General features: G+C 38.7%; 50 protein-coding genes and 1 pseudogene (2 of these 51 cut by a window edge). 29 read left to right on the forward strand and 22 right to left on the reverse strand.

The annotated features are described in order from the left end of the window. Positions 1-885, reverse strand: partial view of an HD-GYP domain-containing protein gene (locus tag H4J54_RS01440; RefSeq protein WP_259367108.1) — the 5' portion only. 255 nt of this gene lie to the left of the window's left edge; only the first 885 of its 1,140 coding nucleotides appear in the window; its start codon is at positions 883-885; its stop codon lies beyond the left edge, outside the window. A 640-nt stretch (positions 886-1,525) separates the two neighbouring features. Here H4J54_RS01440 and H4J54_RS01445 point away from each other — a divergent pair. Continuing rightward, complete coding sequence (locus H4J54_RS01445) at positions 1,526-1,891, forward strand: cupin domain-containing protein (RefSeq protein ID WP_182189046.1); 366 nt, start codon at positions 1,526-1,528, stop codon at positions 1,889-1,891. A 248-nt stretch (positions 1,892-2,139) separates the two neighbouring features. Here the strand turns inward: H4J54_RS01445 and H4J54_RS01450 are convergent, their stop codons facing one another. The 6 genes from H4J54_RS01450 to H4J54_RS01475 all read right to left on the reverse strand — a co-directional run bounded on the left by H4J54_RS01450 (position 2,140) and on the right by H4J54_RS01475 (position 7,564). Beyond that, positions 2,140-2,607, reverse strand: a complete 468-nt coding sequence (locus H4J54_RS01450; protein ID WP_182189047.1) for a glycine zipper 2TM domain-containing protein — start codon at positions 2,605-2,607, stop codon at positions 2,140-2,142. A gap of 167 nt (positions 2,608-2,774) precedes the next feature. Then, positions 2,775-3,377, reverse strand: a complete 603-nt coding sequence (gene lpoB, locus H4J54_RS01455; RefSeq protein WP_182189048.1) for a penicillin-binding protein activator LpoB — start codon at positions 3,375-3,377, stop codon at positions 2,775-2,777. An 18-nt stretch (positions 3,378-3,395) separates the two neighbouring features. After that, positions 3,396-3,872, reverse strand: a complete 477-nt coding sequence (locus H4J54_RS01460; RefSeq protein WP_259367107.1) for a YcfL family protein — start codon at positions 3,870-3,872, stop codon at positions 3,396-3,398. Between the two features lie 24 nt (positions 3,873-3,896). Then, on the reverse strand, positions 3,897-5,330 hold the full coding sequence (locus tag H4J54_RS01465) for a COG3014 family protein (protein ID WP_182189049.1): 1,434 nt from the start codon (positions 5,328-5,330) through the stop codon (positions 3,897-3,899). 592 nt (positions 5,331-5,922) lie between these two features. Continuing rightward, complete coding sequence (locus H4J54_RS01470; protein WP_182189050.1) at positions 5,923-6,525, reverse strand: DoxX family protein; 603 nt, start codon at positions 6,523-6,525, stop codon at positions 5,923-5,925. A 682-nt stretch (positions 6,526-7,207) separates the two neighbouring features. Beyond that, positions 7,208-7,564 (reverse strand): DUF2750 domain-containing protein, encoded by a 357-nt coding sequence (locus tag H4J54_RS01475; protein WP_259367106.1) that lies wholly within the window; start codon positions 7,562-7,564, stop codon positions 7,208-7,210. A 189-nt stretch (positions 7,565-7,753) separates the two neighbouring features. On the opposite strand from H4J54_RS01475, the gene H4J54_RS01480 reads away from it, so the two are divergent. Further along, positions 7,754-8,881 (forward strand): GNAT family N-acetyltransferase, encoded by a 1,128-nt coding sequence (locus tag H4J54_RS01480; protein ID WP_182189052.1) that lies wholly within the window; start codon positions 7,754-7,756, stop codon positions 8,879-8,881. 66 nt (positions 8,882-8,947) lie between these two features. After that, complete coding sequence (locus tag H4J54_RS01485; RefSeq protein ID WP_182189053.1) at positions 8,948-9,541, forward strand: DUF938 domain-containing protein; 594 nt, start codon at positions 8,948-8,950, stop codon at positions 9,539-9,541. Between the two features lie 630 nt (positions 9,542-10,171). On the opposite strand, the gene H4J54_RS01490 is transcribed toward H4J54_RS01485, so the two are convergent. Continuing rightward, complete coding sequence (locus tag H4J54_RS01490; protein ID WP_182135332.1) at positions 10,172-10,342, reverse strand: hypothetical protein; 171 nt, start codon at positions 10,340-10,342, stop codon at positions 10,172-10,174. Positions 10,343-10,368: 26 nt separating this feature from the next. Continuing rightward, on the reverse strand, positions 10,369-11,046 hold the full coding sequence (locus H4J54_RS01495; protein WP_182189054.1) for an alpha/beta hydrolase: 678 nt from the start codon (positions 11,044-11,046) through the stop codon (positions 10,369-10,371). A gap of 234 nt (positions 11,047-11,280) precedes the next feature. Here H4J54_RS01495 and H4J54_RS01500 point away from each other — a divergent pair, with 234 nt between their 5' ends. The 12 genes from H4J54_RS01500 to H4J54_RS01555 all read left to right on the forward strand — a co-directional run bounded on the left by H4J54_RS01500 (position 11,281) and on the right by H4J54_RS01555 (position 27,687). After that, positions 11,281-14,013: a YdbH domain-containing protein gene (locus H4J54_RS01500; protein WP_182189055.1), complete on the forward strand. Its 2,733-nt coding sequence runs from the start codon at positions 11,281-11,283 to the stop codon at positions 14,011-14,013. 2 nt (positions 14,014-14,015) lie between these two features. Then, positions 14,016-14,198, forward strand: coding sequence for a YnbE family lipoprotein (locus H4J54_RS01505; RefSeq protein WP_182189056.1), 183 nt, complete (start codon positions 14,016-14,018; stop codon positions 14,196-14,198). Positions 14,199-14,240: 42 nt separating this feature from the next. Further along, a complete protein-coding gene (locus tag H4J54_RS01510) occupies positions 14,241-14,573 on the forward strand; it encodes a YdbL family protein (protein ID WP_182189188.1) in 333 nt (110 codons plus the stop codon). A gap of 458 nt (positions 14,574-15,031) precedes the next feature. After that, positions 15,032-16,078: an OmpA family protein gene (locus tag H4J54_RS01515; RefSeq protein ID WP_182189057.1), complete on the forward strand. Its 1,047-nt coding sequence runs from the start codon at positions 15,032-15,034 to the stop codon at positions 16,076-16,078. Positions 16,079-16,806: 728 nt separating this feature from the next. Continuing rightward, a complete protein-coding gene (locus tag H4J54_RS01520; RefSeq protein ID WP_182189058.1) occupies positions 16,807-19,152 on the forward strand; it encodes a TonB-dependent siderophore receptor in 2,346 nt (781 codons plus the stop codon). An 11-nt stretch (positions 19,153-19,163) separates the two neighbouring features. After that, the gene (locus H4J54_RS01525; RefSeq protein ID WP_182189059.1) at positions 19,164-21,341 is read left to right on the forward strand and encodes an FAD-dependent oxidoreductase; all 2,178 of its coding nucleotides are present in this window, start codon (positions 19,164-19,166) and stop codon (positions 21,339-21,341) included. 5 nt (positions 21,342-21,346) lie between these two features. Then, a complete protein-coding gene (locus H4J54_RS01530) occupies positions 21,347-22,186 on the forward strand; it encodes a DUF547 domain-containing protein (protein ID WP_182189060.1) in 840 nt (279 codons plus the stop codon). Between the two features lie 13 nt (positions 22,187-22,199). After that, on the forward strand, positions 22,200-23,723 hold the full coding sequence (locus H4J54_RS01535) for an ABC transporter substrate-binding protein (RefSeq protein WP_259367105.1): 1,524 nt from the start codon (positions 22,200-22,202) through the stop codon (positions 23,721-23,723). 3 nt (positions 23,724-23,726) lie between these two features. Further along, positions 23,727-25,538, forward strand: a complete 1,812-nt coding sequence (locus H4J54_RS01540; RefSeq protein ID WP_182189061.1) for an ABC transporter permease — start codon at positions 23,727-23,729, stop codon at positions 25,536-25,538. Continuing rightward, positions 25,535-26,197, forward strand: a complete 663-nt coding sequence (locus tag H4J54_RS01545) for an ATP-binding cassette domain-containing protein (RefSeq protein ID WP_182189062.1) — start codon at positions 25,535-25,537, stop codon at positions 26,195-26,197. Before H4J54_RS01540 ends, H4J54_RS01545 begins: the two co-directional genes overlap by 4 nt. 11 nt (positions 26,198-26,208) lie before the next feature. Next, complete coding sequence (locus H4J54_RS01550; RefSeq protein ID WP_182189063.1) at positions 26,209-26,886, forward strand: CDP-alcohol phosphatidyltransferase family protein; 678 nt, start codon at positions 26,209-26,211, stop codon at positions 26,884-26,886. Further along, a complete protein-coding gene (locus tag H4J54_RS01555; RefSeq protein ID WP_182189064.1) occupies positions 26,887-27,687 on the forward strand; it encodes a sterol desaturase family protein in 801 nt (266 codons plus the stop codon). 361 nt (positions 27,688-28,048) lie between these two features. Here the strand turns inward: H4J54_RS01555 and bktB are convergent, their stop codons facing one another. Beyond that, complete coding sequence (gene bktB, locus H4J54_RS01560; protein WP_182189065.1) at positions 28,049-29,233, reverse strand: beta-ketothiolase BktB; 1,185 nt, start codon at positions 29,231-29,233, stop codon at positions 28,049-28,051. A gap of 388 nt (positions 29,234-29,621) precedes the next feature. Beyond that, complete coding sequence (gene phbB / locus H4J54_RS01565) at positions 29,622-30,344, reverse strand: acetoacetyl-CoA reductase (protein ID WP_182135974.1); 723 nt, start codon at positions 30,342-30,344, stop codon at positions 29,622-29,624. 491 nt (positions 30,345-30,835) lie between these two features. Between phbB and H4J54_RS01570 the strand changes: the two genes are divergently transcribed. Further along, on the forward strand, positions 30,836-31,612 hold the full coding sequence (locus H4J54_RS01570) for a 3-hydroxybutyrate dehydrogenase (RefSeq protein ID WP_182189066.1): 777 nt from the start codon (positions 30,836-30,838) through the stop codon (positions 31,610-31,612). Positions 31,613-31,917: 305 nt separating this feature from the next. Here the strand turns inward: H4J54_RS01570 and H4J54_RS01575 are convergent, their stop codons facing one another. Next, positions 31,918-33,135 carry a polyhydroxyalkanoate depolymerase gene (locus H4J54_RS01575; protein WP_182189067.1) on the reverse strand — a complete coding sequence of 406 codons (1,218 nt, stop codon included), beginning with the start codon at positions 33,133-33,135 and terminating at the stop codon, positions 31,918-31,920. A gap of 232 nt (positions 33,136-33,367) precedes the next feature. On the opposite strand from H4J54_RS01575, the gene H4J54_RS01580 reads away from it, so the two are divergent. The 4 genes from H4J54_RS01580 (at position 33,368) to phaP (H4J54_RS01595) (ending at position 37,036) form a co-directional block, all read left to right on the forward strand. Further along, the gene (locus H4J54_RS01580; protein WP_182189068.1) at positions 33,368-35,131 is read left to right on the forward strand and encodes an alpha/beta hydrolase; all 1,764 of its coding nucleotides are present in this window, start codon (positions 33,368-33,370) and stop codon (positions 35,129-35,131) included. A 164-nt stretch (positions 35,132-35,295) separates the two neighbouring features. Continuing rightward, positions 35,296-35,757, forward strand: a complete 462-nt coding sequence (phaR, locus tag H4J54_RS01585; RefSeq protein ID WP_310650143.1) for a polyhydroxyalkanoate synthesis repressor PhaR — start codon at positions 35,296-35,298, stop codon at positions 35,755-35,757. A 103-nt stretch (positions 35,758-35,860) separates the two neighbouring features. Continuing rightward, on the forward strand, positions 35,861-36,418 hold the full coding sequence (gene phaP, locus H4J54_RS01590) for a TIGR01841 family phasin (RefSeq protein ID WP_182189070.1): 558 nt from the start codon (positions 35,861-35,863) through the stop codon (positions 36,416-36,418). Between the two features lie 213 nt (positions 36,419-36,631). After that, the gene (phaP, locus tag H4J54_RS01595; RefSeq protein ID WP_182189071.1) at positions 36,632-37,036 is read left to right on the forward strand and encodes a TIGR01841 family phasin; all 405 of its coding nucleotides are present in this window, start codon (positions 36,632-36,634) and stop codon (positions 37,034-37,036) included. Between the two features lie 757 nt (positions 37,037-37,793). Here phaP (H4J54_RS01595) and H4J54_RS01600 read toward each other — a convergent pair. Further along, on the reverse strand, positions 37,794-37,967 hold the full coding sequence (locus H4J54_RS01600) for a hypothetical protein (protein WP_182189072.1): 174 nt from the start codon (positions 37,965-37,967) through the stop codon (positions 37,794-37,796). Positions 37,968-38,136: 169 nt separating this feature from the next. Between H4J54_RS01600 and H4J54_RS19735 the strand changes: the two are divergent. From H4J54_RS19735 to H4J54_RS01610, 3 genes and pseudogenes are all read left to right on the forward strand, one after another. Continuing rightward, positions 38,137-38,260: pseudogene (locus H4J54_RS19735) on the forward strand (IS3 family transposase); the annotation flags it as partial. A gap of 241 nt (positions 38,261-38,501) precedes the next feature. After that, positions 38,502-41,048, forward strand: coding sequence for a TonB-dependent siderophore receptor (locus tag H4J54_RS01605; RefSeq protein ID WP_182189073.1), 2,547 nt, complete (start codon positions 38,502-38,504; stop codon positions 41,046-41,048). Positions 41,049-41,212: 164 nt separating this feature from the next. Continuing rightward, the gene (locus H4J54_RS01610; protein ID WP_182189074.1) at positions 41,213-42,106 is read left to right on the forward strand and encodes an alpha/beta hydrolase; all 894 of its coding nucleotides are present in this window, start codon (positions 41,213-41,215) and stop codon (positions 42,104-42,106) included. A 21-nt stretch (positions 42,107-42,127) separates the two neighbouring features. Here H4J54_RS01610 and H4J54_RS01615 read toward each other — a convergent pair whose 3' ends face one another. Further along, the gene (locus tag H4J54_RS01615; protein ID WP_182189075.1) at positions 42,128-43,045 is read right to left on the reverse strand and encodes a LysR family transcriptional regulator; all 918 of its coding nucleotides are present in this window, start codon (positions 43,043-43,045) and stop codon (positions 42,128-42,130) included. A 131-nt stretch (positions 43,046-43,176) separates the two neighbouring features. Here H4J54_RS01615 and H4J54_RS01620 point away from each other — a divergent pair, with 131 nt between their 5' ends. From H4J54_RS01620 to H4J54_RS01640, 5 genes are all read left to right on the forward strand, one after another. Next, positions 43,177-43,968 (forward strand): fumarylacetoacetate hydrolase family protein, encoded by a 792-nt coding sequence (locus tag H4J54_RS01620; protein ID WP_182189076.1) that lies wholly within the window; start codon positions 43,177-43,179, stop codon positions 43,966-43,968. Positions 43,969-43,973: 5 nt separating this feature from the next. Beyond that, entirely contained in the window at positions 43,974-44,876 is a 903-nt protein-coding gene (locus H4J54_RS01625; RefSeq protein ID WP_182189077.1) for an acetaldehyde dehydrogenase (acetylating), read from the forward strand. A gap of 2 nt (positions 44,877-44,878) precedes the next feature. After that, positions 44,879-45,901, forward strand: a complete 1,023-nt coding sequence (gene dmpG, locus H4J54_RS01630) for a 4-hydroxy-2-oxovalerate aldolase (RefSeq protein ID WP_182189078.1) — start codon at positions 44,879-44,881, stop codon at positions 45,899-45,901. Between the two features lie 523 nt (positions 45,902-46,424). Then, positions 46,425-47,405 carry a transposase gene (locus H4J54_RS01635; protein ID WP_182189079.1) on the forward strand — a complete coding sequence of 327 codons (981 nt, stop codon included), beginning with the start codon at positions 46,425-46,427 and terminating at the stop codon, positions 47,403-47,405. A 302-nt stretch (positions 47,406-47,707) separates the two neighbouring features. Next, a complete protein-coding gene (locus H4J54_RS01640; protein WP_182189080.1) occupies positions 47,708-48,100 on the forward strand; it encodes a hypothetical protein in 393 nt (130 codons plus the stop codon). Positions 48,101-48,415: 315 nt separating this feature from the next. Here H4J54_RS01640 and H4J54_RS01645 read toward each other — a convergent pair whose 3' ends face one another. Genes H4J54_RS01645 through H4J54_RS01680 form a run of 8 tightly spaced genes read right to left on the reverse strand, consistent with a single transcriptional unit; the run spans position 48,416 to position 56,193 of the window. Next, positions 48,416-49,264, reverse strand: a complete 849-nt coding sequence (locus H4J54_RS01645; protein WP_182189081.1) for a tryptophan 2,3-dioxygenase — start codon at positions 49,262-49,264, stop codon at positions 48,416-48,418. Further along, positions 49,261-50,640 (reverse strand): NAD(P)/FAD-dependent oxidoreductase, encoded by a 1,380-nt coding sequence (locus tag H4J54_RS01650; protein WP_182189082.1) that lies wholly within the window; start codon positions 50,638-50,640, stop codon positions 49,261-49,263. Before H4J54_RS01650 ends, H4J54_RS01645 begins: the two co-directional genes overlap by 4 nt. A 1-nt stretch (position 50,641) precedes the next feature. Next, entirely contained in the window at positions 50,642-51,925 is a 1,284-nt protein-coding gene (gene kynU / locus H4J54_RS01655) for a kynureninase (RefSeq protein ID WP_182189083.1), read from the reverse strand. A 3-nt stretch (positions 51,926-51,928) separates the two neighbouring features. Continuing rightward, positions 51,929-52,690: a 2-keto-4-pentenoate hydratase gene (locus H4J54_RS01660; protein ID WP_182189084.1), complete on the reverse strand. Its 762-nt coding sequence runs from the start codon at positions 52,688-52,690 to the stop codon at positions 51,929-51,931. Positions 52,691-52,707: 17 nt separating this feature from the next. Further along, entirely contained in the window at positions 52,708-53,709 is a 1,002-nt protein-coding gene (locus H4J54_RS01665; protein ID WP_182189085.1) for an amidohydrolase family protein, read from the reverse strand. Continuing rightward, positions 53,706-54,260: a 3-hydroxyanthranilate 3,4-dioxygenase gene (locus H4J54_RS01670; RefSeq protein ID WP_182189086.1), complete on the reverse strand. Its 555-nt coding sequence runs from the start codon at positions 54,258-54,260 to the stop codon at positions 53,706-53,708. Before H4J54_RS01670 ends, H4J54_RS01665 begins: the two co-directional genes overlap by 4 nt. Beyond that, positions 54,253-54,735: a RidA family protein gene (locus H4J54_RS01675; protein WP_259367104.1), complete on the reverse strand. Its 483-nt coding sequence runs from the start codon at positions 54,733-54,735 to the stop codon at positions 54,253-54,255. The genes H4J54_RS01670 and H4J54_RS01675 overlap by 8 nt, the downstream gene beginning before the upstream one ends. Beyond that, positions 54,736-56,193, reverse strand: coding sequence for a 2-hydroxymuconic semialdehyde dehydrogenase (locus H4J54_RS01680; RefSeq protein WP_182189087.1), 1,458 nt, complete (start codon positions 56,191-56,193; stop codon positions 54,736-54,738). It abuts the gene before it with no gap. 459 nt (positions 56,194-56,652) lie between these two features. On the opposite strand from H4J54_RS01680, the gene H4J54_RS01685 reads away from it, so the two are divergent. Next, positions 56,653-57,671, forward strand: partial view of a sodium-dependent transporter gene (locus H4J54_RS01685; RefSeq protein WP_182189088.1) — the 5' portion only. It continues 331 nt past the right edge of the window; the window shows 1,019 of its 1,350 coding nt (coding positions 1-1,019); the start codon lies at positions 56,653-56,655; its stop codon lies off the right edge, out of view.

Genomic DNA, 57,671 nt, shown 5'->3' on the forward strand with positions numbered 1-57,671 from the left:
AATGAACTTGAATGTTAATCGGGTATCAATTTTTGAATTTACATTACATACTAAAGTTCTGACCGCTTCGATCGGAAAAATACCTTTTTTATAAACACGGTCTCGCGTAATCGCTTCATACATACATATGATATTAAGCATGCGTGCATATAAGCTTATATCGCGCCCTTTGAGACCATCTGGATATCCGGAGCCATCTATATTTTCATGATGGTGTTTTATAGTTCTGAGAGTGAGCTTAGAAAAGACGTTTTCTTTAGAGAGTATCTCTACTCCTACATTAGTGTGATTTTGGATATATTTACGTTCATCTTTATTGATAAAAGCAGATCTTAGCAGTCCTTCGGGCACAGAGAGCATTCCTATGTCGTGTAATATAGCCGCAGTCCCAATTTCAAATAACTTATCTTTTTTTATGCCTATATGTTTAGCGAACGCTAGGTAAAAAATAAATACCTTGATTGATTTTTCAGACAAAGAGTTATCTTTTTCTTTAAGCTTGGCTAAATACAGGTATGTTTCTGTATTATTAAAAACGTCATTGGTTAGGGAACTTATTGAAGGTATTAATGATTTTGTATCTAGGTTTACCCCTTGCTGGAGTTGCACAAAGAATTTGATTAATAGATTTTTTGTTTTGCTGACTTCTATACTTGCGGATTCTATCGCTTCAGTTGTGGTAGTTTTCTCTATGGGAGAAAGTAAAGTATTTTTACTTTTATCGGGGTCGATAAAAACAAATTCACACTCTGCTTTGAGTCGCTTAAGTTGATTTTCATTCTTGATCAAAAATGAACGACGAAAAAAGGAAGTGGACATCCAAACACGATCTAATTTTGAAACGTGCATTCCTATTGCTAAATTGTATACGCTAGTCTTAATCATGTGAATTCCATTAATTCAGACTTGCCCAGCGGTTAAACTAGTATATTCCTAAGGGCAAGCCATATCTCCAACCACAATATGTTTAAGTATCGTAGTTATTCAAAAATAAGGCTACCGTCCCATTGGTATATATTATAATCCTTTGCATCTCTGTAATAAAGCTACTTTCCATAACAGATGATTCCCTAATATTACTAAATTAAACTGACGATGGCAACTTTAGCCCCAGAGAATAATTAAATTAATGTCAGCTGTATGATCGGAAAGCTGACCTTTATATTAGAGAAGGTTTTATGTATTATTCGCGCACAGAAAAGTCATAAAAACGAATTAATGAAACGTCAGCTCTCGTATCATAAGTGAACGTAAACCTGAATGAATCCTAGCGAATATTTAGATCGGGTTTGTAGCATAAGTGTGCATTAGCAGTGTTCAATTTATCCAAAGAGACAGCTCTAACAAGGTCGAAATAATGTGGTACAGGTACAAGTACAGGTAAAAATAAAAATTAAATATAACAACGAAAGAGGTAACATAAAATAAATTTCAAGTCAGTTGTTAACTACTCAAATAAATAAAAGTTAGTCAAACGTTTACAACATAATATATGGTTAGCTGCACGAGCAACCATGGAGTCAATATGAAATTTTCAGCTATTAATTTCAACGAAAAATTCACAAAATTCTCAGAGCATTGGTCACCTCGTATCATTGCTGAAATGAATGAATACCAATTTAAATTAGTTAAAGTAGCAGGTGAATTTGTTTGGCACGATCACCCGGAAACTGACGAAGTGTTTATTGTTATTGAAGGCTGCCTTACTATTGAATTTCGTGATGGTATAGTTTCGCTAGAGTCAGGTGAAATGTTTGTTATTCCAAAAGGTTTAGAGCATAAACCCTCTGCTAGCAGCGAGTGTAAAATTATGATTGTGGAACCCAAAGGTATTGTTAATACCGGCGATACGGGTGGTGACCTTACGGCTAAAAATGATCTCTGGGTTTGAAGCGCAGCTAAATGAGTTAAAAAATTAATGCTACTGGCAAATGCTCATTCCTCACTCATTTTAGCCCCTGATATTAAGTCAACTAGCCTTTCCTAGCTCACTTATTGATATATAAATGTATTTATCTCGATTACTTTACAGCAGTTGTAGTGCTGTAAGTATTTACCTCACATTCGTACTAATAAGCCGAAGCTTAGCATTACATCTAGGTTTTGATTTAAAGCTTTGTACCCGCTTAACCAGCCAGCTTACATTTGTTTATCAATACGTACTGTGCCATTGGCGAGATAAATCATGCGAATCGCGTCTTTTGACTGAAATAGCATACGATGGTCTAGGTCTTGTATCACCATGTATTCATCACCGTTATTAACTTTGATCATTAGCTCAACTAAAAGTAGGGTTTTTTCTTGATATTTAGGGTTTCTATCATGACTGATTGAACCACCAATAATAGCGCCTAATATTGTTGCTACGCCGCGGCCACTACCGCTACCAAATTGATTGCCTATTGCACCACCAATTAACGCACCACCAAAAGTTTTCCAGCCTTGGTTTTTATCTTGAATCAACTCCTGCTCGGTAATATTTCGTACCGATAATACCTGACCAAATAAAACTTTTTCAACCGGCACAGCTTTATTGCGCTCATAATCAGCATTAGCGAAAGGGATCAATGCCAACCAGAAAATTAACGCTAGCGTGATTGTTTTCATTTTGCTCTCCTTTATTTAATAAATAGAGGGTATTAAATATAGTGTAATAAATAGCATGTGATAAATAGCACTTGAAGTATAACGTCTATAATCGTGCTGCTTTTTACCACACTATCTATTTTTTAAGCAGCACGCTCAAGGTCTCTAAAACTATCTCACTTTAGCGCTTACCAACCCACTGATTCTTTAGCTTTCGTTTTACGAATTTCCGTTTCATCGGCCCATTCAACTAAGCCACTTTCAAGATCCATTAAACGTAAAGTGAATTTATAATAAACATCAGACTTATCTTGGTTGCTTTTAACGATACTCGATAAGTTACCGTATAACATATATTGCGCGCCAATTTGACGGCCAAACTGTGACGCGGTGTTTGGGTCAACCATGCCGCCGTCATGTTGAAAGTTTAATTGCTCACGTGCCGCTTCTACTCGACCCATATCTACAAAACGGAACTTGCCAGAGCGTAAAAGCTTAGTAGCAATAGAGTCGGTGATTGACTCGGTATCAATATGCTCACTGGTTTTATTTTTTAAGCGTTCAACAAACATTACTGGACGGCTATTTTGCGTTAATGTGCCCACCACTGGTGACAATAATAACGAGTCGGTCATTTGGGCAGCAACCTTTTGTAAGTCGGTTGAACCAAAGTTAATATCGGTAGTTTCTACCGCGGTGGCATCGCCATAGCGAACCACGGCTTTATTAGCACAACCCGCGGCGAATACTAGGGTTAAGCCGAGTGTTGTTACCAGTGCTAATTTATTCATAATGCTATTCCTTAACGATTAATATTTATATGCTTTTTCAGGGATTGCACGAACATAAACATTAAATGTACTAACATTAATATTCGGCGCTAATCCGGGTAAAGTGGTGGATTGTTTTCCGTGTAATTCCAATGGTATCCAGGGTGTTTTTCCGGCTTCAATAACAAAGCCTGCTTCGTCAAACCAATTGAAATGATATTGTAATTTTTGTGATTTTTCATAACGGCTAGTCAGTGTTAAGTTGACTTGTAATAAGCCATTCTTTTTGCGCGATTTAACGTCGCTAATCACGAGTTTTTTCGCTAAATCAGCGTTTTGCACTTCAAGGTGTTTACTAAAGTCATCACCTTGGGTCATGGCACTGGTGCCTGTGCCAGAGGTCACAGGGGGCTTGTTATTCGCACAGCCAGCGGTAATAAAAACGCTCACTAATATCACTGTTAAACAGCCGGTAATATTTTGGCCCATGCTGGTCATATTTTTGCTATTGAACATACTCCCTCCTAAGGCATACGTTATTTATAAATTTATCGCTTGATAACCAGTATAGCTAGCGATAGCAGAAAAATTAATTAAGGTGATTCTATTTGGCTGCACGTCAACTTCAATGTTTTTTTGTTGTCCATTTAGCTGCACTTGTAATACTTGCTTACCAGCGGGTAAATTCATCCGCACAATATCCACTTGATCGGGCAAGGTTGACCAACTTCGAGTATCGGCTCTTTCGGTGGCAATATTGTAAATACTGGCTAAAATATTACCGACATCGCCTGCCTCTCGACTCAACTTTTGTCGCATTTGTTCTTTCGCAACAACGCGAACGACTTGCCGGGTCAGCAGTGTGGGTAATTGATCTTGTAAGTCTTTCGCAGCTAACGATTGAATACGCACAATTTCATTCGACAAATAGCTTTGGTCTAGGCTTTTAAAGGTAATTTTACTGTGCTTTGGTAAAGTCTCTTGATACACAGGTAAAGAAAAACTGAAAAACTTTAAGCCGCTGTTACTTCGACCTACTGGCAGATTTAAGCCAAGATCTTGCTTACTATTGACAATATCTTGCTCAATAAACACAACGACTTGCCCTTGCTCTTTTGACGTTTGTGCTTGATATTTTCCAAAGCGTTGTTGCAAGCTCGCTAAGTCGTCTTGCATACCTAATTTAGCGGCTAAGCGTAAAACATCTTGTTGCAAATAATAGTTCTCTGGGTATATTTCTATGGCACGCTTATAATCTATGTAAGCGTCATTTAGCTCGCCACTGGCTTCATACAAGATGCCAGAAAGATAAAAGGTAAAGGCATTTTGAAAACCATTTTTCACTTTACCAATCGCACTTGCCATACTTGGATAACCACTATAAAGGCTATCTGAGGTCATGCCTGAGTTATTAAGCTCATTTTGCGCTTGATAAACTTCGTTTTTATAAGCTTTAAGTGCCTTCTCTTGCACTAAATTTGCCCGACGTACTTCAACTAACGCGCCAACTAAATCATGTTGAAATAAGTAATTTAGCGCCTGATAACTATGCAGCATACTTTGTTCATAATAAGGCACTTGATAAGAAGTCGCATTGTCGTTACTGACGACTGCGCTTAAATTTTCAAAACCTTTACTGATTTGAATTTTTGCCTTGTTACCCTGTTCTTCAATCTCAACATAGGCTTGAGCAAAACTTTTTTGGCTAGCTTGCCAATCGGCGGCTAAAAATTCTAAGCGCCCTCTTTCAAGTAAATTTAAGACGTAACTGTTATTACCTTGAGCACGTTCACCTAGTAGGTTTTGCGCTTTAACAAATTCACCTTGGCGTTGGGCCGCTTTCACGGGCTTCATTTGGCTGTTATAGCCCTGAAAAAGATCAGTGAGCTCAAATGATGCACAGCCAGATAAAGTTGTGATAATAATGCTGACAACAAAACTGACAACACTACGCTTAGGAAGGGAATTGATCATAAGAGTTAATTTATTTCCATAACATTTACTTACTAGGGGTATTTGTCTCACTATATATTTATCTCATTATATATGAACGAGTTTATGAAGGTTATTAACTCTTTTAGTTGCAAGTAAAAGTAGTCTTATTTGAGAAGGGTAGCAATACTTACTTTGTTGTTAAATTGTAAAAAGAGGTAGGAAACTTATCTCAACACTCTAAAAGCACTACATCCTAAGTATCACATTATCGGCTAGCGAGTATGCCTGCATCTAACCATGAGAGTAAATAATTCAAGGCTAATTGACTGCATCGTCCTAGGGTTTTGGGCGAGAAGCTTGTCACATAAGCTTGCAAAGTTATCACCTTTGCAAGCGGCTTGACCTTTACAGGCATTTTCAGACGTAATGCAGTCATTATGCCCATTACACTGATTTGACAGCGCAACAATGTGCCATTTCAACAGTATTATTTGCTACTGCTGTTTTATTTGATGTTTTAACTGATACCGCTGAACAGCCCATTAAAACTGCAACAGCTAGGGCAACTGCTGCACCTTAAAATTTAATTTTTGGTATCTTGATTCATTATATTGCTATCTTTGTAAGTTATTTATGCGTTTGGTAATACTTTTCGTTTAAACCAGTAATCAAGGCTGACATAGCGCCCGCCACCGATAAAAAATAGTGCCAATAGCATAATAAAATAAGTCGCTGCGAACTCAATGCCGTTATTTAAAATAGTAATATTACCGCTGCGGGTAAGCCACTCGTAGTTACCCTGTTCTTGCAAAATAGAAACAATCATTTCTTTTTTCTCAACGCTTGCCTCTACTCGCTCGTTAGCAAATGGTGCATTAGCATCTGCAATCGCTTGCCAGCCATATTGTCCGTGCACAGATGTCATCGCTATCAACATAGTAAACATCAAAGGCACAGCCATTAGGCGCACGCCTAAGCCAAGTAATAAGGCAATAGCACCAATAACTTCAGCACCTACGGCTAAAATGGCCATAATATAAGGAAAGGGTAAACCTAAGCCCCAATCGTCATTACCAAACCATTGCACAATATTATCAAAACCCTCTATTTTAGTGGTACCCGCCATCCAAAAAATAGGCACCAAATACAAACGCAATAATAATGGCGCAAGAAAATCCAACTTTTTTGTTGAATTTAATATGCCATAACTTTTTTCCAATATTGCTTTAATCATGCTTTATTCCTATTTTTTTAAGCGTAATGTTTAACTTTATTTTACATTGCCCATACTTTATATTACCCATACATTGCCAAAATAATTAATTGGTTCTACAGTTTTAATTCGACAGTTTTAATTCGACAGTTTTAGTTCGACATCACAGGAACTGCATAATGGGTAACTGCATAATTTGACTCGATAAGTTGTAAAACTATTTCATTATTTTTAGTGAAGGTACGGTTAAAATATAGCTAATAATTTTTTTGAAATATAAATGAGGTTTATCAGTTCAACATACCGCAAAGGCTTTAATAACTATTTTAAATAGCGATGTAAGCCCTTAATGATTTAATGTAACAGACTGAAGTTAATTGTAAAAAACAGCCTGTCATTTTATGTCTAGGTGATTTTAGCTGGCGCCTAAAAAGTAAACAAATAACACTTAAGTCTGTTAAATAATAAATTCATTAAATAAAAAATTTTTTATTATTTCGTCAAAAATAAAAGTTACCGTTTTAGGAGGTTTTAGGGCTTAAAAATAAATAACGGGCAATAATAGCCGCTGGATATTTGCCTGGAAGGAGCTATGAACACACATATTGCAAGAGTAAGCTTCTTTGGTTTAGCAATATCTGTGTTCAGTAACGCGATAGTAGGCGCTTATAAGGTTAACATGGTAACCGTTTGGCTTGGCTAGTTATAACGTTTCAACTTCTGCCAGTGCTTGAGTAAACTCAGGCAGTTCTAACTCCAAACATTCATCATTTTCTTGCCAATTGATACCGATAATAACGCCATCTTCGAGTAAGTCTTCAATCCAGAATTCCATCCAATCAGCTAACGTAATAGCCGCAGGTATATAATCAGCCCACTCTTCAATACAATGACTTTTGGCCAGTGCTTGTGTTGACCAAAGTGGCATAACTTCAGTGTTTTCAAAGTTAATTGAATCAAGTACCACCCAATCTTCGCTGTTTTTATCTTGTAACGCCCAAATTATTTGTGTTTCTTTAACTTGATTTAAAAATGACTTCAGTGTTTTTTCAATGCTCATTGGTTTCATTACCCTAATTACGTTTTTAACATTATACCAAGTGAATTAAATCTAAAGATATGAATTTGTTGTTACAGGTAAGTATTGCTCAGAAATTGCCACACATTCGTTACTTAAAAAGCTTTATACCTATTAAATTAACCATCTGTTAAGCTGCAGAGATGAGTAACTTAAGTAACAGAATAATCATTGAAAATTGAAATCGTAAATAATATTTCAGCTATAGCTGAACAAGACTGGCAACGGCTAAATCGACAGCCATCGGTGTTTTCAAATTATCAATTTCTCCAGTGTTTAGAAACGAGTGGCTCGGTTAGTGGTGCTCAAGGTTGGCAACCTCATCACTTACAATTGCGTGATAACGATAAAAATGAAATTAACGCTATTCTGCCGATGTACGTTAAATCTCATTCGTGGGGAGAATATGTTTTTGATTGGGCATGGGCCGAAGCCTATGAAAAGCATAATATGCCCTACTACCCTAAATTAGTCGCTACCACGCCTTTTACACCGGTAACTAGCCATAAATTGTTATCCAACCATGTTGGCCTTGCTGATGTTTTCGAGGTATTAACACACCATTGCCAACATAAAAACTTAAATAGCTGGCACTTATTATATTGCTTACCAACACAGCAAAAGTCTGATGATGTTTACCAACGTAACACGGTGCAATTTCATTGGCTAAACTATAACTACCGTGACTTTGACGATTTCCTCTCACGCTTCACCGCCAGAAAAAGAAAAAACACTCGCAAAGAGCGTCTTTCAATTGCGCAACAAAACATTGAGATTAGACGCGTTACCGGTAAAGATATTAGTGAAAAAGAACTTGAGTTTTTCTATTTAACTTATCAGCTAACTTATTTAAAACGTGGACATACACCACATTTATCGTTTAATTTTTTTAAGTCAATAGTAGAAAAGTTACCTGAGCATATCTTACTGATCATCGCTAACTGTAATGGCGAAGACATCGCTTGTGCTTGGTTCTTTTTTGACGACAAGCATTTATATGGTCGCTATTGGGGTTGCACTAAGAGCTATAACAATTTACATTTTGAATTGTGTTACTACCAAGGCATAGAGTTTTGTATTGAAAATAAATTGAGCTTATTTCACCCAGGTACCCAAGGTGAACATAAAATAGCCCGAGGCTTTGAACCTAAGCTAACCACGTCATATCATTGGATCAAACATGCGGGCTTTAAACCTGCTATCAAAGCCTTTTGTTTGCAAGAACAGCAACAAATGCGTACTTATCAAGCGCAGTGCCAAGCACTACTACCTTATAAGTTAAACGATGAAAACGGTTAGCCAGGCTAGTCATCATTTGAATAAAGAACTGAGTGAAAAATTGAGTCAAAAATTGAGTAAACAAGCATGAACAAACCCTTCTCCCAAGCCTGTGAAAACAATAAAGTTGCTATTTTAGCTGCGCTAGCTGATAGCTTTAGTGCCAGTAAAACTGTGTTAGAGATCGGTTCAGGCTCTGGCCAACATGCGGTATTTTTTGCCCCCAACATGCCGTGGTTAAGTTGGCAGACCAGCGATATATTGGTAAATCATCAAGGCATTAGCCAATGGTTAAGAGAATATCCTGCCGGTAACTTACTTCACCCTATTGAACTTGATCTAAACCATCCTTGGCCAATTGAAAAAATTGACGCCATATACACAGCAAATACCTTGCATATTATTAGCTGGCCATTAGTGCAAGCATTTTTTAGTGGTGTATCACAACATTTAAATCAACAGGGTAAATGTTGTGTTTATGGGCCATTTAATTATCAAGGTCAGTACACAAGCGAGAGTAATGCCGGTTTTGATATCTGGCTCAAAGAGCGTGATAGCCAAAGTGCTATTCGCGATATTGAGGCAATAATGACCTTAGCGGAGAGTGTGGGTTTATCGCTAGAAAATGATCATGCTATGCCAGCAAACAACCGCTTATTAGTCTTTCAAAAGCTGGCTTAATTCATTTATCTGCTGAGGGGATTAGTATTAAAACCGTTATTGTTAAAAATATTGTTGTTAAACCCGTTACGGTTAAAAATGCACTAGGTTGAGCTAGTTATGGACAAACTGACCATGGATAAGCTAAGCGCAATAAAAACTACAGCGCTTGAGCTGTAAAGCTTGCTGTATCATCGAAATAACAATTAATACCAAGCTCACTAATTTTCTTAACATTGTTACTGATTAAAAAACACACTACTGCGTTATTTATTTAATCATTATCGCTGCATGAATATTGCTTATTAGACAATAGAAAAAATATTATCCTGAACAACGAGTGATTAAAATAAATGCCTCGTATTTGGTTGTTTTTCCTGCGTGTTAGTTAGACCCGCGAATGAATGAAACTGCTCTAACTAACCGGGCTGATGTTCCGTTAAGTAGACCAGTTTCCTCGCTTGCTGTTGAGGCCTTGATTAATTTAGCCAACATGGATTGCCTACTAGCAGCAACCTCATTTTATACCATTGACTCGGGTTGGTGTTTAAGTATAAATAAATTCGCTAAATTTATTCTCCACACTAGAAGCTAGTTGTGAATATAATTAACTGAGCAATAGTCAGCTGAAAACAAATTAGTTCAAAACTACTAGTCTGGAACTTTCACCGAAATTTCAATTGATTTAGCATCACCCACAAGCCACTTTTGTAAATAGATACTCCCCATAGCTTCAGCCTTACCTGGCTCAGCTACTTCTTTAAAGCGGATACTATTTTTGTTTTCTTTCTCAAAAACAAGTTTAACCTTAACTTCTGGCATTTTATCTCCCCTTCGATGACTTAGTTTTACGCTAGATTTAAACGTGCTACTAACCAGGTGGCAATATCACGGATTTGTGTTGGATGAACACTATGCGCCATCGGATAAGTTTGCCATGTTACTGGGTAGTTTTTCGCATTAAGTAAGGTGTTAGCCATTTTACCCGCACTTAAAGGCACAACATCGTCATTGTCGCCGTGTTGTTGCAAAATTGATGTATCGCTATTTGCCGCACTTAGTTGCTCAGGTAATGCATCAGCGTTAGGTAAATAGCATGATAACGCCATAATGCCTGCAAGCTTTTCAGGGTAACGCAAGCCGGTAAACATGCTCATCACGCCGCCTTGGCTAAAACCCGCTAAAATAATATTGTTTGCAGCTATACCCGCGGTAACTTGCTCGGCAATTAATGCTCGAATTTTGACTTCAGATTTAAGCACACCGTCCATATCAGCACGGTTATGTAAATCCATACTTTTTATGTCATACCATGAACGCATGACATGGCCTTGGTTAATAGTCACGGCTTGCTCTGGCGCATGTGGAAACACGAAGCGTACCGCGTGGTTTTTAGGCAAACCTAGTTCTGGCACAATAGGTGAAAATCCTGCACCAGAGTCTCCTAAGCCATGTAACCAGATAACACAGGCTGTGGCGGGTGAAGTAGGTTCTATGGTAATACGTTCTAATGGAACAGCTGACATGCGTCTCTCTTTATAGTCTTTACGTGAAAAATGCCAATATCATAACGCTTCTATAGCGTAATTAAAATATGCTCATGAGTGAGAAAATTATAAATTTTTCGTGAGCTCTTTTGTAGCTAGGTATTTAAATCTATGATTTTGATTGATCCTATGACTCAACAGCCATAAAGTAGCGGTACGAAACGGATTAAAAAAAGCCAGAAAACCCATGGACGAAAGAATAAACACGCACAAATGATAGTCCCAAAAAAAAGCTTAATTACACTTGCCATTGTACTAAGCACCCTTATAACTACCCTCTTTTTGGTCTATTTTGCCCGCGTTGCTATTGTAAAAAACTTTAGTCACGATGAATTGGCGTTATATGACGTAAAAATCACCTGTCTAGACTTTCACTTGACCACAGATTTAGACCTGGCCATAAGTCACTTATGCCTGCAAACACCGCAAGCAGATATCAATATTGAAGATATGGCAATAACCTTGGCATTAGCTGCTGAGCAAAAAATTAAAGGCGTCGATATTGCATTAATAACGGTCAAAGGCACAGCAGACTTGCTTACTCTATTCAAAAGTAGCCCGCAAAAAAATAACCCAACAAGGTTAACAGCACAGCTAAAGACTTATTTAACGCAACTTGAACAGCTTAAGTTACCTTTTAATATTCAGGTGGCAGCGTTAAGTTATTCGCCTTTTTCGCCGGAAAATAGCGGCATAATAAATAGCAGTAATGGCGCAAAAAAAGCACCTTATATAGGCCAGTTTTCAGTGATAGAAAATACCCTAGGGTTTTCATTAGAAGATCTTCAGCATAGTGTTTTATTATCTGTTGATTTATCGACTAACCCGCATCAAAAAGCCCCCTTGGCCTTAAAAATATTTGGTCAGTTAAGCCCTTTAAAACAGTTCTTATTCGCACATAAACTGCCGCTAGCGCCGGCAATAGTAAAATCTTTAGGCTCGCTTAACACTAGCGGTGAGTTTTATAGCTTATTAAATTATCAAGCAGGACAATTAACCTTAGACTGGCAATTAAAAGATTTTTCACTTGCTGCTCAAGGTATTAAAGCAAGTGGACCCTTTGAACTCTCGGGCACGCTTAATCTGCACAGCAAAATTAACTTAAATAAGGTTAACTTAAGCAAAAAAGCCTCAAACAAGGAAGATAAAGCGCTTAACCGCCCTACTGAACTTGAAGTTGAATTTCAACATAACAACAGTTTGCAGCTAAAATATAGTCACCCCCACCTGATTGATTACTCAAATCACAACGCGCTATCGCCTTTACTCATCACCCTACTAAAAGACAACCCCGTTGAGCAATTAGCCTTTCAGCCAAAGGGTAAATTAGCTTTTAACCTAAACAACCAACAGCTGTCGTTATCTGGCATAGCCATAAAGGCAGAAAGTGCTCAGCAAGTGCATCAACTGAACTTAGATAACCTAACCTTTAACCTAAAGCATTACCTCAACGTTGACCTAAGTCGCGACAATAACCCAGTAACAGAAGACCCAGCAAAAGAAAGTCCATTATTGGCACAACTAAATTTTAAACTTAATAGCCCACTGTTACTCTCAAGTATTAATAATTTCACTTATGCACCGGTTGTAGTCAAACTGCAAGGGTCTATTAGCCAAAACCACGCGCAAACAATCATAAACCTTGATGAAAACTCATCGTTTACTAGCAACAAGATCGCCATGTCGACAAACCAAAAAACAGCGGATAAAAAGCTACTTTCGATCAAACAGTTAACCACAAAAGTACAAGGCTTTGTAGAAATAAACCACCCGATTCAACAACAAACCGCTATGCAAGTTCAAAACCCTGTACAAGGTAATCGTGCCATTAACTTAAATGTAAAAGTGCAAAGTCAGGCTGAAAAATTGCGTGTGGGTAAAATGATTGCAGTGAAGAAATTAGCGCTAAGCTCCACTATTGCCGGTAATTTAAATAACATTGAAATAAAGGCTAAGGCCACTGCCGATAATGTAGCACTAGGAAATTTAACAATATCGGGTCCAGTAGATAAACCTAATATCGCATTAACGGCTGAAGCGTTACCGTTAACTGACCTGATTGCTCTAGATATTGAATTACCAACAAAAATAGCCTTAGTTGAAGGCACATTGAGCTACAGCGTAAAAGGTCAGGTAACTGATTTAACAGATTTTGAAAAAACACCACTAGCCATATCAATAGCAATGAAATCAGTCAGCGGTGAAGTAGATGGCATTTGGCTACAAGAGCTTAATTGGCAGCAAAACTTTCAATTTTTAGCGGGTAAGTTAACCACGCGGCATAATGTATCTAAAGATCGAAAAGAAAACCTAACGATTGCATTGATAGATATCCCAACACCGGTATCAAAACTTTCCGTTAACACCGCTTTGAGTTATGAAAAAGACTTTACAATATCAGCGACAAAAATCAAAGGTGATATATTAGGCGGTAGCTTTGCCATTCCAAACATTCAATGGCCACTTGAGCATGGCCATTCAGTTGACGTTCAGTTAACTAGTATAGACTTAGAGCAAGTGTTGGCGCTAGACAAAAAGCAAGGTATTGTAGTAACCGGCAACATATCAGGCCAGTTGCCTATTAGATATGATGGCGAAAAATATACCATGGGAAAAGGCGAACTGCATAATGTGACTAATGGCCTTATTCAGGTAATGAATAATCCGGCGGTAGCTGAGCTAAAAGCGAATAACAGCCAGTTAACGTTAGCGTTTGATGCCCTGCAGAACTTGCACTATCATCAGTTGTCTTCTGATATTTCAATGGCCGATGACGGCTATATGTTATTAAAAACGGTGATTAAAGGCCGAAATCCAGACATAGATAACGATGTGAATCTGAACTTGAATTTAAGCTATGACTTATTAGGCTTGCTTGAATCAATGTCAATTACCGAACAATTTGAAGAACGTATTATCCAAGGTTTACAAAAAAATAAGGAGTAAGTATGAGTAAAATACTAACCACAGTGTTAGCTATTTTTATAATCAGTGGCTGTACACATAAAATAGAAGTTAGCGCCAAAGAACCGATCACGATTAATTTAAATTTAAAAATTGATCATGAAATCAGGGTAAAAGTCGATAAAGAACTTGATGACATTTTTAGTGCCGATAGCGACGTATTTTAAGGAGTAATTATGAATAACTTATCTAATAAATTAACTAGTAACATGACCAACAACCTAGTTAAAAAATTAACTTGTGCGCTGCTAGCTGTAACCATAACATTTTCCGCATGGGCTATTTCACTAGACGACGCTAAGCAACAAGGCTTGGTTGGCGAAATGCGAAACGGTTACTTAGGCCTAGTGGTAGAGAACGTTGAAGCGCAAAGCTTAGTGGCGAGTGTTAATGAAAAGCGTAAAAGCATTTACCTTAACCTAGCGCGTAAAAATAATATCACCATGGCGCAAGTCACCGCACTAGCCGCTGAAAAAGCCTTAAATAAAACTCAGACCGGCCATTTTATTCAAAATACTGCTGGGCAGTGGGTAAAAAAATAACCTTGTAACAAAATTGCTTACAAAGTTGCTTACAAAGTTGCTTACAAAGTCAAAGCAATAGCGATGTAAAGAGGGGGGAAATAAGCCCCTCTTCTTAACCTCAGTTCAACTCAATTCTCCGCTGCAACTTTAGCTTAATTTAGCTAGCAGTCGCCTGTAACATCGAAAACCACCCTCTTTTTATTTTTCAATTATCATTTACGAATTAGCTCTAGCTAGTTCATTGCAGTTCATTGCTAGTTCTCAGGAGAATTAATTACTTACAACTAAAATATATCAAGATTGTCAGTTGATTTAAATCAAAATAAACGAGGTAATATGTAGCCTTTTATAAAAATAATTGTCAAAATACGTATTAGAAACTTAGCTGAGAAATTAATTTATGACTTTCTTTAATCATCTTCGTTATGCAAAACAGAGTTTATTAATATTATTTAGACCTAAACTAGGAATTAACAATGAAAGTATTTAAAATTTCTCTACTCGCAGCCCTTATCAGCTCACCACTAGCTGCTGAAACTATTGATAAAACATGGGAGCTTGGCGTCTTTGGCGATTACATAAAATCGAGTACTAACAAAGAAGCAAGAATGGATTGGTACCAAGTTGAGGCTGGTAAATCTATCGGTATCGATTTACAAAAAATTATTAATGACTACTGGAATGTGCGCGTTGAAATTGCAGGAACTCGCTATGACATAGACAACGGTACTGATAAAGATTATGGCATTCGTGGAGGCGTTGACGCTATTTACAAACTAGAAGATAGCAATTTATATATGTTTGCTGGCGTAAAACGCTTTAGTAACGCGAAAACCTACAATGCAGTAAATATTGGTGCCGGTTACAACTTTGAGGTTAACGACCGTTTATCTTTTTACAGTGAAGCCGCTATTTATAAAGATGTTGATTATGGCTATATCGATCAAGGTGTAAAATTAGGCCTTAAATATACCTTTGGCGATGTTAAGCAAGCTCCGGTAAGCATCAAACCTACCGTCGCAGCAGTAGAAGCTGTTGTAGCAAAGGTTTTAGACAGTGACAACGATGGTGTTAGCGATAACATTGATCGCTGTGCTAACACACCTGTGACCGTAAAAGTCGATTCTATGGGCTGTACTTTATATTCAGAACAGGCAGTTGAAATTAAACTTAATATTGCTTTTGCTAATAACAGCTCTATTGTTGAGCCTGCATTAGTCGATGATATTCAAAGATTAGCTGATTTCATGAAAGAATATACTAATACTTCAGTTGAAATTGAAGGACACACTTCAATTACCGGTACTGCCGACTATAACTTAATGATGTCGAAAAAACGTGCAGAATCAGTAAAAAGCATCCTGGTAAACAAGTTCAATATTGACGCTAGTCGATTAACGACTAAAGGCTATGGTCAAACTCAATTATTATCAACAGATAATACCATTGCTGCCCATAAGTTAAATCGTCGTGTTGTTGCAAAAATCGCCACAAGCGTAAAAGAAGTCGTCACTAAAGACTAGTTATTCGCTTATGACTGAGAACAAAGTTATTTTAATCACTTTGTTCTCAAATTAGCCACAAGATGTAGGCCATAGCCAAGCCACTTCAATAAGTATAATTTTGCTAGTTGTGATGGTTTGGCTGTATATTTATTAAAATCAAAAAACATGTTGAATAAAATGCCTAAGTCTACCCTAAATTTTATTAACACAAACATTAAAAATAATGCTAAATCATCATCTTATCCCATACGTAGACTAAAAAAAGTAAAAATAATATCGGCTCCTGCCATAACACTACTCAAGCTCAACACTGCTGATGAAGACAAAAATTAATGTGTATTTTGAGTTTTTACTGGGCCAAGTCTGGTTTATAGTTAAATCCTCAAAAACTGTAAATTGGTTAACTATCAGCAAATTTTTAACATCAGCTACAGCTCTTCCAATTTAGCTAATTAATACTCTAAAAAAACCTAAGTAATATTGCCAATATTTTCATTATCGCTATTGCCTTCATTAGTACATTAACTTCGTTTTATAGCTGATGTTTTTTTAATCGATCTATAAGGAATTTTAAAACACTATTTTGACTAATGACTAAGATTAAAAACCAATATAAATTAAAAGCCTGAAATTTATTATTTTGAATCTCGGTCTAGACTGACATAACATTTAACATTTTTAATAAGTTCATAATCAAGCATGATTAATAACAAAAATATTAATAACAAAAATTTAGGTACTCTCAAATGAAATACAGTTTAATAGCCCTTAGTATGCACTTTATTTTTCACGCTCAAATAGCCAGTGCTGAAGAAGCTAAGGAAACTGATATTGAAGTTATTGACGTTGCAGGGCAACGCATTATTAATCATGGTTTTTCGCCCAAAAACACCAAAATTAATGGGCCATTTGGCGATGATTTAGGCTTAGCTGACATTGCGCGTTCTATGACGCCTATTACTAGCGCCATGATGGAACAATTAAACATAACCGACTTGCAAGATATTTTAGCCGTAACGCCTAACAGCTACTCAGCCAGTGGTTTTGGTGCGCCAAGCTTACCTACTTTACGTGGTCAATTAGGCGAACTTTTTCAAGACGGTATGCGTCGCCAAGCAGGAAATAACGGCTTTGGTGTACCACTTTCTTTTAATTCTGTCGAGCAGCTTGATGTAATAAAAGGTGCGCCACCGGTGTTATTTGGTAGTAGCCAACGTAACGGTGGTTTTGTTAATTTACAATCTAAACGCGCATCGACTGAAAAAAGTGCTGCAAAAGTAAAACTTAGCGCAGGTCGCTGGGATCAATATAGTGCACAACTGGATATAGGTGCGCCAATTGTTGAGGGTGAGAGTGGTTTTAGAATCAGCGCTGAGCACGTTGATAATGGCAGCTTTTATGATTACTCGAGCTTTAAAAGTGACAGCTTTTACGCCGCCTTTCGTTTATTGCCTGATAGCCAAAGCACGTGGGATATTAACCTTGAATTATACCAAGTTGAATTTACCGACAATGCTGGCATTAATAGGCCAACACAAGCGCTAATCGACAGCGGCTTATATATTACCGGCCAAGGCGTACAACCTAATGGTAGCCTTATACCCGGCGCTGGAGCAGTAATTTCGCCAACCGGACAAGTACAAATTAGCCGTAGTAGGGTATTAACCGATCCTGATAATGAAAACGAAGCTAACACTTTTTTATTACACAGCATCTACACCCGCGAACTAAGCAGCCAAACACAATTAAAAAATAGCACTTATTATCAACATTTAACCCGTGATGAAATTGCTCAAAATAGCTTTGTTGAAATCATAGATGCTGCTGATACCGCGCAAAATCGACTTGAGCTAAGTCATGATTGGAACAATCAGCAACAAACCATTGTCGCTTTTGATGTCCGTTATAATAAAGTGCGCGGTTATAGCCAATTTACCACCGAAGCTGACGACCCTATTGATTTAACCGGCCCTGTTGAGAGCCGCCGCATTCCCCTAACGGTAGAACAACAAGCTAGACTTGTAGAGCTGCGCCTCGGTGTATTTGTCTCACCCGGTGGTCAGTATGATGTCAATAATGACAACCTTGGTGACTATTCATTATCAGATACTACCAACTCTACCAGCTGGCAAACGGGCTTTGCCATGCAACAAGACAGTCAATGGAGTGATCGTTTAAGAACAAACTTTGGTTATCGTATTGATTTTTATGATGTACAAGCACGAGATCCTATTGCACCTGCTGGGCAGAAAGCGGCACAAGATAGTATTAATAAAACCTTACATTCAGGCCAAGCCAGCGTTAATTACAAGCTAAATGCTGACTTAACCGTTTATGCTGCAACAAGTTACAACGAAGCAACTTCAAATAGCATGGCCGGTGGTAATTCATTAGGCGCTGATAACTTAATTAATACACAGAACTTTGCCACTGAAAATACGCTAAATGAAGTGGGCATTAAATATATACCCGACAACAGCGCTTGGTATATTGACGGAGCATTGTTTAATCAGCGTCGTAGCTTACGTAATCGCGACGGCAGTAACACAGGCATAAAAACTAAAGGTGTTGAACTGCAAGTGTTTTATGATGCTGCGCCCTATTGGTTTAACATAGGTTACAGTTATCTTGATGCTCGTTATGACAATTCTGCCAGTAGTCAAAGTTCGTCGAAAATTGCTGATGCCTTTGATAATTCTCGTCCCAATATTATTCAAGGTACTAGCCTAGGTGCACCAAATTTCACCGCTTTTCCTCGTTCTAATAGACGTGTACAAGGCATACCAGAGCAATCATTAAGTATTAATGGTGGCCTTTATATTACAGAGTATTGGCAAGCAGGCTTTGCGGCATTATATACCTCAAGTTACCCACTAGATTTTTTAGCAACCGTAAACATACGCGATCAGTATACCTTAGGTCTTAATACTAGTTACCGAATTGGCGAGCAGACTAAATTGCGTTTCGATATCGATAATGTCACGAATCAAAAGAATTGGCGGCCAGTATTTGAAGGCGGATATTTTGGTTCAACCTTGGTTTTTCCTGAATTACCTATCAATGCCAAGTTCACAATACAGCACAGTTTTTAAGGACCCTTTTTATGTTTAAGAAGTTATTATTATTCGTTATCGCCATCACACTGGTGGCATTGTTTTTTCACTTTGATCTCAATAGGTTACTTACTTTAGAGGGATTAAAAGCCTCAATGGCGCAATTTGGCCAGTGGCGCGAACAATCGCCATTATTAGTTATGGGTGGTTTTTTTACCCTTTACGTTTTGGTCGCTGCGCTGTCATTACCTGGCGCTGCCATTTTAACCTTGGCTTCAGGCGCTTTGTTTGGCTTAGCCCAAGGCTTGGTTATTGCCTCATTTGCCTCTAGCCTGGGTGCACTATTAGCCTTCTTGGTCTCACGTTATCTACTGCGCGATACCATTAAGGCTAAATTTCCTGAACGCTTAAAAGCCATTGATGCTGGTGTAAAAAAAGAAGGGGCATTTTATCTGTTCACCTTACGTTTAGTGCCTGTTTTTCCTTTCTTTTTAGTTAATTTATTAATAGCGGTTACTGGTATTAAAGCCTGGACTTTTTATTGGGTCAGCCAAATAGGTATGTTTTTAGGCACCATGGTTTATGTTAACGCAGGTACGCAATTAGCTGAAATAGACAGCTTGTCAGGTATATTATCACCTAAGCTTATTTTATCTTTTGTGTTACTCGGTCTTTTGCCTCTTATTGCTAAAGCTATCATTAACAAAATAAAACAACGTCAAGTCTATAAAAAATGGCAAAAACCTAAAAGCTTTGATCGTAACTTAATTGTTATCGGTGCCGGCGCTGGTGGTTTAGTCACCAGTTATATTGCGGCGGCAGTAAAAGCAAAAGTCAGCTTAATTGAAGCGGGTGAAATGGGCGGCGACTGTTTAAATTATGGTTGTGTTCCTAGTAAGGCAATCATTAAAAGTGCAAAAATAGTCGATCAAATTAAACAGGGTGAACACTATGGTTTAGAGAACGCGACCCCAGAGTTTTCTTTTAAGAAAGTCATGGCACGTGTTCATCAAGTCATTGCCGATATTGCGCCACACGACAGTGTTGAACGTTACACGGACTTAGGTGTTGAAGTCATTAAAGGTTACGCTAAGCTAACCAACCCGTGGACCGTAGAAATTAAACTTAACGATGGTACCATGCAAACATTAACCGCTCGCAGTATTGTTATTGCAACCGGTGCTCGTCCATTTGTACCACCACTACCAGGTATTGAAACCAGTGGCTATGTGACTAGTGACACCTTATGGACAGAGTTTGCCAAACTTGATAGCGCACCGAAAAAATTAGTGGTATTAGGCGGCGGTCCTATTGGCAGTGAACTTGCACAAAGTTTCGCTCGTTTAGGCTCACAAGTGATACAAATTGAAATGGCTGAACGCATCATGATCAGGGAAGATCTTGAAGTCTCTGAATTTGCACGTCAGTCATTACAAAAAAGTGGCGTAAATATTTTAACTTCTCACCAAGCTTTACGTTGTGAACAAGGTGACGGTAAAAAATTCATCATTGTGAAAAACCTTAAGCACGAACAAGGTACAGATCAAGAAAAAGAAGTGGCCATTGAATACGACCAGTTATTATGTGCTGTTGGCCGCACTGCTCGCTTAGAAGGTTACGGTCTTGAAACATTAGGTATAGAAACTAACCGCACCATTCAAACCAATGAATATTTAGAAACTTTATACCCTAATATATTTGCCGCAGGAGATATTGTTGGTCCTTATCAATTTACCCATGTTGCTGCACATCAAGGTTGGTATGCCGCAGTTAATGCCTTATTTGGCACCTTTAAGAAATTTAAAGTCGATTACCGCGTTATTCCATGGACAACCTTTATTGATCCAGAAGTGGCACGTGTCGGTATTAATGAACAAGAGGCTATTGAACAAGAGATTGACTATGAAATTACCCGATATGATTTTGCCGAGTTAGACCGCGCGATCACTGACGGTGCTGCGAACGGTTTTATTAAAGTTATTACGCCAAAAGGTAAAGATAAAATACTCGGTGTGACGATTGTGGCTGAGCATGCCGGTGATTTACTCGCTGAATTTGTATTGGCGATGAAGCACGACTTAGGACTAAACAAAATTTTAGGTACCATTCATAGTTATCCAACGTGGGCTGAAGGCAATAAATATGCGGCAGGCGAATGGAAACGTAATCATGCACCAGAAACCGTTTTAAGCTGGTTAGAAAAATTTCATACCTGGAGAAGAGGTTAATACCCATGGCTAGATTAAAAAAAGTCTTATCAAAAGTAAATGCTAAATACTGGCAACTAGCGGTATGGCTTTTTTTAGGTGTGGTTTATAGCTCGACTAGTGTCGCGCAAGACGCATTACATCAACCGTGGCAAGCGTTATTAAGCCAACATGTTACGCCGATCAATAATGGCCATTCAAGCCAAGTGGATTATGCTGGCATGAAAAAAGATCAGGTAAAATTAAGCGCCTATTTAACCACCTTGGCTGCTATTGATAAGCAAGCATTTGAGCAATGGCCTGCCCCTAAGCAATTAGCGTTTTTAATTAATGCCTATAATGCTTGGACGGTAGAACTTATTTTAACCGTTTATCCTGATCTGGAGTCGATTAAAGACCTTGGTAGCTTTTTTAGTTCACCGTGGAGTAAGCAATTTATTCCTCTGCTTGGTGAAACGCGCAGCTTAGACAATATTGAACATGAGTTAATTCGTGGTGATAATAAATATGCTGATCCGCGTATTCACTTTGCGGTAAATTGTGCCAGTATTGGCTGCCCTGCTTTGCGCGAAGAAGCCTATAGCGCTGACAAACTAGAGCAACAATTAACTGAGCAAACGATACGTTTTTTAACTGATAAGAGCCGTAATCGTTTTACTGAAGATGCAATGGAGCTTTCCGCTATTTTCAAATGGTATGGCGATGACTTCATACAAGGCTTTCGTGGCAGTCATTCTCTATCTGCTTTCGTATTGCTCTACCGTGAAGCATTGAATTTAACGCCAGCCCAACAAGCAGGTTTAAAGTCAGAAGATATGGCAACTAATTTCTTAAATTATGATTGGGCACTCAATGCCGCTAGGTAAATCGAAGTGTTTTTTGAATGGTGAAAGGGGTCGTTTCTCGACTCTTTTTGGCACTCACTTTCCGCATCAAGCCGTCATGTCGTTATCGTATCAACAAGCCAATGACTTTATGACACCCGTATCAAAAACCTCAAGGGTTAAGCCAGCTGTTTGGTTACCTAGGTTAATATTTTTAGCTGGGTTCACCCTGCTGTTTGCCATGCTATTTACTACAAGCTCATTAAGTTATGCCAACACTGCCTTTGCAGCGGCGCCTGAAACAGGCTCTATAACAAGTACTGAAACAATTACTGAAACAAGCTCAGTCGCTAAAGTGAACAGCGTATTAATATCAAACAACTCACCGATAAAAATAAAGTGGAGTACGGGAGAAACATTAGGAAAAAAACCCTCAGTTTATTTTCATGCTTGGGGCGGCGATCCGCAAATTAATAGCTATATTCAATGGCTTGCTAAGCGAGTAAAGCAACAATATAACATTGACTTACAGCATGTAAAACTAACCGACACCAGCGAAGCTGTTAGTCGTGTTTTAGCAGAAAAGTCAGCAAATAATCATCAGCAAGGGCAAGTTGATTTAGTCTGGATCAATGGCGAAAATTTTGCATCAATGGCAAAGTATCAGCTCTTAGCGCAAGGTTGGGTTTCACAATTACCTAATTTTTGGCTAACGAACCCCAAAGATAATGAGGCAATGACCCGTGATTTTGGCTTGCCAACGCAAGGTATGGAAGCACCTTGGGGACAAGCTTCGCTAACCTTTTATTACACACCTTCAACTAATATCAATAAGCCAATAAACACATATCAAGATAGTATTCGCCATGCGCCAAAAAACATTAGCCAGTTATTAACTTGGGCTGAGCAAAACCCTGGTCGTTTTACTTACCCAAAACCGCCTGATTTTTTATCATTGAGCTTTTTAAAATATGCCTTAATCACACTTAATCAGCATCAGCCAGGGCAAGTAAAGTCAGGTCTATATCAAGCAGTAACAACACAAAGCCAAGCAACATTGCTACCGGTTTTATGGACATTTTTAGATAAACTGCATCCGTATTTGTGGCATCAAGGGCGATATTTTGTTGCCAGTGGCACAGCATTACAAAGACTGGTTGGTGACGGCGAGATAAACTTAGGCTTTACCTTCTCTGCTGCGCAAGTACCGGCAGCGGTTGAACGCTATAACTTACCCAAAAATACCCGTAGCTTCGTCATGCAAGATGGTAGTTTAAGTAATATTCATTTTATCGCTATTCCTTATAATGCCGCGAATAGTGATGCCGCAAAAGTGGTAGCCAACTTTATGCTCAGTGTTGAGGCTCAGGCTAAAAAACAACAAGCTAAAATATGGGGCGACAGCACGGTTCTCGATGTGTCGCAACTAAGTCAGCAAGAGCAATTATTGTTTAGTATTGAGCAACAGCACCCAAGCGCATTACCTGCTAGCAGTAAAATCACAGCATTAAGTGAGCCCCATCCCAGTTGGTCAATATTATTAACCCGTGAATGGTTAAAACGTTATGGAGCGCAATAACAAATGAGCCATAACCTAACGAGCAATTCCTTAAACAAGCGTCCTCTAAAAGATGAGACCAAGCTGCTCGACACACTTTTTAGTGCCGTGGTAAAATTCAGCCCTAAATTATTAATAGCGATATTAATTTTACCTGTGCTGGGTGGTTTATTAGGTGTGCTTTTACCGGCCTTTGGTTGGTTACCGGCTTTAGACAGAACTCAGTTTGGCTTACAAGGCTTTGAGCAACTCATACAAACACCCGGCATAGCTCAAATGATCGGCTTGAGTTTTTTCAGCAGTATTGTCAGTGGTTTATTGGCTTTTATTATGACTCTTTTACTGTTAGCCAATTATTTTGATAGCCCGTGGTTAGCCCGTATTCAACGTTTGTTAGGGCCTATTTTAGTGATACCCCATGCCGCGGCCGCAATAGCTATTGCCTTTTTAATCACACCTTCAGGCATGATTGCTCGCCTACTGTCACCCTGGTTAACCGGTTGGCAAAGTCCGACAGATTGGTTACTGCCCCATGACCCTTACGGTATTAGCATTATCATGGGTTTAACGCTCAAAGAGCTGCCTTTTTTATTATTAATGACCTTGAGCGCTATTACCCAACCCGAGCTTAATATCAAATTACGGGCGCAATATCGTATTGCGCTTAGCTTAGGCTATTATCCGATAACGGCGTTTTTCAAGGCCGTGCTACCTAACATTTATCCGTTAATGCGTTTGCCCATGTTAGCCATACTCGCATACGCCAGCGCCAGTGTAGAAATGCCTTTAATATTGGGGCCAAATACACCACCGACATTAGCTGTGGCCATTATGAACTGGTTTCATGATGTCGATTTAAGCCTACGAATAAAAGCGTCCGCTGGAGCAATATTACAATTGTTCATTACGCTTTCGGTGTTATTCACTTGGTGGCTATTAGAAAAAACAACCCAAACTATAAGCAGTAAAAGCTTAAGTAACGGTCAGCGCACATACGGTGATGTTTTCTGGTCTAAAATCATCAATATTTTCACCCTGTTGTTAATCGGTTTTATTGTTTTGGCGTTGCTTGGTATGGTGTTTTGGTCATTTGCCGGCTACTGGCAGTTTCCGTTAGCACTGCCTGAACAATGGGTAATAATGCATTGGCAATCGGCTTTGCTACAAGTACAAACACCGATAATAAACTCACTCTCCATTGGCTTGGTAGCGACTAGTATTGCCCTCATTTTAACCTTGCTGACCTTAGAGTTTGAAAAACAAAACGGGGCCCAGCTCTCACGTTTTAGTAGTGTGATTATTTATTTGCCGTTAATGATCCCCAGCATTGCTTTTTTATTTGGCTTAGTCTGGCTACAAGAAGCGGTTCATAGCAAAGCAACCTTTATCAATGTTGCCTTGGCACATTTACTGTTTGTTTTACCTTATGTATTTTTATCTTTAGCCTCCAGTTATCGCCTGCTTGACTCGCGTTATGCACAAGTAGCAGCAAGCTTAGGTGCATCGCCGATTAAAATATTTTTACAGCTGAGTTTGCCACAATTATTAATGCCTATAATGATGGCCAGCGCATTAGGACTTGCCATTAGTTTTAGCCAATATTTACCAACGTTATTAGTTGGTGGTGGACGGCTTAATACCGTGACCACCGAAGCGGTAAGCTTAGCCAACGGCGCTAGTCGCCGCACAAGTGCGGTTTATGCGCTAATACAGATGCTTTTACCCACCATCGCTTTTTCGCTAATTTGGCTGATATCGATGCGAAAAAACAGACAAAAGGCTCAAGTAAAGCACAATAACAAAACAGCAAGTTATATCACTAAGGTTAACCGATGAGCAGTTCTTTTGAGATAAACAGTTTACAGATAAAAAACTTAACCATAATGCACCAGCAAACACCGTTACTAGCACTTAACGAAACGATAAAAGGTGGTGACGTACTGACCATAATGGGACCTTCAGGCAGTGGTAAATCAACCTTATTAAATTGGCTAACCGGTATGTTACCCAAAGAATTCCAAGCCGATGGTCAGCTTTATCTCAACGGCGCTAATATTACCAAAGTCGCCAGTTATCAGCGTAATATCGGATTATTGTTTCAAGACGCTTTGTTATTTTCGCATTTATCTGTTGCCGGTAACATTGCTTTTGCGATGCCTAAAGGCGATAGAAAAACACGCGCAATAAAAATTAGTCAGGCACTGTCTGATGTGGGTTTAGCCGGATTAGAAAATCGCCAACCTGAGAGTTTATCTGGTGGACAGCAAGCACGCGTGGCCTTGTTACGGGTATTATTGAGTCAACCTAAAGCCATATTATTGGATGAGCCATTTAGTAAATTAGATAGTCAGTTACGCCAAGAGACTCGACAGTTAGTCTTTGAACAAATTAGACAACACCAATTACCTGTTATTATGGTGACACATGATGAGTCAGACGCCATAGCGGCTAATGGCAAAGTGCTGCACTTGAAAACACCACCACAAGACATTTAAGAAGTAGACTTATGCTAGATAAATATATTACGCCTTTGATAAAGCCTTTGTTACAGCCTGTGGTTAGTTTGTTAGATAAACGCCAAGTAACCGCAGATCAACTGACCCTAGTTGGTTTTATAATAGGTTTGTTAGCCGTGCCTTTTTTAGCCTTAAACTTATGGAATTTAGCTTTAGTAGCCATTGTACTAAACCGGCTATTTGATGGTTTAGATGGCGCGCTAGCACGGCACCAAAACAACAGCACCAGCGCAGGTGGTTTTTTAGATATTTGCCTCGACTTTTTATTCTATGCCGCGATACCCCTAGGTTTTGCATTGGCTAACCCCGAGCAAAATTCTTTAGCCGCCGCAGTATTGTTAGCGGTATTTATGGGTACTGGAGCGAGTTTTTTAGCTTTTGCTATTCCGGCCGAAAAACTCAACTTGGACAAACCACAATTTGCTTACAAAAGTTTTTATTATTTAAATGGCTTAACCGAAGGCACCGAGACCATTCTTATTTTTGTCGCATTTTGTTTATGGCCACAATATTTTGCTGAACTTGCCTATGGCTTTGCTTCATTAGCGGCAATAACAATTGTTACACGGGTTTATGGCGGCTATCATACGTTGAAAGAACACACCTTAAAAAAGCCAACTAATACGGCGAAAAATAATGCTAAAGATAAGTTAACCGAGGGGCAATAAATGTCAGATACCAGTTTACGATTAAGTATTTTCTTTGCCATTTTTATCACTATGTTAGTGCTAGAAAGCTGCTTTCCTGCACGTAAAAGCAAACTGACTAAAGGTGTTCGCTGGTTAGGTAACTTTTCTTTGTTAATTTTATCGTCAGTCGTTGCTAGGCTATTAGTACCTATTGGTGTTACTGGTATTGCTTTGTATAGCTCAGCACAAGGTATTGGCCTATTCAATGTCATTAACTTACCAAATTGGCTGAGTATCGCTTTGAGTTTATTATTATTGGATTTAATGATTTATTGGCAACATCGACTTTTTCATCTTGTGCCCATACTATGGCGTGTTCATAAAGTTCATCATGCCGACAGTCATACCGATGCCAGTACGGGCTTGCGCTTTCATCCCATTGAAATAGTGTTAAGTATATTACTGAAAGGCTTAGCGGTTATTGTACTTGGCGTACCTGCACTTGCGGTGATTATTTTTGAAGTAGCGCTTAATGGCTTTTCGCTATTCAATCATGCCAATATTCGATTACCCCCTTGGTTAGAGAGACCGTTGCGAACCATACTTATTACTCAAGAATTACACCGTATTCATCATAGCCAAGTAGTAGAAGAAACTAATAGCAATTATGGGTTTAGTGTTAGTTGGTGGGATAGAATATTTGCTAGTTATAAGTCACAGGCACAAAAAAGTGATGAGAATTTAGCTATAGGTCTTAAAAGTTTTCCCGCCAATAAAAAAAATGCCAGCTTATTTACCTTATTAAAAATGCCTTTTAATAAGGTAAATAAACCTAAATAAACTCAACAATGTAATTGGGTCAACTAAATTCAGACAACCTAATTAAGCGACTTTTTTCAATTTCATCATTTCGCTTTCATCATGATTTGGGCTTTTGTAACCCAAATCATGATGAAAGCGGCAACTGTTTTAGAACATCACTATCTAATTCACTATCTAATTCAATATGTATTGCTGTGCTTCAACGCGTGTTTGGTCATTTTTCCATTGCATTGGTTCTTGTTTCAAGTGACCAAAAAAACTAATGTGGCTGGAAATAAACCACGGTCTCTAAACCGTCACGCTATACAATAAGCGCTTTACATAAAAATGGGGCAACACTATGTTGCCCCATTAATACGATTAAACGATCAGTTTACATTTATAAACGTTCAAATATAACGGCAATACCTTGTCCGCCACCAATGCACATAGTAACAAGTGCATACTTGCCACCTACACGATGTAACTCGTGAATGGCTTTAGTGGCAATGACTGCTCCTGAAGCACCAATAGGGTGACCTAAAGCAATTGCGCCACCATTTGGATTGGTTTTTAGTGGGTCTAAATCTAGTCCTTTAGCAACGGTTAACGCTTGTGCTGCAAAGGCTTCGTTGGATTCAATAATATCCATATCATTAATAGACAAGCCGGCTTTAGCCAATGCCGCTTTAGAAGCTGGAATAGGACCTTCACCCATAACATCGTTAGGAACACCGGCAACCGCATAAGACACCATGCGTGCAATTGGCGATAAATTATTATGGCTTGCATAGTTTTCACTCGCTAGCGTTAAAAAGGATGCAGCATCGTTTATACCTGAGGCGTTACCTGCGGTTACGCTACCATCTTTTTTAAATGCTGGACGCATTCCGGCTAAAAACTCTGTCGTTGTGCCTGCTTTTATATGCTCATCAGTTTCAAAGAAAGTGCTGCCGCGGCGACTCTTAAGCTCTATTGGCACAATCTGGCTTTTAAAATAACCCGCTTCTACGGCTTTAGCGGCACGAGCGTGTGACTCTGCAGCGTAAGCATCTTGTGCTTCACGACTTAAATGCCATTTAGTCGCTAGGTTTTCAGCAGTAATCCCCATGTGACCAACACCGAACGGGTCAGTTAATGTCGACACCATCATATCAATCATGGCACTGTCGCCCATACGCGCACCAGCACGCATAGCAGGTGACAAATATCCACCACGTGACATATTTTCAACACCACCGCCAATCGCCAACTGATGATCACCTAACATAATACCTTGGGCCGAACTCACAACTGCTTGCAAGCCAGAACTACATAAGCGATTAAGCGCCATTGCAGTAGAGTTTAAAGACATGCCGGCTTGAATAGAGGCTACTCGCGCAACATAAGGAAAGCGGGATTCAGTGGGTATAGTATTACCCACTATGACTGATTCATATTGCTCCGCGTCTACTCCTGATTTTTTGATACTTTCGGCTAATACTTGTCCTGCCAACTCAGCCGGCTCTATGTCTTTTAAACCTCCCGCAAAAGTACCAACAGCAGAACGCACGGCACTTAACACTACAACACTATTTACACTCATAATAATTTTTCCCAGCTGATTTAACGGATTCATATGTATATTGATTTCAGCACTCAATGTAAAACTCGAATAACGCTTTGCAAATAACAAGATATAAGTAAATGAAAAAGTCTAAAGAGTTAGACAAAAGTGTTATACATAGAAAATAAAAAGTAGATGATTGATTATCTACTTTAATAATATAAAAGTTATAACATAATATTTTCTATACCCTTTCCACTTCAAAATGCAGTTTTAGCGTTAAGCTAGGAAGTCAGATTAAGTTAGGATATAAAGATAATGGCTACACCCTTATCAAGTATTACACAGGTTTTTTTAGACTGTACCTGTATACCTAACCCTTCTCAACTTACTGAAATTTGCATCTTAAAGTTAAGCAGGTATATAACTAGTACATGTGCTGACCACCATTAATAGATAAGGTCGAGCCAGTAACAAAACCAGCTTCATCAGCCACTAAAAATAATACAGAACGTGCGATATCTTCTGGTTGACCTAATCGCCCTACCGGTATGGTTCTAACAATTTTTTCTAGAACATCAGCAGGAACTGCTCGAACCATATCCGTTTCAACATAACCTGGGGCAATCGCATTGACAGTAATGCCTTTTGCAGCGCCTTCTTGCGCTAATGCTTTGGTAAAACCATGGATACCAGATTTAGCGGCTGCATAATTCACTTGACCATATTGACCTGCCTGGCCATTAACTGATCCTATATTAACAATACGTCCAAATGAGCGCGCTCTCATACCTTCAATAACAGCGCGAGAAGTATTAAAACAAGAAGATAAATTGGTTTGAATAACTTTATTCCATTGCTCAAAATCCATTCTGTGCATGGTGCCATCCCTAGTAATACCAGCATTATTTACAAGAATGTCGATTGACCCGATTTCAGACTCTATATCATGAATACTTTTACTTACACTTTCAAAATCGCTGACGTCAAATTTAAACGACTTAATACCTGTTCGCTCGGTGAACTCTTGAGCTGCTTGATCATTACCAGCATAATTCGCGATAACAGTGTAACCATGTTCTTTCAGCATTATGCTAATAGACTCGCCTATCCCACGTGTTCCACCTGTTACTAATGCAATGCGTCCCATATTTGTACTCCTTGTTGTATTTTATAATGACTCTATAGAGGTTTATAATCCGTTTACTAACACTGCTTTTATTTTCAATATGAGTAATATACCAACACCTACCGCACAACTAGCATACTAAAGTTTGAAATAAATCGAGGTTAATTTCTTTATCTTAATTTCCTTATGTTAATTTTTTTAATGCTATATATTTTACACCTTCTATTATGTTAATTACTTGTTAAATAACTTTAGTCCGTGTTTGTGTTTAAAACAACTTTTTAGTGGTTCTTTATTGTTCTAAAACAACTTTTTACTGGCTATTCATTGCGCTAAAATAATTGATGTTATTTACTATAATATCTACACATTAACGTTTTGTGAATGTTGCTGTAAAAAAACGCAATTAGTTTAATTATCACTCACAAATGAAATAGTTTTGTTAACCTTATGGGAGTATCATTATATTCTGTTGTTATTTGACACAATAAATAAATAAAGGGAAGTAAAACATGACTCAAAAGAAAACAGCTTTGGTAACGGGTTCTGTCAGTGGTATTGGCTTAGGAATAGCAAAAAATTTAGCTAAGCAAGGTTATAAAATCCTTGTTAGCGATATTAATTTAGTTGTGGCACAAGAAGTTGCTCAAGGTATTAACCAGTCAGGAGGAGATGCCTTAGCGTTTAAGCTGGATGTGACGGTTCAAGCTGATATTGATAATGTTATTGCTCATGCAAATGAATTTAATAACCGTATCGATGTTTTAATCAATAATGCCGGTATTCAATATGTTGCTAAATTAGAAGATTTTCCAGCTGATAAATGGCAATTAATTACTAATGTATTATTAGTCGGGCCCGCAATGATGACCAAAGCGGTATTACCTTTGATGAGAGCTAATAATTTTGGTCGCATTATTAATATTGGCTCTTTACATGGTTTAGTCGCGTCTCCATACAAAAGTGCCTATGTTGCTGCCAAACACGGCATTATTGGTTTTTCTAAAGTGATTGCGTTAGAAACTGGTGATCAAGATATTACTATTAATACGATTTGTCCTGCCTATGTAAAAACGCCACTCGTTGAGAAACAAATTGCTGATACAGCAAAAGAACATGGCATTAGTGAAGAAGAAGTTGTTAACAATATTATGTTGGCCCCCATGCCAAAAAAAGTATTTATTGATATAGAAGAAATATGTGCTTCAGTGACTTATTTAGCCAGTGATCTAGCTAAAAATATGACAGGACAAACTATGGTATTAGATGGTGGTTGGGTAGCAAGATAGTCGAGTTACCTTAATCGGTTGCTCATATCCGTTACCATCAAAAATACAGGTTTTTAGTAGTGATTAACCTAATTTTAGTCAAGCATAGTAATTTTAAGCCCATTGAAACTGTATTTGCACCCTATCATTCTATTCTTGGGCTGACTTGTAACAGAATAACCTTTTTGACATTACAGCACCTTGAATTAGACTAGCTCAAGCGCTAAACATACAACTTAATGGCTATGGACGTACAAGTGATGAGAAAGTAGGTTTGATCAAACCTACTTTTGATTTAGTCAGTAAACTATTGCTCGATAAAACAGTTAGTTATATTTTTTAATAAATTTTGTGATACTAGGCGCGATTCTATTGCGAAAACCTGATCCACTGAACGTGCCAAAATGACCTACACCATCAAAAATTTCATGCAGTTTATCTTGCGCTGAAATATTAGCACATAAAGATTGTGCTGCTTCAGTTTGACCTAAAGAACAAATATCATCGTCTCGCCCTTCAATGGTGTGCAAAGGAGTATGAGTTATTGCCGACAAATCAACTAGTTCACCTCGGTAAGTCATTTTACCGTTGGCTAGGTCTTGATTAATAAAAACTCGGTCAATCGTTTCTAAATAGAACTCACCATTAAGATCTAATACCGCTAGGTATTCATCATAAAAATCACGGTGACGTGCTCTCTTTTCTTCTTTGCCATGAAAAACATGGCTAAGATAATCAGTATGTTTATTTATATGACTTTCTAGATTCATCGACAGAAAAGAAGCTAATTGAATAAAGCCAGGATATACTTTTCTTCCAGCGCCTGGAAAGCGATTAGGCACGGTCATAATAACGTTATTTTCAAACCAACTTAAATCTTTACTATTAGCATATCTATTAAGCTCGTTAGGATTAATACTAGTATCAATAGGACCCGCCATCAATGTAAGTGATTTAGGGGTGCAAGGATCATTCTCTTTAGCCATCACAGCTGTTGCTATTAACGCCTGAACCGTAGGTTGACAAACAGCTAATACGTGAGTGTTTTCACCGATCTCATGCATAAAATCAATTAGGTAACTTACATAATCATCAAAACCAAAACTTCCTTCAGATAAAGGTACATGTTTAGCATCTAGCCAATCAGTAATATAAACATCATGGTCTGCAACTAAACGCTCTATTGTGGCTTTTAATAAAGTGCCATGATGACCTGAAAGCGGCGCCACTAAAAATAGTTTGGGTTGCTTAACATTGGTATCTTGTGCGAAATGAATTAAATTACAAAAAGGTTTTCTTAGAATGACTTGCTCGGTAACACCAATAGATTTGCCATCAATTAAGATGTTTTTAACATCATAAGCTTGTTTGTCATAAATTTTAGTGTAGTGATAGGCACTATCAAGTCCCGCGCTGATGCTTTTTCCTAACAAGGTCTTTGCATAAGGGTTAAACGGGTGAGTTATTAATTGTTGACTCAAGGCGATAAAACCATTCATCATTTCGGCTGAGCGAGTATATAAATCGTAAGTTTGATACATCATATGTTGTTTATCCTGCGGTGCAGCATTTATATATAAAATGAGTGTACCTAGCAAATCTCTATTGGTCAATAATATTTTGCTGCACCGCATCAAAAATAAATAATATTCAAATATGTTTGTATCTTATTAATATTGTTTGTAACTTGTTTGTTGATAATTTGTTAAAAATACTTTTACTTTGTGTTTTTTAACGGCAGATAAATTGTAACCATTTAATTTAAAAGGATATATTATGGAATCAAGTCAACAGAAGGAAGTCATTGATTTTTTAGAGCAATACTCAGAGGTATTTAATAGTCTGGTCAAGCAAGTTTTACATGATCCTGATAAAAAAAGTTTAAATTCAATGATGGATTCAGAAAAATTATCTCAACTTTTATCTAAAGGGGTGAAAGTCGATACCGCCATGTTATTTAATAAACAAATGTCTTTTATGAATCAGCAAGCTGAGCTTTGGCAAAGTGCGACTAAAGCATTAATGGGTACAAAAGTTGAGCCTGTGGTGTCAGAGGAGCATAATGATCGAAGGTTTAAAGACAGCGAATGGTCTGAAAATCCTGTTTATAACTATTTAAAACAGTCTTATCTATTGAATTCTAACATGATGCATGAAATGGTTAATAGTTTGCATTTCGACGATGCCAAAGCCGAAGAGCAAGTTAAATTCTATACTCGACAATATATCAATTCTGTTTCTCCAACCAATAATGCATTAACCAATCCAGAAGTTTGTCGAGACATATTAGAGTCTAAAGGTGAGAACCTGATCAAGGGATTACAAAACTTTATCCAAGACTTACAACAAAGTCCTACCGATGCGCTTAAGATCACCCAAACAGACCCTGATGCGTTTACTTTAGGTGAAAACTTAGCTTATACCCCTGGTGATGTCATTTACCAAAATGACTTAATTCAACTTATTCAGTACAAAGCCAGCACTAAAAAAGTTAATGAAGTTCCACTATTGTTTATTCCACCTTGTGTTAATAAGTATTATGTCTTAGACATGGACGAGAAAAAATCACTGATAAAATGGGCAGTAAGTCAGGGGCATACGGTATTTATCATTTCATGGGTAAATCCAGACGCAAAACTTTCTCATAAAGGCTTTAATGACTATATGAAAGAAGGGCCAATTGCCGCACTCGATGTGATTGAAGAAGTCACAAAATCAAACAAAATCAATGTTGTTGGTTATTGCATTGGCGGCACATTATTAGCAACAACCCAGTCATACTTATTGGCAAAAGGTGATACTCGAATAAACTCGTTAACCTTTTTAACCACATTATTAGATTTTGAAGAACCGGGTGAAATAGGCGTTTATCTGTCTGAGGAAATATTACCTTTCTTGAAAAAAAATATTAAAGAGAAAGGCATCTTAGATGGCCGCGTGCTTGGTTTAGCGTTTAGCATGTTACGTGAAAACAGCCTGTTTTGGTCATATTTTGTCAATAACTACCTAAAGGGCAAAGACCCTGCGCCGTTCGATCTTTTATACTGGAACAGCGACTCTTCAAACTTACCAGCGGAAACCTTTGATTTTTATATAAAGCATACCTATCAAGAAAATAACTTGATAAAAGATGGTGCAGTTGAAATTGAGGGTGTGGCTATTGAACTCAGTAAAATTAAAACACCCAGTTATTTCTTAGCCACCATTGCCGATCACATTGTTTTGTGGCAAGCATCATACAAAGGAGCTAAAGTGCTTTCTGGACCTACAAGGTTTGTTTTAGCTGGCTCTGGTCACTTAGCCGGTGTGGTTAACTCTGTAGATCATAGCAAATATCCACATTGGGTTAATGATGAACTTTCTGACTCTGCAGAGCATTGGTTTGAAGGCGCGACCAAAAAAGAAGGCTCTTGGTGGACGGATTGGGAGAATTGGGTTGCTCCTCAATCAGGTCAGCAAGTAACCGCACGTAAACAAGGCTCTAAAAAACATGCAAGTATTGAAGCAGCGCCCGGCAGTTACGTTAAAAAGCGTAATTAGTATCGCGATAATCCCCCTCTTTTCAGCGTTATCTTGTTAATCTGATAGCTAAGCTGAAAGTTAAACTGAAAAGCGACCAGAAAGGTCGCTTTTTTTCTAGATAGTATATCTGTTATACTGAACACCAATAGTGCTTACACTAAATTTTTAGTAACTTATCGTAAGTGAAAATTAATAACCGACTGAGAATACCCTTGATCATAATTAAAAGATATCCAAACCGTCGTCTGTATGACACTACAAAGAGTCATTATGTAAATTTGGATTATATTAGAGAATTAGTTATTTCGAATCAAGAGTTTAAAATAGTTGACTCGAAAACAAGTGAAGATAAAACCCGTAGTATTTTAGTTCAAATTATAAGTGAAGAAGAAACAAGTGAGCGACAATCCTTGTTAACCAATACCTTATTGAAACGCTTAATATGTTTTTATGGCAATGATAATCAAGATTATTTACAACAATTTCTTGAACAAAGTCTTGCTGCTTTTATTGAACATCAAGATGATATTTTAAAACTCAGCAATGACATTAATAAAAACTCTCCTTTTGGTTTATTTAGCAGTATTGTCGAGAAAAATATGAATATTTGGACTAAATTTCAGAAGCCAGCAGATAAAAAGTAACAAAATGTTGCACCGCAACAAAATAGTAATTGACTAAAAACTTAAAAATTGGTTAAATTCTCACCAAATGATGCTGCTATCAGCAAAAATTAAGGAGAAGTCTATGTTTAATCAATTTACAGATTTATTTCAAACCTCATCAGACCCAATTGATAAGTTGGTCAAATTAAATATATCAACCGCAAATGCTATTGCACATCAACAAGGATTGCTCATTACGAGTTTGTTTAATGACAGTATGTCATTTAGTCAAAAGATGATGACAACACCAGACATAAACATTTTTGTTGCCGAACAAGCAAAATTTAGTACCTATGTACAAAATGAATTAACTGATGCCATAAAACAAACATCTGAAACACTCACCCATGCGCAAAAAGATGCAGAAGAAATTATTAATGATTCTTTTGCCGTATTTTCAACTAAAGTGAGTGAAACTTTAGTTGAAAATGTAGCCGTTGCTCCAGAAGCACTCAATAAAAATAAAACTCAGCCAGCGAAACAGGCTGCAGTACAAACACCAGCACCAAAGCAAGCTAAAGTAAAAACCACACCAAAAGCTGAAGTTAAAGCTACGCCCAAGGCTGAAGTTAAAGCTACGCCAAAAGCTGAAGTTAAGGCTACACCAAAAACTGAAGTTAACCTTATATCTAAAAAATAACTAACATTGGTATTAACGCTATAGATTTAAACTGAGTTAAAGATTTATTTTTAAATTATAACTCTTAATTTTCATTGGCTTGAACTGGTATTTAGACATAATGCTGCATAGCAGCAAAAAAGTTATTGACGACCCTGTTGTGACCACTTATACTAGTTTTGAGTTGAATTGCTGCACCGCAGTATAATATAAAACTAAATAGGAACTACCATTATGTTTACACAATTAACTGAACAATTTACTACTGCAATGAAATCATTAAACAATACAGACCAGTTCACTGCAGTTATGAAGCCATTTAATACCCTTGTAGAACTTAATACTAAAACGGTTGAGCAATTAATCAATCAGCAATCAGCATTAATGACTACGATCATGAACGACAGTGCAGCTCAAACTAAAGCATTGTCAGCTCAGAAAGATTTAGCCGCAGCGATTGAGTCACAAAAAGCTTTCACTGAAGCGCTTCAAGCAAAAGTTACTGCTTCAGCTAAAGAGACTTATGATGTTGTCACTAAAACGTCTGAAGAAGTGACCAACTTAGTTAAAGATTCTATTGCGAACGCGACCAGCAAGACTAAAGACACTATGGCAAAAGCGACTACCGCTGCTAAATAATTTATGACTAATAAATAAGCTAATTTGTGCTTGTTGATGAAAAACCAGTATCTTGATACTGGTTTTTTTTAGCTAAAAAATAAAAGACAAATAGTACCCGGTTCATTAATTAGGTGAGCTATTGTATACGCAGGAAAAACCGGAAAATCAATATGTTCACACTCAACTGACTCTAGCTTATCTTCACATACTTTTGCAGAGCTTCACGGAAAATTGACAACAGCGGCAAGCTTACCAAAATAGTACTCTACCTTTCATAAGATATGTAATTTATCAATCCCCTAATATGTCCAAATGGGTCATGACACACGAGAAAATCTCGCTAATACCAATTTAGCGGCAAAAAAAATCTATAATTAATACCTAGAAATATAAACCGAAAAGGTAACGCAACAGTTGATATAGCAGCAGCAAAAAAGGCTTACATGTAGTGCAGATAGAGAGACTCGTACTCTCAGGATCTAAGCCCCCTCCTCAATAATGCAAAAAAAAAGACAACAAAAACATTAAATACAATAACTTGAACGAATTTTATTATTCTGTTCATTTAGAAGTAGTAGCAGTACCAGTCATTTGAGAACAATAGCTTACATCTGAATTAGCAACCCAGTATTCACTTAACATAAATTTCAATATCATCTATAACAGCGGCAATATAGTATTTTTTTTATGACCATCCTTGTCTGAAGCTATCTCTATTTTTAACTAACTCTGAAGGTAGCGCCCTTCTAATATGTTTATTAATTGCTGACCTATTTTATTGGAAAAAAGCTCTTTCCATTGCAATTAACCCTGCTAGTTTACCATCACGAAACTCTTCCGGTTCAATACCAAAAGCGTTATAAACTCTAATATCAGTGCCAATTTTGTAACATTCGGCTAGAAAGTCAAAAGATGCACTTGTGTCATCTTCAAATGATCTATCAAGCATAAGGCCATTATTCTTGTGTTGTGTTGTGTTAATTTAAGCAGCCGTATGTAAAGTTAAAACTCTTTCGCGGTAAGCTTAATATCCCCCCTGAAACAGAAATTTTTTAGCCTTTTGATATAAATCCAAAACTAGTGACTTACTATGAGTTGAATTCATGGTATCAAGGGTAGGTTATAAGAATTTTAATGAAGCTAAACAAGCGATTATTGGTTGCATCATGTAATTATTATAATAAGATTAGGCCACATACCTACAATGCAGGGATAAGCCCCAATGAGTCAGAGCGAAAGTAAGGGCTAAGCGACAAAAACCTGGCCAATTTTACTTGGCCACTTCACCTATTAATATACAAGAAAGTTATCTATTTACAAAAAATATTCAATAAATAAATATAAATTTCAAATCATATTTAGGCGTATGCTATTAGCAGCTTATAAAAATAGTCGGTTTATTTCAGTGACAAACATTCAATTTTAAACAATAAATTATTCATCAATTCCAAATAATTAAAATAAGACAATAAGGGTAATACTTATGAAAAAACAATTCCATATCCATGCATTAACGCTTGCCGTATCCGTTGCGCTCGGCAGTCCTACAGCGTTTGCACAGGATGATGCTGAAGTTAAAACTGATGATAAAATTGAACAAATTTCAATTTTAGGTTCGCGAGTAGCAAACCGCACAGCAACCGAGTCATCTGTACCTATCGACATTATTGATATGAAATCTCTGACCAAAGGCGGATTTACTGAACTAGGGCAAAGTTTACAAGCAACAGCGCCCTCTTTTAACTTTACGCGCACCCAAGTTTCTGATGGTTCAGATTTATTTCGTCCCGCAACACTAAGAGGTTTGCAGCCGGATCAAACATTAGTTTTGGTTAATGGAAAACGACGTCATAACCAAGCAATTTTTGGACTTAATGGCACCGTTGGGGCCGGTGCTGCAGGCACTGACATGAATGCCATCCCGATTAGCGCCTTAAGTAATATTCAAGTATTACGAGATGGGGCTGCAGCCCAATATGGTTCTGACGCAATTGCAGGTGTGATCAATTTGACCTTAAATGACACTACAGGTGTTACTACTGGATTTGTCCAAGCAGGAAGCACTGGCGAAGGAGATGGCGACAAGTTAACTCTAGGGCTAAATCGCGGTTTTGATATAGGAGACGACGGCGGTTTTATTAATTTATCACTTGAGTATCGTGATTATGATGGTGTCAATAGAGCCAAAAAAGACAGAACCGGTTCTTCAACTATTGCGCCGGGTGAGTTGTCAGACACAGTACGCTGGGGAATGGGTGATGCAGCATCTGAGTTCGTATCAACATTTTTCAATATGGCCATCCCTTTAAATGACAATAAAGAGTTCTATTCTTTTGGTGGCTTTTCAAATCGCACGGCTTTAGGTAATGGTTTTTTTAGAGCATTTAACTCTGCATCTCAAAATGTTCCTCAAGTTTACCCTGACGGCTTTTTACCTCGTATCGATAACGAAGCTGAAGATACGTCACTGGCAGCCGGTATCCGTGGCGAGATCAATGATGACTGGTCTTTTGATGTCTCCATAGTGCATGGTAGAAACAAATATGATTTTGATTCAAAAAATACACTTAACGCTTCTTATGCCGCAGAGTATGTCGCAAATAACCCTGGCGCAAATGATGCGGATATAACCGCTAACTCTGGCCCTAGCTCTGGCTATTCCGGCGGTTTTCGATTTAACCAAACGACAGCTAACTTAGATATATCCGGCTCGGTTGATATTGGCGCTGATAACGAATTGTATGTTGCATTTGGCACAGAGTATCGTGATGAAAATTATGAAATTGTACCGGGTGAAGAAGCCTCTTATGCTTGTGGTATAGCCAATACGAGTAGTTCATTTCCATCAATTATTGACTCAGAAACCTTTGCTGAATGTGGTTTTCAAGCTTACCCTGGATTACGTCCTGACGCAGCAGTAGACGCGAGTCGTGATAGTTATGCGCTTTACGTCGATGTAGAAATGGATATCATCGATGGATGGAATCTTGGTGCCGCATTACGCTACGAAGACTTTTCAGATTCGGGTGATGACCTAGTTGCCAAGCTATCAAGTCGTTATGAAATAAGCGATGATTTTGCATTACGCGGAGCCATATCAACAGGTTTTAGAGCGCCTTCATTACAACAAAGTGCCTACACAGCCTTTACGACTAACCTTGGCCCTGGTGGTGTGTTGTCACCATCATTTACAGCAACCGCTGGCTCGCCATTTCCTGCTGCTCTTGGTGTAAATGGACTTGAATTAGAAACAACTAAAAATGCCAGTATTGGTTTTGTCTATAATGCGACTGACGAAATGACATTAACGGTCGATGCATACAGTGTAGAAATTAAAGATCGAATCACACTCGGTAGTTTATTAAGCCCAGAGCAAGTAGCATTTAACCCTGCAGCGGTTGACGCACTTGCCGCCACGGGTGCAGATCAAGTCAATTATTTTTCAAACTCAGTTGATTCTACAACCAAAGGTGTAGATATCATTTTGAGATATGAGACGACTTTATCCGATGGACAGTTTAGTGCGACTTTTGCCGGTAATATTAACAAAACAGAAATAGACCGAGTGAATAGTCCAGACGGTATTCCTGAGGAGGTTTCTCTAGATGCTCTGCAACGTAGTTTCTTGGAAAACGGCCAACCGAAGGAAAGAGCAACCTTAACCTTTGACTATGAACGCGGAAAATGGAGTTCTGTGCTTCGAGCCAATTATTTTGGTGAAACAGATGTCACGTATTTTGGTAATGACCATATTGGACTCCCTGGCTTTTTATCGCCAACAGGCGAATTTAAACCTACCAGCATTGTTGAATCGGCAGTGTTAATTGATTTGAATATTTCATATCAACTAACCGATAGTTTAGCCTTGGTAGCCGGTGCTGATAATATTTTTGATGTGACACCTGATGAATTAGGTGAAGATGAAGCCTTAGACTTTATCACCCAAGGTGCCTTTAAATACCCAATAAGAGCTGTGCCTTATGGCTTTAATGGTTCAAGTTATTTTGTTCGCGTTAACTTTTCTTTCTAAAGCATTTTGTTTTAAACATAAGTTTTAAAAATGAAGCGTTTGAAAGTGCCTACCTCGTGTAGGTACTTTTCAAGCGAGTATTGAATACACTCACCTAATAGCATAACTACTCACTTTATTTTTATGTACCACTACTCACAATAAGTAATCATGGGAATGCAAAAATGACCGAAATTGATCCTTCTGATTTAGATAATTTAAATAGGGAATATTCACCTAGCAGTTGTATTAATGATATTAACTTTCATATTCAGCAATATATTACTCTAAGTCACATCGCTAAAAATCAAGCAATAGCACTAAAAGCACTGCACAGTAACCTGCACTATGGTGAGCATAAAACTCAAAGCCTAGATCTTTACCTACCTATAAATACCGCAAATAATACCGCAAAACGTCGTTTGATGGTGTATATCCATGGCGGCTATTGGCAAGAATTGAGCAAAGAAGAGTCGTGTTTTGCGGCCACAAACTTTCAACAACAAGGTTTTCATTTTGCCGTGCTTGATTACACACTTGCTCCTGATGCCAGTATTACCGATATTGTTGAGGAAAACCGCCAAGCTATCGCTTGGTTATACAAAAACGCCTCGCGATTTGGTTACGACCCCGAACAAATATATGTCGGTGGTAGTTCAGCGGGTGCCCACTTAGCCATGATGATGCTTCAAACCCATTGGTCAGATTACGTTCCTGCTTATCAGGACAATATTATTAAAGGCTTGTGTGCTGTCAGTGGTATTTACGATCTTCAGCCATTGCTGCCAACTTATGTTAATGAAGCATTAAAAATGGACAACGACGAAGCAAAAGCGAATAGTCCTATTCTACGACCATTACCTAAGCCTGTACCTGTGATTATTGCTTTTGGTGATATAGAAACGGATGAATTTAAGCGACAAAGTAAAATGATGACCGAAAAACTTCAACATAAAGGCTTTAAAGTTAAATTTAAACAAATTGAAGAACGAAATCATTTTGATGTCATTCTTGATCTCGGTGACAAGTCGAGTTGGTTATCTCAACAAACCATCGCCTTGATGACATCAATAGAGTGATTTTTACACCTTCAAGTCAGGTTACTTATTTGCATGTTTCTTAAGAATATTTGTCATTAGCTTGGCCGGTTTTATCACGTTACTGGTCTTAAGATAAACTAAATGCCAATATATTTTTAAACCGCTCTCTCCTATCGGCATGGTTTTAATTTCGCCTTCTGTCAAATACGGAACAATGAGCTGTTTCGACATAATAGTCACCCCCATGTTGACTTTAACCAGCTCAATAATCGCTTCATTAAATCCCACTTGAACGACTTTATAGGGCAACACATTCTGAGGCTTGAAGAGTAATTCATACTCCCGATCTTTCTCTGGCACAGTAGAATTAGTAATGTAAGTTTCATTCGAAAAATCTTCAGCACTCATGAAAGGCTGTTGTGCTTTTTTATGTTTAGTGGATAAACAGGCTTGAAGTTCGTCCTGAAATATAAAGACAGTGTCGTAGTCATTATTGTGAATATCTAATAGCTTATCTTTACTCGAAATTAACGCGATATCTACGTCACCATTATAAAGAGCATCAAGCGGACTAATGGAGGCTTCTGCGGTAATTTCTAGCTCAATATTGGAGAGTTCTTTATGGAAATAACTCACCACATCGGGTAGCCACTTAAATGAAGCATAATGAGGTAGGCCAATGCGCAGAACTTGATCAATGCCGTCACTTAATCGTGCAATATCGTATTCAGCGCGTTCAAGCTCCTCCAGAATTTTTTTGGCCGACTGCAGTAAACGCTTACCTGCAGTCGTAATAACTAATTTACGCCTGCGCCTAGCAAATAAATTAATATTAAGACGACGTTCAGCTTCGCGAATTCTGTTGGTTAACGCTGGCTGGGTGATAAATAGTTTTTCAGCCGCCTCTTTCACCGTGTTAGATTCTACTATGGTACAAATCATTTTTAAGTGGCTAATATTAAGTTGGCTCTTTCCCATTGCTATCACCTTTATTATTGATACATTTTTTGAATCAAATAACAGAATATATTCAATTATTGTTATTCAACATACTCAAGTAAAGTAGCAATAGCAATTTTAATTTATTCTCAAGCTTAGGATAATCACCAATGAAAACATTAGAGATAGAACAATGCGCTCATCGTTTAAATGAAGCGATGAGTGCTCAAAGAACACTTCCTCCTTTAACCACTCAATACCCTGAGCTGACCATAGATCAGGCCTATGCCATATCATTAGCATTCCTGAACATTCGTTTAGAAAAAGGCGAAAAAATAATAGGTAAAAAAATTGGCCTGACGAGTGACGTTGTACAAAAAATGTTAGGTGTACATCAGCCTGATTTTGGTTTTTTATTGGATAAAATGCACTATTCATCAGGTGCCGAAATCGTACTTAAAAAAGAACTTATTCAAGCTAAATCTGAAGGAGAAATAGCCTTTAAATTAAAACATGATTTAGTGGGACCCAATATCACAGCAGATGACGTTTTAGCGGCAACCGATCAGGTCTTTGCTTGCTTTGAGATTGTTGATTCTCGTATTGAGAACTGGCAAATAAAAATTCAAGATACCATTGCAGATAATGCCTCTTGTGGAATTTTTGTGATGAGCGATCAAGGTGTTGATCCTAATACGGTTGATTTTGAAAATTGCCGTATGACCATTAAAAACAAGGGCAAAGTTGTGGCTACGGGCAAAGGAAGTGCAGCACTTGGCTCACCGTTAAACTGTGTCGCTTGGCTAGCTAACACTTTAGGTACTTACGATATTCCTTTAAAAGCGGGTGATATTGTCTTATCTGGTTCATTAGCCGCAATGATCCCCTGTGAAGCTAACGATGAAATGAGTGTTGAAATTGAAGGTGTGGGCAGCGCCGAATTTAAATTTGTAGCGGAGTAAATGATATGACTAAAAAAATTAATGTTGCGCTCATTGGCTCTGGAAATATCGGCACTGATTTAGTGATAAAAGCATTGCGTAGCTCGTATATAAATCCCGTATGGATGGTAGGGATTGATGAAAACTCTGATGGCCTAACCAGAGCTAAAGCGGCTGGGTTAAAAACTACGGCAGCAGGCATAGATGGTTTATTAGCGCATATTGAAGCAGATAATATCAAAATAGCCTTCGATGCTACCTCTGCTTATGTTCACGCTGAAAATAACGAAAAGTTGGCGCGCCATGGCGTTACCGTGATTGACTTAACGCCAGCAGCGATTGGCCCTTTTTGTGTACCCCCCGTTAACCTCGATGAACTGCTGAGTAAAAATGCCCCTAACGTAAATATGGTCACCTGTGGGGGTCAAGCGACAATCCCTATTGTGGCAGCCATTAGCCAAGTGCAACCCGTTGCCTATGGCGAAATTATTGCCACTATTTCGTCAAAATCTGCCGGCCCAGGTACACGTAAGAATATCGACGAATTTACCCGTACTACCGCTAGTGCTATTGAATCTGTTGGTGGTGCTAAAAAAGGTAAAGCTATTATTATTCTTAATCCTGCAGAGCCGCCATTGATGATGCGCGACACAATACATTGCCTTACTGAAGATAAGCCTGATCAAGCAGCGATTACCGAATCGGTTCACGCAATGATCAAAAAAGTACAAGCCTATGTGCCGGGCTATACATTAAAAAATGGCCCTGTGTTTGATGGTAACCGTGTCTCTGTGTTTTTAGAAGTTGCCGGTTTAGGAGACTATTTACCCACTTACGCTGGTAACCTAGATATTATGACTGCTTCAGCCTTACGTACCGCTGAAATGTTAGCGCAAAACATACAAAACATACAAAACATAGGAGAATAGCAATGAACTTAGCAGGACGTAAGATCCAACTTCATGATATGTGCCTACGTGATGGTATGCATGCAAAGCGTCATCAAATATCAATTGAAGAAACAGTACGTTTATCAACCGCATTAGACGAAGCGGGTGTTCAGCGAATAGAAATCGGTCATGGTGACGGATTAGGTGGTGCATCAGTAAACTACGGATTTGCCGCACATACCGACGAAGAATACTTAGAAGCAGTTATTTCTAAAATGAAGCAAGCCAAAGTATCTGTGCTATTAATACCAGGTATAGGTACGGTTGATCACTTACGCATGGCGCATTCTTATGGCGTTCATACCGTACGAGTGGCGGCACAATGTACTGAAGCCGATGTAACCGAACAACACATCAATTTATCTCGCAAATTGGGCTTAGACACGGTTGGCTTTTTAATGATGGCACACATGTTAGAGCCGAAAGAATTGCTCAAACAAGCCAAGTTGATGGAAAGCTATGGTGCAAATTGTATTTACTGCACCGATTCAGCGGGCTATATGCTACAAGATGATGTAAAAAGCCGTATAGAAACATTGCGTGCTGGCTTGAAACCTGAGACTGAAATTGGTTTTCATGGCCATCATAATATGGCATTAGGCGTATCAAACTCACTAACCGCAGTTGCCGCAGGCGCAGACCGTATAGATGGTTCAGCCGCTGGCCTAGGTGCGGGTGCGGGTAATGCACCATTAGAAGTATTTAACGCCGTGGTTACACGCATGGGTGCAAAAACAAATGCTGATGTGTTTAAGTTAATGGCGGTTGCTGAAGAAATTGTTGTTCCAATGATGGATAAGCCCATTCGAGTCGATCGCGACTCTTTAGTATTAGGCTATGCAGGTGTTTATTCGTCCTTTTTATTACACGCTCAAAGAGCCGCCAAAAAATATGGCGTACCAAGTGAAGAAATATTAATGGAACTAGGACGAATGAAAACAGTCGGTGGTCAAGAAGACATGATTGAAGATGTCGCCATCAACCTCGCCAAGGCACGGCGCTAACATCACTTTAAAAAATGAAAAAACAGGGTGAACATCACTGTTTAACCGGCAATGGATTGCTCCCTATTATTCATTCATTCATTGCAAATAAATTCACTCACATTAATTCAATCAAATAGAGTCAAAAAAAATAATTATTTTTGACTCTATTTGATTTGTGTCTATTGGCAATATTGTTTGGTTATACCAAGCTAATCATTTCTATCTTAAAAAGTTCTTCTTCTAATTAAGCCACCCATAATAACTTGTTTATTTTTCGAACAACAAACTACACTTAATTTACCCTTTTATAAGTGTTGTGATTGTTATGCCCAAGCCTCGTTCACAACAAATTAGTTTATCTGATACACCGTATTATCATATTTGTAGTCGAACCGTCCGCTGTGCTAATTAAGCCACCCATAATTGCTAATTAAGCCACCCATAATAACTTGAATTGCTAATTAAGCCACCCATAATAACTTGTTTGTTTTTTCAACAATAAACTACACTTAATTTACCCTTTTTAAGTGTGGTGATTGTTATGCCCAAGCCTCGTTCACAACAAATCAGTTTATCTGATACGCCGTATTATCATATTTGCAGTCGAACCGTCCGCAAAGCCTTTTTATGTGGTGTTGATAAAGCAACGGGTGTTAGCTATGAGCACAGACGTAGTTGGATTGAACAGCGTATTTTTCAATTATCTCAGGTGTTTGCTATTGATATTTGTGCTCACGCTGTCATGAATAATCACTTACATTTAGTACTTCATGTTGATAGTGAACAGGTGAAAAGTTGGTCTACGTTAGATGTACTGTCCCGTTGGCATAAGTTGTTTAAAGGCACCTTGTTGACCAGAAAATATCAGCGAGGACAACTATTAACTAAATTCGAATTGAAAATGGTTGAAGAAACAGCACAGGTCTATAAACAGCGTTTAATCGATATCAGTTGGTTTATGCGCGCTTTAAATGAGCCTATTGCTCGTCAAGCGAATAAAGAAGACAAATGTACTGGCCACTTTTGGGAAGGACGCTTCAAATCTCAAGCCCTGCTCGATGAAGGCGCTTTACTGTCCTGTATGGTTTATGTTGATTTAAATCCAGTCCGTGCGGGCATTGCGCCAACACCTGAGCAATCGAGTTTTACTAGCATCCAGCTACGTATCAAAGCGGCGATAAAGGGCAAGCAGCCTACAACGTTATTACCTTTTACTGGCCATGCACATCAAGAGAAAACCTCAGGTATCAGCTTTAGCTTGAAGGATTATTTAACCCTGGTAGATGAAACAGGTCGCGTAATAAGAGAAGACAAACGAGGCGCTATCGATGCTAAAACCGCACAGATACTGTCAAGACTTCACATCAGCGATGAAAGTTGGCTAAAACTCACCACAAACTTTGAAGGTATATTCACTGGCGCGGTCGGCACCGCAGAGCATTTGTGTGAATTTACTGAACACGTGGGTTTAAAGCGAGCACACGGTAAAGCCAATGCCCAAGCTTGTTTGAATAGCGCTTAAACTTAACTAGATGCTAAGACAGCAAGAAAAATACGGCTACTATGCTACTATGGGGCAGCAAGTACCGCTTGCCTGACATTCACTCATTTAATGAAAATATATAAAATCGATATACAAAGGCTTAGAATATGAAGTACAGGCATTGTTGTTGACCAATGGATAGCAGTATTTCAGAGCATTATTATTGAGTAGCGTTATCATGGGTGGCATAGTTAAAAGCATAGTTAAAAAGCAGTTAAAAAGCAGTTAAAAAGCAGCATAGTTAATTAGCATGCCATAAAGTAGAGAGTAAAGGTGTAATTATGTTAGAGCCAGTTCACGGAAAATTTTCGGTATCTCGGCAGGGGAACACAGTTTATTGTGATTACTCCGATGGATTTAATACTGCCGGCGTAAAGGCTATTACCGAAGAGATATTAAGGGTCAAAAAACCACTTAAACAATGGGTTTTGTTGCAGCGTCCAGAACCAAGCGCAGGCATTACTTACGATGCCATAGAATTAATGTACCAATGTTATGTGTCATTACAAAGGGCAGGATGCTTAGCGGTAGGTTTGCACGAAAATAGTATTTACGTGCATTCAGGTCGATTTAGCAAGGATGGTGAGCTCACTATGCCAATTGCTATCGACAAAGACATTCCTACGCTTGTGGACTTTCTAAATAAAACATTAGAAAAAAATAACATAAGGTAATGTTATAAATTTTCAAATTTATTAAGCCACCAAATTTATTAAGCCACCCACCCATAATAACTTGTTCGTATTCTAGTGATATCTTAGGCCTGTTTGGGCGGGAAAGTGGCGTTCAAGGGTGATGTGACAACCACAGTAATGTGAGCTTAACCTGCCTCACAATCAAGTCTTAAATTTTGACTAACTTTGCTCTAAATATGATCATGGTTTTACAAAAGCTAACGTCTTCTTTGTGGCATAAGTGCTCGAAGAGGTTAAATCTAGTAAACACAAGATGTAGTGGTCGGTTGGGCTAAGTGAATAGCCCTTATATATCTACAGTTTGGTACGCACAGTATAAAGTTCAGGAAAAAAGCTGATATCCAGTGCCTTTTTAAGAAAACCCACGCCTGAAGACCCCCCTGTACCGGCTTTATTACCAATAATTCGCATCACGGTCGACATATGTTTAAAGCGCCATTGCTGAATGGTGTCTTCAATATCAACCAATTTTTCTGCCAACTCATAATATTCAAAATACTGATCAGGGTTTTGGTAAACCGTTAGCCAAGCATTCACCACTGAGTCATTACTTTCATAGGGCAATGTAACATCTCTTGTTAATACCTCTGCATCAATAGGGAGGCCTTTGTTATGTAATGCGGTAATCACTTCATCATAAAGACTTGGCTGTTCAAGTATGCCTTTTAGGTCACTATGTACTAACTCGTTACTTTGATGAACGTCTAATAATGACGCATTTTTATTGCCAAGCAAAAACTCAATTTTGCGGTAACCGTATGATTGAAAACCGGATGAATGACCAAGATCGTCACGGAATTTAAGGTAATCAACGGGCGTTAGTGTTGATAGAATATCCCAAGATTGAGTCAGTTGCCGGATGATTTGCTTCACGCGAGAGATCACTTTAAACGCGTGGCCAAAATTACCCTCTTTTACATTCACCATTGCAGCACTCAGTTCGTGCCCTGCAAGTTTCAACCATAGCTCACTGGCTTGATGAATGATGACAAAAAGCATTTCATCGTGTTGCTCACTTTTCGGCTGCTGTGCCGATAATATTTTTTCCAGGCAAAGATAGTCTCCATACGACATGTCATCTTTAAAATCAGTATGAATAGAGTCTTCCATCGCGCGGTAATTAGTATTATACGGGCAACTCATGAGGTTTTTACTCCTAGGTTTCTGGTCATGGTTAAATGGTGCAAATGCTCATAAATATCTTCGTCTTGCCAGCGTTCTTCTATATTTGGCAATGCCATAATTTGACTCATAATGTCTTTTTGAATATCGCCTACACGCAAAGCTTCACTGTAAGGTGTATACGGTGAGAATGTCACCATAGAGTATAGCGGAACCCATAAATCAGGGTAACGTTCATGAAAATTCGCTTCAATTTTTTTACATAATTGGAAGTTGGCATCTCCAGACAATTCACTCATTTCAACAAAGTTACGTTTAGCGAGTTCAATTATCGCATCACCATTCGGTTTACGTTGCAGCTGGTATTGAGACAGTATTTCAGGCCAATCTCCTTTGTGCTGCATAACGAGATTATTTAACTCTCGACAATCTTCAAAGCCACAGTTCATCCCTTGACCATAAAAAGGTACCATAGCATGTGCTGCGTCACCGATTAAACCCACATTATTATTCACTACCCAAGGGTATATATGAACTAACGATAATGGCGACGCTTTTCGGCTCATAAATTCACCGATAGGATCCTCGATCAAATCTAAAGTATCACTAAAGTAGCTTTGAAAAAAAGCTTCTACGTCATTACGTTGCTGTAAAGCATCAAATGAAATTTCACCTTCTTGATTCATAAATAACGTACAGGTAAAGCTACCATCTGGATTGGGCAGTGCAATTAACATAAAGTCTTTTCGAGGCCAAATGTGAAGCGCTTCTTTTTCCAGTTGATGACTACCATCTGCTGCTGCAGGGATATGCAGTTCAATATAGCTTTGAGGCATATATTCAAGGCTATAGCTAATACGTTTTCGCGGAATTTCTTGCATTTTTCGACGTACTTTCGAAAATGCACCATCAGCACCCAATAATAGATCGCTAGTATGCTGTATTATTCCCTGCTTAGTATTGAACGTTAGCGTAGTACTATCAAAATCGATGTCAGTAAGGTGGCTGTTAAAATGCAACGATGCCGTTTGCTCTTGTTCGGCCAACGAAAGCAATTGTTCATTTATTTTAGAACGTGATACCGACCAAATAGCTTGATTTTCTTTACCGTATGCTTGTCTTGTTAGCTTACCTTTAAGGTCATGCATAACTCGGTGGTACATAGGTATTGCTTCACGTTTTACCTCATCGGCAATACCAACCGCTTCAAGGGCGAGCCAGCCACGATCAGATAATGCGATATTAATAGACTTACCCTGATAGATATCACTACAACGTGAATCATCACGGGATTCAAACAAGTCTACTTTATAGCCTTGTCTGGCTAACATAACGGTAAGTAGAGCACCAACAGGCCCACCTCCAGCAATAGTGATAGTTTGGGTAGATTGAGTCATGTTATCTCCATTCAGACAGTAAGCTATGTAAGGTATTACCAAATTGATATACATCTTCAAAACTATTGTATAAGGGTGCAGGGGCAACTCTGATCACATCAGGTGAACGAAAATCACTAATAACACCCGCTTTAGTCAATTTATCAAAGAAGGTTTTATCTGTTCCAATCAATTTGATAGAAAGTTGTGCGCCACGTTTTTTCGGGCCTGTCGGTGTAATTATCTCTAGTTGAAAATTAGGGTATTTACTTACCACATCGTTAAAAATAAACTCTAGGTAGCTTGTGAGTTTTACGCTTTTAGCACGTAAATTATGGATACCTGCTTCATCAAAAATATCTAAGGACGCTTTTAGTATTGCCATTCCCATGACGGGTGCATTACTTATTTGCCAACCTTCAGCACCTTGCATTGGATCAAACGTATTTTCCATTAAAAAGCGACGTTCTTTATTGTGACCCCACCATCCACCAAATCGGTTAATAGAGGTATCGTTACCATGGCGTTCATTAACAAATAGCCCTGCCACATTACCCGCACTTGAGTTGATATATTTGTAAGTACACCAAGCCGCAAAATCTACATTCCATTTATGCAACTCTAATGGAACATTACCCGCAGCATGGGCCAAATCAAAACCCGCCAATGCACCATGCTCGTGGGCTGCTTGGGTCAATTTTTCCATATCAAAAAGTTGGCCTGTAAAGTAATTCATCCCGCCAAAAAAGACTAACGCTAATTCGTCGCTGTGTTCTTCAATGGCTGCAATAATGTCATCTTCACGTATTAAGTATTCACCTTCACGCGGTGATACTTCAATAATGGCTTCATCAGGATCAAGACCATGATGTCTTGCTTGAGTTTCTAGTAAGTAACGATCTGATGGAAACATTTTCGCTTCACTAATAATTTTGAAACGTTTAGCTGTTGGCTTATAAAATGAAACAAATAATAAGTGTAAGTTGTTGGTTAATGACCCCATACAAACAACTTCAGACTCTTTAGCGCCGACTAAACGAGCTGAAGCTGGCGTTAGTATTTCGTGGTAACTTACCCAAGGATTTTCTGCTTCAAAGTGACCTTCTACGCCCCATTTTGCCCATTCATCAAGCTCTTTATTGATATATTCACGTGCACTTTTTGGCTGTAAACCAAGTGAATTACCGGTAAAATAGAGTACTTGTTTACCATCGATCACCGGATGATGAAACTTATCGCGATAAGCCGCCAATGGATCCTCTGCATCTTGTTTTTTAGCATAAGCTAATGAATTTTCGTGTGTCATAAATTAACCCTTGGTCTTAAATTGACAGCGACCTAAGTTGATAACATTGGCCGATATAGTTTGATTAGGCTCTAATGCCACGGCAGCTGTCGCGGCCCCTGCTAGAATAATTTGTCCGGCTTTAAGCTCTTCACCTGCCGCGCCAATACAACGAGCGGCTTCAACCAATGAATTAATCGGGTGGTCTAAAATATCATTACTTGAACCACTTGCAACAAGCTTATTATTAACCGTTAAATGCATAGCCAAGCCATTGAGGTTACTGTCTTTAGACTGCCATTGACCAATAACAAAACCACTGCTTGAGCTGTTATCTGCGACGACATCTTCAAGTGAAAACTTAAAGTTTTGATAACGAGAATCAATAATTTCTATGGCGGGTGCAATAGCCTCTACCGCGGCAAGTGCTTCTGCTTTAGTTACTTTTCCTGACAAGGGCTTATTGAGTAAAAAAGCAATTTCAGGCTCCGCTCTTGGGTGAACATATTTTGTTAGATCAATTTCTTGATCCTCTTCTATTTGCATGGCGTCAGTAAGGCGGCCCCAGATAAGATCATCCACGCCCATTTGTAGCATTTTAGCTCGGCTAGTAAAGCCCATTTTATAACCCACCAGTTTTTCACCACGGTCAAGTCGCCGCTCAATACTGAGTTTTTGAATTTCGTAAGCTTCAGGTAAAGTAATCTTTTTAGTGAGTGATATTTGTTCAACACTGGCAGCAGAAGCGGCCGCTTGATCTAAAGTGTGTGCAATGTCATTTAACATAGTTAGTAATCCCAGCTTTATGTCAGGTTAAAGAAAGACTCAGCATTACTCGCGAGTAATTTTTGCTTGTCTTCATTCGATAAGGTTGGAGCCGTTTTGATCAATTGCCCCATTTGTTGTTCGCCTAATGGAAACGGATAATCGGTACCAAACATAAGACGATCTGTTGTCATTTTTTTCACTAACAACTCAAGCGCGTCATGGTCAAATACCGCGGTATCAAGATAAAATCGGTCAAGATAATGGCTAGGCGGATACTTTGATTTTCCTCGGGCAATATCACGGTGATGCCAAGCATTCTCTAAACGCCCCAGTAAAAAAGCGAATGAACCGCCACCATGAGCAAAACATATTTTTAGTTTGCTACTGACTCTGTCAAAACCGCCACCGAGTATCATAGAGACAATGGAAAGCTGAGTTTCGGCCGGCATTCCAACGGTCCAGCCCATCATATAATCTTTAGTACGCTCACTGGCCATCATGTCCCATGGGTGAACAAATATGGCGATATCTTCGTTTGCACAATACTCAAGAAAAGCGAGTACAGTGTCATCGTCCATGTTTTTTAAACCAACATGGTTACCTATTTGAATACCAACGTGGCCGGTTGCTTTAGCGCGTGATGCTTCTTTACATGAGGCATCAAGATCTTGTAATGGTACTTGTGCCAATGAAAACAAACGTTGCGGATTTATCTGACATATCTCACGCGCCGCATCATTAAACAATTGCGCGCAGTACAAGGCTTGTTCAACAGGACGCTCATAACCAAACAGAATAGGCGTAGCAGAAATTATTTGCTTTTGAACGCCATCACTATCCATTTCTTCAAGCCGTTTATTTCCGTCCCAACAAGCTGAATAGATGGGTCTAAATTCTTTACTGCCTTGCATTAACATCGCACTACCACTGTCATCGCTGCTATGACGCAACCATGGCCAGTCATCGCCGCCAAAACGTTCAGCCAAACTTGGCCATTGCTTTGGAAAAAAGTGCGAGTGAATATCAATTACATTCATGATTTTTCTTCCAGGGTTACCCAAGCTTTCGGTGGCTCTTTTCCGGGGTGGAGTTCACCACAGTTACCACAAGTACGTGCTGCTATATCTTGATAGAAGGCTTTATAAAGCGGTGGTAAGTCTTTAACAATTGAGACAAGCTGTACTTCAACTCTATGCACTAGCGCGTCACAGCTAAAACAATACCATTCGAATGCGTCTTTAACGCCAGCCGCTCTTGCCGGCTCAACCACCAAACCAATACTGCCTTCCATAGGACGTTGAGGAGAATGACGCACATGAGGTGGTAAAAAAAATATATCGCCTTCACGAATAAATACATCGCGATGTTCGCCGTCTTCAATCACTTTAAGCACCATGTCGCCTTTAAGTTGGTAAAAAAACTCTTCAACAGGGTCATCGTGAAAGTCAGTACGTTGATTGGGTCCACCGACAACAGTCACCATCATGTCAGTGTCAGTCCATATTTGGACATTGCCAACGGGTGGCTTAAGTAAATGTTTATGCTCTTCTATCCAGTGTTGAAAATTAAACGCAGCCAATTTACTCATGGGAGGCTTCCTCTGTTTTTTCAGGTGTTTGGTTAATCACCGCACTAGTCGATAGCGGTTTATAAGCAACCCCTTTACATTCGATTAATAAATGTGGATGTGGCAATTGATGCACCGCGACGGTAGTACGCGTTGGGCCATCAAAATCAAAAAATTCTGAATAAACCTTGTTGTACTCACGAAAGTCATTCATGTTCACAAGGAAGGTAGAAATTTCAACAAGGTCGTCTAACGAAGCATCCATTGATGCCAAAATATCGGCTATATTTTCTATCACCGCACGCGTTTGGCTGGCAATACATAAGTTTGTACTGCCCATTTCGTCTACTTCAACTCCGGCAAAACTATTATCTGGTAATCGTGAACTTGTCCCTGATATATAAATAAAATCGCCCGCACGCTTAACGTGCGGAAATGTACCTCTAGGTTTAGCTTTACCACTGACCACTTTACTTTGATTTGACTGACTCATCATTTACCCTTCAATATTAATGCAGATATTGCTTGGTTCGCTATAGAAAGCTAAAGAATGCAAACCACCTTCTCGCCCAACACCCGAAAGTTTAGTACCACCAAAAGGCGCTCTAAGGTCGCGTAAAAACCAGGTATTTACCCAGACTAAACCAACGTCAATTTGTGGAGCGACCCGATGCGCCCGAGATAAGTTTTCTGTCCATAAAGAAGCCGCTAGCCCATAGGGTGTATCGTTAACACGCTTGATGACTTCAGCTTCGTCATCAAAGGGAGAAACGTGACATACTGGCCCGAAGATCTCTTCTTGATTAATACGTGCATGGTCATCAAGGCCAGTAAGAATAGTCGGTTCGATATAACAACCGTTATCACGCTTATCACCAAACTTAGGTACACCGCCACCTTGTTCAACCTTAGCCCCCTCTTCACGGGCAAGCTGGTAATAAGAAAGTACTTTTTGTTGATGTACTTTGGATACCAAAGGCCCCATAAATACCGCTTCATCGGTTGGGTAACCAATCTTGATATTGGCAGCATGGTGTTTAAGTTTGCGAACAAACTCGTCAAAAATTGATCTGTGTACATAAACTTTTTCTGTACATAAACACACTTGACCGCAATTGGTAAACGTTGAGCGTGCCACACCTGCAACCGCCTTATCAATGTCTACATCACTAAAGACAACAGCGGAGTTTTTACCGCCTAATTCAAACGAAATCGGCTTCACGGTTTGTGCTGCAGATGCCATGATTCGCTGCCCTGTCGCAGATGCCCCCGTAAAAGTGATGGCATCAATTCCTTTATGGCTAGTAATAGCATCCCCGACAGCATGGCCACGTCCTAAAATCAAATTAAACGCACCTTTAGGAATACCCACGTCATCCATCACTTGTGCCAGTAAAAATGCTGTAGAAGACGTTTCTTCAGAGGGCTTAAAAACGATACTATTTCCACAAGCCATTGCCGGTGCAATTTTCCATGTTGCCAACAATAAAGGCAGGTTCCACGGAGAAATAATAGCCACTACACCCAGTGGTTTATTAACACTATAGTTTAATGCTTTTGTGCCTTGCGCTGTGTCGGTAATAAAACTTTCATTCGCGGGATATTTGACTAAATCGGCAAAGAAGCGAAAATTAGCGGTACCTCTTGGTATATCAATGGTCTTCACTTGAAATAGTGACTTGCCTGTATCGGCTATTTCAGCGTCTATAAAATCTTGCTCTCTTTCCTGCATTACGTCAGCAACTTTATTAAGCAACACACAACGTTCATTGACAGTGAGCTGCGCCCATTGACTTTCTTTTGCAGCGGCTACGGCATCGTCAATCATCTGATGATTTGCTTCAGATATTACCGAGATCACACTACCGTCTACGGGGTTTATGTTGTCAAAGTAACATTCGCTATCGACAAACTTACCCTTGATATATGACATGAGCTTGCTTGGAACTGACATAATTTAATCCTATATCCCATGTATGCTATTTCTAAATCAGTTAACTCAACTAGATCAGCTAAAACAACAAGTGTTAATACTTGTTCATCATCTTAGTCACCTTTAATAAATAACTATAATTTTATTAATTTAGCATTTGCATTCAAAATATGAATGATTAATTCAGAGAAATTACCACGAACAGAAGAATCACTAAGGTCTAGCGGGATTAAGGCTTTTTTTTTATCAATTCAAAAAATCGACCAAATTGCAGTTTATAGCAGTAAAAAATTTTATTAGGGCTAGGAAAGTATTCATTTTTAAGTATCCTAATCATAGCTAGTGTACTAGGCCTATCAGCTAATTTATCACTGATACTTTAAGTCACCCGAACTTAAATAGGTCTATAAAACAAAGTATTATGATTATTTTATCGTCATGCTTCACGTTTCAATTTAAGTCATTATTAAGGTTTATTCTATGAGTGCTCGTGGACAGTTTTCATCAAGATTGGGATTTATCATGGCAGCGGCAGGTGCCGCGGTAGGATTAGGAAACATCTGGGGATTTCCCACCCAAGTTGCCACCAATGGAGGCGGCGCGTTTGTCCTCGTGTATTTACTGCTCACACTGACTTTAGCCTACCCCATTTTAATGGCCGAACTCACTATAGGTCGATACGCGCAAGCCAATATGGTTGACGCCATGCAAAAGATTTCTGATAGCCAAACAGGTAAAAAGATCGGCAAAGCCACTGGCTGGTGGGGTTTATGCACCGTCAGTCTTATTCTCAGTTTTTATTCTATCGTTGCTGGCTGGATGATCGCTTATTTTTTACAAGCTTTAACCTTGATCATTGGTTGGCATGAGTTTTCTAATTGGTTGGTCACTTTTTCAATAGAACGTAATATTATCTTTTGTACCATATTCTCACTGTTAACCATTAATATTGTTCGTCATGGTGTTAGCGAAGGCATTGAAAAATGGTCCAGCCGGCTAATGCCCGTTTTATTCATTTTAATCGTCTCCATGATTATTTATATTTCCACGCTTGAAGGTGCAGCTGAAGGCTGGCGTGTTTATTTAATACCGGATTTTTCAAAAATACTCCAGCCAGAGCTGTTAGTAAGCGCAATGGGCCAAGCCTTCTTTTCTTTATCGTTAGGTGTGGGGTGCATGCTGATCTACGGCTCCTACATTAGCAAAAAAGAAAACCTTGTTTCACTGGGACTTTCAGTGGCCTTAGTCGACAGCGGCATTGCCATTCTAGCGGGCATGTTAATCATTCCTGCCATGTATGTTGCTTTACATAATGGCGTCACTATTTTTGATTCACAAGGTGCGCTCATTGACGGTGATCAGTTAATCTTTACTGTGATTCCGGCATTGTTTAGTAGTATGGGGCCAGTAGGCAATATCATTTCAGCGGTTTTCTTTTTATTGATGAGTATTGCCGCGTTAACCTCATCAATATCAATGCTCGAAGTACCCGTTGCTTA

Source organism: Colwellia sp. MB3u-8 (assembly GCF_014076985.1).
Lineage (GTDB): Bacteria > Pseudomonadota > Gammaproteobacteria > Enterobacterales > Alteromonadaceae > Cognaticolwellia.

Excerpts from the sequence above, each read along its gene's own strand:
- H4J54_RS01530 (WP_182189060.1), top strand. The coding sequence starts at position 21,347 with ATGGCTAGATTAAAAAAAGTCTTATCAAAAGTAAATGCTAAATACTGG.
- H4J54_RS01675 (WP_259367104.1), bottom strand. The coding sequence starts at position 54,735 with ATGATGAGTCAGTCAAATCAAAGTAAAGTGGTCAGTGGTAAAGCTAAA.
- H4J54_RS01515 (WP_182189057.1), top strand. The coding sequence starts at position 15,032 with ATGAAAGTATTTAAAATTTCTCTACTCGCAGCCCTTATCAGCTCACCA.
- H4J54_RS01545 (WP_182189062.1), top strand. The coding sequence starts at position 25,535 with ATGAGCAGTTCTTTTGAGATAAACAGTTTACAGATAAAAAACTTAACC.
- H4J54_RS01680 (WP_182189087.1), bottom strand. The coding sequence starts at position 56,193 with ATGTCAGTTCCAAGCAAGCTCATGTCATATATCAAGGGTAAGTTTGTC.
- H4J54_RS01445 (WP_182189046.1), top strand. The coding sequence starts at position 1,526 with ATGAAATTTTCAGCTATTAATTTCAACGAAAAATTCACAAAATTCTCA.
- H4J54_RS01460 (WP_259367107.1), bottom strand. The coding sequence starts at position 3,872 with ATGTTCAATAGCAAAAATATGACCAGCATGGGCCAAAATATTACCGGC.
- H4J54_RS01540 (WP_182189061.1), top strand. The coding sequence starts at position 23,727 with ATGAGCCATAACCTAACGAGCAATTCCTTAAACAAGCGTCCTCTAAAA.
- H4J54_RS01485 (WP_182189053.1), top strand. The coding sequence starts at position 8,948 with ATGAACAAACCCTTCTCCCAAGCCTGTGAAAACAATAAAGTTGCTATT.
- H4J54_RS01615 (WP_182189075.1), bottom strand. The coding sequence starts at position 43,045 with ATGGGAAAGAGCCAACTTAATATTAGCCACTTAAAAATGATTTGTACC.
- H4J54_RS01620 (WP_182189076.1), top strand. The coding sequence starts at position 43,177 with ATGAAAACATTAGAGATAGAACAATGCGCTCATCGTTTAAATGAAGCG.
- H4J54_RS01495 (WP_182189054.1), bottom strand. The coding sequence starts at position 11,046 with ATGTCAGCTGTTCCATTAGAACGTATTACCATAGAACCTACTTCACCC.
- H4J54_RS01550 (WP_182189063.1), top strand. The coding sequence starts at position 26,209 with ATGCTAGATAAATATATTACGCCTTTGATAAAGCCTTTGTTACAGCCT.
- H4J54_RS01465 (WP_182189049.1), bottom strand. The coding sequence starts at position 5,330 with ATGATCAATTCCCTTCCTAAGCGTAGTGTTGTCAGTTTTGTTGTCAGC.
- H4J54_RS01625 (WP_182189077.1), top strand. The coding sequence starts at position 43,974 with ATGACTAAAAAAATTAATGTTGCGCTCATTGGCTCTGGAAATATCGGC.
- phbB (WP_182135974.1), bottom strand. The coding sequence starts at position 30,344 with ATGGGACGCATTGCATTAGTAACAGGTGGAACACGTGGGATAGGCGAG.
- H4J54_RS01450 (WP_182189047.1), bottom strand. The coding sequence starts at position 2,607 with ATGAAAACAATCACGCTAGCGTTAATTTTCTGGTTGGCATTGATCCCT.
- H4J54_RS01510 (WP_182189188.1), top strand. The coding sequence starts at position 14,241 with ATGACCAACAACCTAGTTAAAAAATTAACTTGTGCGCTGCTAGCTGTA.
- H4J54_RS01520 (WP_182189058.1), top strand. The coding sequence starts at position 16,807 with ATGAAATACAGTTTAATAGCCCTTAGTATGCACTTTATTTTTCACGCT.
- H4J54_RS01670 (WP_182189086.1), bottom strand. The coding sequence starts at position 54,260 with ATGAGTAAATTGGCTGCGTTTAATTTTCAACACTGGATAGAAGAGCAT.
- bktB (WP_182189065.1), bottom strand. The coding sequence starts at position 29,233 with ATGAGTGTAAATAGTGTTGTAGTGTTAAGTGCCGTGCGTTCTGCTGTT.
- H4J54_RS01610 (WP_182189074.1), top strand. The coding sequence starts at position 41,213 with ATGACCGAAATTGATCCTTCTGATTTAGATAATTTAAATAGGGAATAT.
- H4J54_RS01490 (WP_182135332.1), bottom strand. The coding sequence starts at position 10,342 with ATGCCAGAAGTTAAGGTTAAACTTGTTTTTGAGAAAGAAAACAAAAAT.
- H4J54_RS01660 (WP_182189084.1), bottom strand. The coding sequence starts at position 52,690 with ATGTTAAATGACATTGCACACACTTTAGATCAAGCGGCCGCTTCTGCT.
- H4J54_RS01470 (WP_182189050.1), bottom strand. The coding sequence starts at position 6,525 with ATGATTAAAGCAATATTGGAAAAAAGTTATGGCATATTAAATTCAACA.
- phaP (WP_182189071.1), top strand. The coding sequence starts at position 36,632 with ATGTTTACACAATTAACTGAACAATTTACTACTGCAATGAAATCATTA.
- H4J54_RS01635 (WP_182189079.1), top strand. The coding sequence starts at position 46,425 with ATGCCCAAGCCTCGTTCACAACAAATCAGTTTATCTGATACGCCGTAT.
- H4J54_RS01665 (WP_182189085.1), bottom strand. The coding sequence starts at position 53,709 with ATGAATGTAATTGATATTCACTCGCACTTTTTTCCAAAGCAATGGCCA.
- kynU (WP_182189083.1), bottom strand. The coding sequence starts at position 51,925 with ATGACACACGAAAATTCATTAGCTTATGCTAAAAAACAAGATGCAGAG.
- H4J54_RS01570 (WP_182189066.1), top strand. The coding sequence starts at position 30,836 with ATGACTCAAAAGAAAACAGCTTTGGTAACGGGTTCTGTCAGTGGTATT.
- H4J54_RS01605 (WP_182189073.1), top strand. The coding sequence starts at position 38,502 with ATGAAAAAACAATTCCATATCCATGCATTAACGCTTGCCGTATCCGTT.
- H4J54_RS01555 (WP_182189064.1), top strand. The coding sequence starts at position 26,887 with ATGTCAGATACCAGTTTACGATTAAGTATTTTCTTTGCCATTTTTATC.
- H4J54_RS01645 (WP_182189081.1), bottom strand. The coding sequence starts at position 49,264 with ATGAGTTGCCCGTATAATACTAATTACCGCGCGATGGAAGACTCTATT.
- H4J54_RS01600 (WP_182189072.1), bottom strand. The coding sequence starts at position 37,967 with ATGCTTGATAGATCATTTGAAGATGACACAAGTGCATCTTTTGACTTT.
- H4J54_RS01580 (WP_182189068.1), top strand. The coding sequence starts at position 33,368 with ATGGAATCAAGTCAACAGAAGGAAGTCATTGATTTTTTAGAGCAATAC.
- H4J54_RS01500 (WP_182189055.1), top strand. The coding sequence starts at position 11,281 with ATGATAGTCCCAAAAAAAAGCTTAATTACACTTGCCATTGTACTAAGC.
- lpoB (WP_182189048.1), bottom strand. The coding sequence starts at position 3,377 with ATGAATAAATTAGCACTGGTAACAACACTCGGCTTAACCCTAGTATTC.
- H4J54_RS01575 (WP_182189067.1), bottom strand. The coding sequence starts at position 33,135 with ATGATGTATCAAACTTACGATTTATATACTCGCTCAGCCGAAATGATG.
- H4J54_RS01640 (WP_182189080.1), top strand. The coding sequence starts at position 47,708 with ATGTTAGAGCCAGTTCACGGAAAATTTTCGGTATCTCGGCAGGGGAAC.
- H4J54_RS01525 (WP_182189059.1), top strand. The coding sequence starts at position 19,164 with ATGTTTAAGAAGTTATTATTATTCGTTATCGCCATCACACTGGTGGCA.
- H4J54_RS01650 (WP_182189082.1), bottom strand. The coding sequence starts at position 50,640 with ATGACTCAATCTACCCAAACTATCACTATTGCTGGAGGTGGGCCTGTT.
- dmpG (WP_182189078.1), top strand. The coding sequence starts at position 44,879 with ATGAACTTAGCAGGACGTAAGATCCAACTTCATGATATGTGCCTACGT.
- H4J54_RS01505 (WP_182189056.1), top strand. The coding sequence starts at position 14,016 with ATGAGTAAAATACTAACCACAGTGTTAGCTATTTTTATAATCAGTGGC.
- H4J54_RS01475 (WP_259367106.1), bottom strand. The coding sequence starts at position 7,564 with ATGAGCATTGAAAAAACACTGAAGTCATTTTTAAATCAAGTTAAAGAA.
- phaP (WP_182189070.1), top strand. The coding sequence starts at position 35,861 with ATGTTTAATCAATTTACAGATTTATTTCAAACCTCATCAGACCCAATT.